This is a genomic window from Legionella sp. W05-934-2 (assembly GCF_964199965.1).
Lineage (GTDB): Bacteria > Pseudomonadota > Gammaproteobacteria > Legionellales > Legionellaceae > JAFIFT01.
In genome coordinates this window covers 1-57,671 of the sequence record NZ_CAXMZT010000010.1, presented here as the reverse complement: position 1 = coordinate 57,671, position 57,671 = coordinate 1, and the positions used below count along the sequence as shown (strand labels likewise).

Genomic DNA, 57,671 nt, shown 5'->3' with positions numbered 1-57,671 from the left:
CTACACGATGCAAATTGCCTATGGCCAATCAATGGCCTCAAGTATCACAATTCCATTTGCCAATCAATCTATTGCTGATATTCCTCATTGATATTGATTTGCCCTTGGACGCTATGCCCTTGTATTGCAGGGGCATACATGGCCTGGGCAAAGCTAGCAGGCACAGCAAACTGACCGGCGTTGACGGCTTTAATCTTATACTCAATTTCCGTCACTGTATCCGATAGGCCCATAAAAAAGTTCACTCTATCTTCTCGAATGTCCACATAATCAAATGGATCGTGAGGGACCGAATTTCTGACTACATCAAATCCACCGGGCAGTAAATCAATCACAGCCACGTTGCTTAGCCAGGGATAGCCCACGGCGCGGATTTGAATATGCACGGTGAGTTCTTCACCAAGCTTGGCTGTGGTAACGGATTGATTCTCGCTATTTCGATAGTCACGGTAGATTTCAATGCCTGATTGAAGGGGCTTTGTCACGGGTTTATTGCGGAAACCTTCTTCTATTAACTGATAATATAATGGTTGTTTTTGTGGGTTTTGAATAATGATTTTTGTCACCTCATTAGTCAGTGTCAATATCGGGTTTTGGCTATCTAAGGTGACCGATTTTTTCGTTTTATCAGCGCGGATGAGATCCACAGAGAGCGAACTTTGCGGATCATTGGACGCTTCATCGCCGTAAGCAGCTAGCACTAAGCTGCCATAGCCTGAAAGTAATGTATTGATATCGGCACTATTGAGGTTATCAATCAAATGCAGAAGGCCTTTATCGCGCGCTTTATCGGCTAGATGTGGGAAATGGTTTGCTAGCAAATACATCGATAATGTATCAGCGACTGGCCCGGTTAAAAATTCATTATAATTGGTTGCTTGGCCAGGCTCATATTGAATTATTAATTTTTGCGCTTCCTTTTCATTCTTAAGTAATTGGAAACTCGCAGCGACAAAACTGCCCGTTATTTCCTTTTGCCAAGGCCAATCGGGATGTTTTTCCAAATTTAAAATCAAATTGGTTAAATAGGCGGTGGTGACTATTTCATTGCGGGTGAGTAGATAGATTGCATAGGCAATTTCTCGGGCTTCCTCAGGCGAGCCAGGTGTTCGGTTCGCTAGCTCTTTTAAGTAGCTAATGCCAGCAAAATACATATCATTGGTGAGCGGATAATGATGCTCCCGAGCGGTTAATAAAAAGTGCATAGCATAGAGACTGATAAATTGATTCGCATCGGTTTGATTATCAGAAGGCCAATATTTAAAGCTGCCATTGGCATTTTGTCGGGCAGTCAGCATATCAATGGTTTGCTCTATCTTTTTTTGAGTTTCCGCAGGGTTGTTGGATAATCCAGGGATGGTTTGGATGGCTAACCAAGGGAAGGCTTTACTGACCAATTGCTCACTGCAGCCAAACGGGTAATTATCCAGGTATTGACTTAGTCCTGATAACAAGATGACTGGGCTCGTTGAAAGCATGAATTTATTTTGATGATACGCTTGATAATAATCTTGGGAAACTGTCAGTGATTTTTGAGGGTCGTTTACCATGCCCGATTGAATATTGGTTTCATAATTGCTCGCGGGCCGGATGCTGACACCGGTTAACATTTGGCTAGATTTATTCCCATAGGAGGCACGCACGGTGAGTGTGCCTGCTCCCGGTTCAGAACCGGCCTTTACGTTAAATTGAACCGAATCCTCACCATTTTCCTTAATCACTTGGCGTAGCTCTTCGTATTGGACGATTTGGAATTCGGGAGATGCGTCTAAGCCAACAGTAATTTCAGGTTGGGACCCGGAGTTGTGGAGCTGATTGGCAATTGTGGCACTCAGGGTAAATTGGTCGTCCGGTGCAACAAACGTTGGCGCATTGGGACTGATGACGAAATAGCCGTGAACCTTCGTTTCCTTATCCGCAGCACCGACGGCATTGTCAGAAACAGCGACCGCCATAACACGGAGGCGTCCGTTAAAGTAGTCGGGAATTTTAAAAGTCAGTTGCCTTTCTTGGTCATCTGCGTCGACAATGCCAGACCAATAAACAACGGGCAGATCAGTTTTTCGTTTGAACGGATTCAAATGAGCACTTAAGAGCGCTTCTGCGTCAGCATCGCCACCAACGGCCGATAGTTCACGGTCTTGAACAAAATCGGGCAAGATTAAATCTAAGGTTTGTTGCGTGGTGACTTCCAGGGCAAGCTTTTGGAAAAAGAAGGATAATGGATCGGGGCTGCGGTAGTTGGCGACTTGTAAAATACCTTCATCCACTGCATAGACAATGATTTTGCCTGCCAGGTCCGTTTTATACGTAATTGCCATGTCTTCACCGGGTCTTGCCAGATCGGGCACGGTGAGATCAATACCGACTTCATGATCACCAATGCTGATATCGAAAGCTTGGACTTGATAACTCAGCGGGCTAATAAATATTTCGGGTGAATCCCATGCTCGGACAAAAGCGACATTCACATAAGCATTGCCAAGGAGTTCTTTGGGAAGGGTGATGGTCTGAAGGGAGCTGGTGGTGTTGGTTGTAAACCATTGGCTTGCATAGACTTTATCTCGCTCAATGGTAATTAACCCTGAACCGGTATAAGGTGCAGTGATTTGCAATTCAATGGTTTCGCCTGGGTCATATTTTTCTTTATTTAATTTAACAGCCAGTTCTGCGTTTTTGGGTAATGATACCTGGCTACTGCCGACAACGGAGAAGGGCACTTCGGTGAGGACTTGTTTATCTTGATTAAGAAATCGGACTTTAAAGTTACCAATTGTTTCAGACGGTAGTGGATAATTTAAGCCATCTTTGCCAAAGGATAGCTCTTTACTACTAAGCTTTTTATCCTTTTCGATGGATTTATATTGATATGTCCCATCCGGGTTTTTAACCAGCGTTGAGACAGTATCCACTTTGAGTAATTCCGCTGTTAATCCATCGAGGCCTTGTTTCGATAATTGATGATTGACAGCAATGAGATGAATATCGGCTTGTGTGTTTTGTTTGATATATTGCAAATCTTGGGACGGTTTATAGCCGAGTACATAGGCCAAAGGACTGACGAGTGTTTTGATTTGCGTTGTAACACTTCTACCCCCTTCAGCGGCAAACCCTTCAGCAAAAAACGTTAATTCAAAGGTCGCTTGTTCAAAACGTTGTAGATCGAGGTTGAATACCACCTGTCCATCCTCGTTGGTTAATCCGGATTTTAGTTCATCGGAATAAGTTTTTGCTTTTTTCTGGTGTAAGCGCAAGGGGTCTGCAAACACATAATCGGGGAATTGCGTGAACTGAATGTCGTGGGGTTTGAGCATCACATGGGCTTGGACCGTCCGTTTGATCGCGGGTGCACCAAATAAATTCGTCAAACTGACTTGTGCCTTCAGATCATTAGGCGATAGCCAGCCCGGTTGGGGTTTGCTTAAGAATTGGGCGTCAATCCGCATGGTATCGGGTAAAAATTCGGAAACGCTAAATTGGGTGGAACCAATGATATTCTCAGCTTTGTTTTCTTGCACCAAGTAGACATACACATAATAATTACCGGTTGGCGATGTGGCTGTGGTCGTGTAGTCAAAAGCGAGCAGCCCACTTTCATCCAGTGTCAATGCTTTTTCAAGGATGGTTGCACCCCTTGGGTCAGTCATTTTGGCAATTAATGGTAAGCCTGCTTTTTGATCTTGGGCAAAGGTATTTTTGACGATCATCGCTAGATGGACTTGATCGCCAGGTCGATACATTCCTCTATCGGAAAAGACATAAGCGTTTATCTTATTTATGGAATTACCATATTGATACGCGCCGTCCACATCAAAGCGGGTATAATTTAATTGCCGACTAAATTGGGCAAAGGGAATAAAGGAAACATCCCCTTGAGCATTCGCTAAATAAGCGACAGGCTGTTTGTCGTCAACAAAATCAACTAGGCTTGGAAAGCTCACACGCCCATTGTCATCGGTTAAGCCTGAGAGGATTGGCAGACCATTTTTGCCTAATACCGACACTTTCGCTTGGGCAACCGGTTTGCCTGTGCTGATTGATTGGACATAGACGTCATGAGAGCTATCGCTATTGTCTTTAACCATCATGCCTAAATCGGTGACCAGTAATAATCGACTAGCAGACACGTCCATGACGGATTGGTTGGCTTTATCCCATCCTTGGGCTTTGAGCAAAAACAAGCCATTCGGACCCAGGTTATTTTGTGCATTGCCCAGGTATTTACTGACATCGATAGAGGTATATTTTAATTCACTTAAATCGCTGCCGGGCAGGTTTTGAATTTCGCGATCAATTTCGCTGATGTTGGCTTCGGTGAAATCTTGATTGATAAAAAGGGGATTGTTAAAGTCACCTTGGGTTTGGGAAACCAGCTGGTTAACGTTGTCGGGGAGAACTCGGGCAATGGAGAAGCGGACGGATTCTAACCCTCGCACCATGACGGATAATTTTTTCTCACTGGCTAACGCTAACAACGACCCTTTATGTAAGAAAGTAATTTGTTTGGGATATTCAGGCACTTCCACTGTGGCTTGTGCATTTTGACTTAACAGGTAACCGGCGAAGGCTTTGGCCCCTTTGTTTATTTTAATATACAAGTAGCGGTGGGGTGAGGCTTTGTAGCGGAAAAAGTGTTGGGTTGCATAATGTTTATCAGCCGGAATGTCCTCCAGCATTAATGGTTGCGATAAAGCTAGGATAGCAGGCGTTACTTCTCCCGGGCTAAGCCAGGCATGATTGGGCTTTTCGGCTTCATTTTTATTGGCGGGGTAGTCTTTCGGCAACAAATAAACTTGCAGTGATTTTTTTAAATTTTCGCCACTGATGCCTATCGATGTTTCAATACTTAAAATTTGTTCAGGCCTGTCATTTTGGTTGGGAATGATTCGCGATTCAACCTGCTTAACTTGAAAAAAATTGCTGGCATCTGGAATAAGCACGCTCTGACTTTCTTCATGGCTAGTCGTTCCGGGACCGGATTGGGCTTTGAGTCCTTTTGAGACAGTTAATCGCAAATATCGGGGGACCTTGGGAAGCGTTAGGTTATCCGATTGCAAATAGGCGGTTCGTTTAAATTTATCAAAGGTCAGATGAAAGGGATAATCTTTCGCTTTTAAATCCAGTTTATCATTTTTTAGCTGTTGTAATTTAAACAGAATATGTTCTTTCAGACTCACTGGATCGATAGGGTAATTAAAATCCATCGTTGCAACGACTTTCTTTTCTTCTGGATGGACAGGATCTTGATAAAATCGCAATTGATTGATATTGACGGTGAGTGGATGGGTTGTGAAAGAGGCGGATAAGTGGGCCATTTTGGCTTGTTTGGCAAAGAATGTTGAATCAAAGGTGATGCGATATTCCTGCCCGGCAGGCCAATCTTGAGACGGATTGAAAACTAGTTGAGTATCTGAAGCCCAGCGCCATTCCCCGGGGATTTCCGGTTGCATCTTGATGCCTTCCGTAATCACTTTGCCAATGTTACCAATAGGGGCAACCGACTTAGGTTGAAAGCCATTGTCTTCGATACCAAAATCAATGGTTAAAGGTTGGATGATTAAGGTTTCGGATTCTGCGTTAATGGTGGAGATATTGGGTAAGTTGATTTTTGACTCAATTAACACGGGTTTGGGTAAATGTTGATACCAATAATAGCCATAACTCGCTATACTAAGCACCATGATAAGGCCGACAAGTACTGCCATGGATTTTTTCGGCGAATGGATCAATCGATTTTTCAGGAACTGCATCCAAGCCGGTGTTTGCCACTTCACGGTTCCAAATAGCATTGTCACGAAGCTTGTCAGGCTTTTTTTGATACGTTGGACTGGGTGTCTGTTCATGATAAAGTAACCGATTATGAAAAATGGTTTAAAGTTCTTCAGTATAGCGCTTCTATTGCTTCTCGTCTGCGCTTCGGGCTATATTTTTTTTTCACCAAAACCACCGCTTTTAGATAGTTTATCCTTTTCAAAAGCCGTGTATGACCGCAAAGGGCACTTGTTGCGTTTAACCCTCAATCAAGAAGATAAATATCGACTGTTTACGCCATTAAAAGACATGTCACCGGCGTTAATCAAAGCAACCTTGCTGCAAGAAGATCGTTATTTTTACCAGCATCCAGGGATTAATCCTGGGTCATTATTCAAAGCCATTTGGCAAAGTTATGTGGTAAAACAACGTAAAATTGGCGCTTCAACTATTACCATGCAGTTAGTTAGAATTCGCTATCATCTGTATACCCGTTCTTTCTTGGGTAAAGTCCAACAAATGATAAAAGCACTGCAAATAGAAAGGCACTATACAAAAGAACAAATTTTAGAAGCCTATTTAAATCTCGCGCCCTATGGTTTTAATATCGAGGGGGTGGGTGCGGCAAGTACCATCTATTTTAATAAGAAAGCAAACGATCTAACGCTCCCCGAAATCCTGACCTTAGCCGTTATGCCTCAAAACCCAATCAAGCGTAAACTAAATACGCCCTCGTTAGAAAAAGCAAGATTGCGACTCTTTTCAATATGGACATCAACCTACCCCCAAGACAACGATAAACGCCTTTTCATGAATCTGCCGTTAAGCATGCAATCGATACGGGATTTAACGTTTAAAGCGCCTCATTTTGTCAATGAGATATTGCAGCAAGATAGCGACACAAAGCATATTGCTACCACGCTTGATGGTCGATTGCAATCGATGGTTGAAAGGCTGACACGGCAATATGTGGCGCGAAAAAAGCCATTTGGGGTAACGAATGCAGCGGTACTGATTGTCGATAGTCGTACCATGCACGTCCTTGCTGAATTGGGTTCGGCGGACTTTTTTCAAAAATCGATCAGTGGGCAAATTAACGGCACACGTGTAAAGCGCTCGCCTGGCTCAGCCTTAAAACCGTTTATATATGCACTCGCCCTGGATCAAGGCATTATCCATCCTGCTAGCCTATTAAAAGATGTTCCTCAAGCGTTTGGCCCTTATAACCCCGATAATTTTGATTATCGATTTGCAGGCCCTCTAACTGCTGAAGAAGCGCTCATATTAAGTCGAAATATACCCGCGGTGTATTTAGCCAACCAATTAAAAGGCATGGATTTACATCAATTACTCGTGCAAGCGGAAGTGAGTCAGTTAAAACCACCTGCATTTTATGGATTATCCATCGCGTTAGGCGGTGTCGAAATCACCATGCAAGAATTAGCTGGGTTATATGCCATGTTAGCAAACCAAGGATTATGGTTCCCGCTAAAAGTGGTTGATACGGCAAGTGTGCCGCATGGGAGACGATTGCTATCCCCTGAGGCGTCTTTTTTGGTTTTGGACATGCTCAGTCATACCCCACGGCCAAGCTCCTATGAGAAAATGCCTGGCATTATCTCATTTAAAACAGGTACCTCGTCGGGGTATCGGGATGCCTGGACAGCTGGCGTTGTCGGCCCCTATGTCATCATTGTTTGGTTGGGAAACTTCGATCAACAATCGAATAAAACGTTTGTGGGAAAAAGTTTAGCTGCCCCCTTATTTTTTGATCTCGTCCAAGGTATCCTACAAACGAAGGGTAAAATACCCCCTTTAACGCAAGCCCCAGAAAGCATGAATCTTGTGAAAATTGATATTTGCAAAGCATCGGGTTTATTGCCAACCCCGTATTGTCAAGAAACCAGAAAAGCTTGGTTTATTCCGGGTAAATCACCGATTAAAACAGATACAATATTCAGAGAAGTGGCCATCAATCCTGAGACGGGCTTGAGAACTTGTCATATTGATTCTAAAACGAAATTTAAGGTCTATGAGTTTTGGTCGTCTGATTTGCTGACAAATTTCAAACAAGCAGGGATTGTGCGTCAATCACCGCCCCCCTATGAAAAAGATTGTTTGATGCGAAGTGCACCTCAGTCTTTTCCCCCGCAAATTGTATCGCCTCGCGAGCAGCTGACCTATATTATTTCCAAAAATCATTTGAAAGACACCTTGATCCCTTTTTCTGTCATTGCCGATGGCGATGTGCAACACTGTTATTGGTTTATTGATAACCAATATCTTAAGGTGGTTGAAAGGGATAAGACTTGGCTTTGGCAAGCAAAACCAGGCAAACACCTGCTACGCGTTGTCGATGATCATGGCATGTCTTCAACCATTAAGTTAACCGTTAAAATAGCTTAGGGAGCAGGAGGGGATGGGTTAAAAAAATGAGAAAAATAGTGTGCAAGGCCCGCCAATGTAATCAAGACAACGAGGACTATTAAGAAACGGATGAATAGATTGGACAGTTTTCCGTGAAGTTGAGATTGTAAAAACTGTTGGATATGTTTGTCTTTGATATCATAAGGGATCAATTCGCCATCACATCGATGAAGCGAGTCCTGTTTTGAGAAACGATAGGGATCTTTGATTGCTGTAGGGCCATAACTCATTAATAGTTGCTCTCCTGCTAAAATATCTCTTTTTGCATAAATAACAATATATTCCAAGCCATAATGAATATGACGTCTTGAATAAGCATTGGCATTTTGGAAATTAGGATCGCCTTCATCATCGGCATGGTTGATAAATCGTGCTAAGTTGCCAATTGCTTCGGCATTAATCTTCAAACCAAATGCATCATGGCTTGCAAACTGATAGTGGATACTTTGATGCTGATGTTTCCATGCGCCGGTGTAGACAAACAAAGGGGTATGTTCCTTAATGAACCGACGGGTGAATACCCCAAAACCGATAGCATAACTGATAAACCGTAATTCAAAGGCGGAGATATCTTCCACCATTTCGGCAATATCAAAAGGATTGATGTTGCTCTCAAATAACTTATCCGCATTGACCTGTTCTGGTAATGATGTAACATGGAATGTGGCATCAACGTATATTTGGTCGCAATACGTATACTTTCTACCCGTAATCTTAGTCATTAGCTCACTTAACAATGTTGAAGTGATGGCCTGTTCAGCGGCTCTATTTCTATCCATGCTAAGAAAAATGTAGGATGTGTTGTTTAAATAACCACTATTGGGCTTTGGTCGGATTTGTATTTGCAACGAAGCAGGATCTTTACGGTGTAAAAAGGTAGGATAGATATGACTCAACAGGGTGCATAATTCTGTGAGTGATTGATAATGATATGCCAATGTCTTCGATTGAGACTTGAAAGGCGCGATGTCTAGAATGGGGTGAAACCATTGGCTCGTGCCAATAAGAATGTCTTTTTTTACACATGTAGCGCCATTATCAAGCACCACTTGGTTGGTGTTTAAGTCAACCGTTGCCCATTTAATATCGCCAGAACGGTGGTTGGGTATCGTGAGTTGAACCATGAATTATTCACGGGTAGATTAGTCAAACTGACAATTTATCAATTAAACCTGGACTAGGCAATGATCAGTTCGGTAACGCAAACGGTAACGTTCACGAAATATGGATCAGGGGTCGGACCAAAATATTCTTATATTAAACAATAAGATGCCTTGCAAAATACCAGTCAGGGGTCGGACCAAAATATTCTTATATTAAACAATATGATGCCTTGCAAAATACCCTTTTTTTCATCCTTAGAAGCTATTTTTAGTGTTGAAAATGACTTTTAAGTAATGAGACAGCCCTTGTGCTTGATTTTCTAATACAGAAAAATATAATTGGATATCAAGTCCAAATGAAAGGAATAACATGCCTCGAGCAAGCAGGATATATGCGCCTGGTGAAGTGTTTCATATAACCCATCGGTGTCACAAGCGAGAAGGATCAGTCAGGGGTCGGACCAAAATATTCTTATATTAAACAATAAGATGCCTTGCAAAATACCCTTTTTTTCATCCTTAGAAGCTATTTTTAGTGTTGAAAATGACTTTTAAGTAATGAGACAGCCCTTGTGCTTGATTTTCTAATACAGAAAAATATAATTGGATATCAAGTCCAAATGAAAGGAATAACATGCCTCGAGCAAGCAGGATATATGCGCCTGGTGAAGTGTTTCATATAACCCATCGGTGTCACAAGCGAGAGTTTTTATTAAAATTTAGACATGATAGAGAGCGTTATCGCTATTGGTTGTATGAGGCCAGGAAGCGGTATGGGTTTTGCGTTTTAAATTATATGATTACATCGAACCATATTCATTTGCTGGTAAAGAGTGCAACTAAAGACATTATACCCTCATCGATGCAGTTGGTAGTTAGGCGATATGGGGAATTGATCAGTTTTTGTCGCAAAATGGTGATTGCTATGATAATAGTGCTAAGGAAAGCTGGAATGATAGTTTCAAGGTTGATGCTATCCGTGGTGAGCGATTTTTAACAAGAAAGGAGGCTAAACATCATATTTTGAATACTTTGAAATCTATTATAATCGCAAACGGCTTCATTCAAGAATTGGTTAAACAACGCCAGATGCTTTTGAAGTCAAAAAGTTGCTTAGTAAGGTGTCCGAAATTCTGGGGCAAGATCAGTAAAAAGATCCCAATCATGCCGGATTGAAGAGTGGGCAAAGTGAAGCGTGCCCACCCTTCATTATGAAATTCATTTTCTTGAAACAATTTCATTCATGATGCATGCTGCCGATGCGGCGGCTGCGGCTCTTGGTAAACCCGCATTGAAGAAAAAGCCCACTTTCTGCAAGCTAGAAGCAGATGGATTCATCCTCGCTATGTTAGCAGCATGTTCCCAATATGACCTATTCGGGGTAGATTGATTTAACATCTTCTGCTTTTGAAAACGAAGCGCATTCAATGGGCAACTGATCTATCCAAATGCACCACCCGCAATAAATGCCGCCGTGCTCTTTGCATGCTTTTCTGACATACCCATATTAACCAAGTAGGGGCTGATCAAATTTGGCATTGAAAAATAGGTGACAGTCCACAATGCTTCTCGTGTCCCAACCGCTAAAGCGCCTCGCATCAATGCGCGATAGCCGTTATTATGAACAACGGTCGATGCGACGGTCCGCATTGGCATGACTCTGCCATCGCTTCCTTTTTTATTCAAAAACATCGCTTCAAATGGCGTAGACACTATGCCTGAGAAAAATCCTGCGACAAAGGATGTAAACAGATCCCCTCTGCTAGTATTGGGTACATAAGGTGCCATGAAACTTTTGGAGCCAAGGGCGATGGCTGTGTTGGGGCCAACCGACATGACATTAGTAAACGCCCCTCGGAAAGGATTCCCTTTAAACATCAATCGCCATCCATAAAATTCTCCACTGGGCTTTTGTGTTGTCGTCAATACTTGCTTAGCCAGTTTTTCCTTTGCCTCCAACACTTCATTGGACCAGTTCAACAACGGTGTAACTGCTGTAATGGTTGCCGATCCACCAACCAATCCAAAAAAGAAAGGATTTTGACGAACATATCGTTCGTAGTATTCTTTAACATTCATTAGATATTCTCCTACAAAAAATCAAAAATATGCCTGCATCATCTACGCCTAATAGGGGCGCAGACGGAGATACCTATTAGGCCGATTTTCCGAAGAGAAGGATGACGTTTAAGATAGACACAGCAATATCTACCAGACCTGGTAAGACGACAGATAATGATAAAAGCTGTCTGCTGTTCATATGAAAATTTGACTGTTTTATTGTGATTTAAGTTAATCAATCCAAGACAGAATCTTGACTGAAAATCCCCATTTAGATCTAAATTAACACAGAGAATTTATTATTACAACACCCTTGTGCGTATTTATTCTGCTTTAAGTTGAATGACGGCGTAATCGAACCCATTAATGCGCCATTTGTTATTCTTTGGGTCCAAAGTTACAGGGAGTTACAGGGGGCGGACCAAAATATTTTTATATTAAACAATAAGATGCCTTGCAAGATACTCTTTTTTTCATCCTTAGAAGCTATTTTTAGTGTTGAAAATGACTTTTAGGTAATGAGGCAGCCCTTGTGCTTGATTTTCTAATACAGAAAAATATAATTGGATATCAAGTCCAAATGAAAGGAATAACATGCCTCGAGCAAGCAGGATATATGCGCCTGGTGAAGTGTTTCATATAACCCATCGGTGTCACAAGCGAGAGTTTTTATTAAAATTTAGACATGATAGAGAGCGTTATCGCTATTGGTTGTATGAGGCCAGGAAGCGGTATGGGTTTTGCGTTTTAAATTATATGATTACATCGAACCATATTCATTTGCTGGTAAAGAGTGCAACTAAAGACATTATACCCTCATCGATGCAGTTGGTAGCGGGTCGAACAGCCCAAGAGTATAACCAACGAAAGAAGAGAAAAGGGGCCTATTGGGAAGATAGGTATCATGTTTCTGTTGTAGAAGCAGAAGAGTATTTTTATCGTTGTTTTATTTATGTTGATTTAAATATGGTAAGGACAGGGCTGATTCAAAATCCGTTGGAGTGGGAGTATTGTGGTTATTATGAACTATTCTACGGCAGACAACGATATCAAGTCGTGTCCGTCAAAGAGGCGCTTGAATTGATGGGGTATTGCTCAATTGAAGCGTTTAGAGAAAACCATCCTCTACTGATAAAAGAATTGTTGAAAGAAAAACAGTCTAGAGAGCCTATCTGGACAGAAAATAAAGTGATTGGTTCAGAGAATTTTCAACAAAAATTTGTTTAAACTTTGATTCAGGACTTATTATTTTAAAAGTCATTTTAAGCCTTAAAAATAGCTTCTAAGAGTAAAAGAAAGGGTGTTTTAACAGGTAACTTACTGTTTATTAGATTAAAATTTTGGTCCGACCCCGATATCCCATATGATCTTAAACCTCTTCAATGATATATCTTTGCGCTTAGATCAGTCTGGTGAGAAACTTCACTGGAAAACTCATGGTTATCCTCCATTTCCGATTTCATTTCGTAAAATGAATTACTTTTCAACACAATCTCTTTTGCTTCAGTTGCAAATTGGTTTAAAGGACTAGTGGACCTTTCAAGGATTGATTTGATATCAAGAATTGCTGCGCTTACGACTTCTGTATTAGAGATGTCAGTCGATTCTAGAGATGCTAGCCGTTCTTGAATCATTTTTATTTCTGGTGGAAAGTTACCTTCACGCTCTTTCATCTTGTCACTATTAAAAACTTTTGAGACAAATTGGATACTTTGAATTTTCTCTTGGTTATCAATTGCCTGTACCTTTAATTTGGTTTTCATAACTTTTGTGGGGTTAGGTTTAGGTGGAGTATCTGATTCCTTAACTATGGAGGACATTTTGCTTAATTCTACTTCATCACTTTTGATATCAGTTTTATCCTCAGACATACTAGTTAAGTGGTAGGGGGAATCACTTTCCAATGGTTCTATCGTCATCTGATGGTTTTTTAATTTTTCAACAGCAGCTAAAAATGATTCTTTAACATAAGATTTTGGTAAAGACTGTTCAAATACATATTTCGGATCACCACTGAGAAAATCAATAGTAACTTGATTATTATTAATGGTTAATTTGAAAGATTGGTCTTTCTCAGGTACAAATTCATTCTCTGATATTCGTTTAAGTTTTATTTCTTGATCAAATTTCTTGTATATTAAAGCGTCATCTTTGATGCCTATTTCTATCCGCTCCTTAAAGGGGTTCTCATAAACGTTTACAAATGTTTCCAATTTTAATGTAAACTCATTTTCTTCTGGTTCGGATGGATGAACAGCATTAAACCATTGTAATCGCAGTTTTTTAGATTCGTCCTTGGGAGATGCCACAACAGCTGCTTCAAAATATTTTCTAGCCGTTTCAATTCCTTCCGGATCTTTTGCTTTATCTTCAGCCCTCACCCCTTCGAACGTTTCTTGCCATCCGGGCTCATCAATTTGAGAATGATGCGACATACTTTTACTTTGAAATAGCTTTTTCGTTTTCCCAATTGGCGCAAGGTCAGGGGAGCTAAATATTTGGTTTGCAATGCTCATCCCATGTTCGCAATTCGTAAAAAATGCCGCGCCTTTTTTATCTGTCACATTGATAGCGACAAATGCTCTCATTTTAGTATTTTCACCATATTGATAGGCGATAAGCTTTCCATTATCATCTTTGTATAAATGCCAACCTAAGCCACATACGGGTGGGGTATCATCTTTCTCATCAAACGTTGGGATTTTTTTATCTTTCGGCGGTTCAAATGCTTGCTTGAAGTCTTTATCTTCTATCAACTTTAACCAAGCACTCATGAACTTAGAAAAATCAGCAGCTGTTGTAAGCAGAGTTCCAACGGCACTTGTGGCAGGTGATTTATCATCTTTAAATGGTGCTAAGCTCTCCTCAATTGACATGGACTTGCCTAACTCGGAATGGACACTCACAATATTAGTATCTAGATCTGAGGGGGGTAAAAATGTTGAGCGCGTCATATCCAAGCCTTTGGACTGTGGGTGGCCTTTATCTAATGTATTGAAAATTTCATCTTCAGGTGAAATGAATACGGTTTGATCCGCATTCCATTCAAAATCAATTTCTAAATTGCTAATATCTGTAAGTTGCCATTTATTTTCTTTATATCCCCAAATTTGATATTTTCCTTGATCATCCTTAATAAGATAGGGTTTTTTGTCTAGTTTGCTTGTATCCAATTCATCGAATGATGTGATTGAAATCATAGCGAGGTCATACCCTTTTGGTTCTGGGTCAAAAAGATATTTTTGAGCCAATGTTTGTAAATCCATCTTACTTTTCTTTTCGATGAACTTTTGTAAATAAAGAATGGCCTCTCCTGAATACTCATATTCCGTACCTGGTTCAGAATTAAAATTCAAGGGTTTTGAGGAATCTGAACCTACGTTTGGCAATCCTGAGGTATGTGACAACACGTGTCGAATTGTTAATTTTTCAGCATATTCCTGTGTAGTGGTATCAGGGTATTGACCATGTTCCATTAGTCTTTCAAAGGGTAACTCACGATGTAATTCTTCATCCAAACTGATATGCCCTTCTTGAGCTAATCGGAGGACCAAATAAGTAAAGGCAATTTTGCTTAGTGAGGCTGCAGGAAATCGGGTTTCATCATTAACTTCATTATTGGTGACAGGTTTAGTCGGTTGATCATTCTTTTTGCCATAAGTGATTGAGGTGTTATCTGAGGTATGGTTTGCATCGACATATGCATAACCGATTGCTGGAATATGAGCCGGTTTGGTTATTTTTTCTAATGCATCTTTGGTTGGCTTAGTCATAATGTATTAAATTTAATTCAAAGTTATATTAAATATAGAACAAATCATATTCCTGATTAGTCTTATTTGGCTAAATAGTAAATATGAATTAATAAGCAAGGCGGTGTGATTTGAGCGAAACATAGTGAGTATATCGATTTGTTCATAAATAGTCTCAAGGGCTGATTTTTTGGTGGCCGTTTTATTATTTATGCGATAAAGCCAATTTTGTTTCATAACAACCATGCTCGAAAAGATTTTCAGCCATCATCTGAAGGTGTTGGTCCTTTTGAAATATCAAATGGATTTGGGGATTTATAAGAGGAATCAACGGTTTCTTTTACATCAATATTTTGCTTTGCAGCAGAATTAGACTTATAGATAAGATCGGCATTATGATTGTTGTCGGGCATTAGGTTTTTATTCAGGAGTCTAGTAACAAATTGATCGTATAAATTTGGATCAGGGATATTAATTTTCAAATTATCCTCTTCCCTTGAGAAGCTAATATTTTGCGCATTCATTTCATCAGTAAACATTTTGAGCTCATCTTCAATCCTATCTTAAAGCTCATTGAGGTCCTTTTCATCGTTAGCACTGAGAAATTCATTACCTTGAAAATGGATTAATCCTCTAGCTGAATCTAATTCAATTGAAAATACAGCTAAGTCATTGTTGAAATCATACGAAAATAAAGTGATTGGTTCAGAGAATTTTCAACAAAAATTTGTTTAAACTCTGATTCAGGACTTATTATTTTAAAAGTCATTTTAAGCCTTAAAAATAGCTTCTAAGAGTAAAAGCAAGGGTGTTTTAACAGGTAACTTACTGTTTATTAAGTTAAAATTTTGGTCCGACCCCGATATCCCCCCGATATCCTATGTTGCTTAGTGGGATGTCCGAAATTCCAGGGCAAGATCATTTTCTATGCTCGCTAGCTCTTTAAGAAGTTCTTTTAGACTCTGGCACTCCTTTTTATCAGGTGACATGTAAACCTGAATATTCGGGTTGTTATTATAGATATCCTCTTTAAGGATATACCTTGTTTCTATTGAGTCATCTGAATTTTTAACGCTAAAACAATAAAAATCTTTATGGTTAGACTGATGAACAATATAATTATCATTACCGTTAGAAAATTCTTTTTCTATATCTTGTTCATTAAGAGAGGTATCAATATTAAAGTTTGTTAATTCTATTTTTAAACTTTGTAATGTTTCACCTATTACCTGAAATATTTGATCGTTATTTTCGTTGCTGGCTAGCTCTTTAAGAAGCTCTTTTAAACTCTGGCCCTCCTTTTTATCAGGTGACAAGTAAACCTGAATATTAGGATTGTTATTTTTGATATCTTCTTTAAGGATATATCTTTTTTCTATTGAGTTATCTGAATTTTTTATACTAAAACAATAAAAATCTTTATGACTAGACTGATGAACAATATAATTATCATTACTGTTAGAAAATTCTTTTTCAATATCTTGTTCAGTAAGATAAGTATCAATATTAAAATTTGTTAATTCGATTTTTAAACTTTCTAATGTATCACCTATTAGCTGAAATATTTGTTCGTCATTATATTCTATTATTTTTAGCTTTGACTTTATGTGAATCGTTGCTTTTTTAAGTTCCTCTTGAGTAGACTTTCTAAGAAGGAAAATTTTATTATAGTCAATAGAATCGGCGAATGTTTTGTCTAGAACACCATCTGGACCAACGAATAGCTTTTCTAAATTTACCTCGATACCTGATTCTTTTAGACTCGCCAAAACGAAAGGATCATATATCATGTCAGATATTTCTTTAAGACTATGAAATCCCTGGCTTAAATACACCGCGATATAAGACTTCAGCATTGTATCAAAAAAATGCTGTCGCTCTGCTATGGGTTTTTGTTCACATTTGGCTTTTAGGAGCCCGATAAACCATATTGTATGTCCAGAAAAAGAGGCAACGAAGGGAGATTCAGGATTTTGTTGTACCCAGTTTGGACTTTGTTGATTATATTTTGATCTATTCTTGTCCGATTGTGAGGTTTCTCCCTCAAAAGAAATGTCTCTATCATACATATACATTGGTCTTGGTGTAGTAGATTTTAGCACACCAGGCGTACGTATATTGGGTCGGTCCGATGTATTTTTTGGTCCATCTCGACCTCGGTCAATGGTTTGGTGAATCCCATCCCAAAGCATTTTCCAATATGTCCATGCTAGGTTTGCTTCCCCCCCCTTTTCATCCATAAGTGTTTTCGAAATTAATATAGATAACTGTTCAGCGCTATCAATGGATTTGTAATACAATTGAATTTCTCTTAAAGAATTATCACTTGCGAGATACCTTTGTCCTAAAATAGACTCAAAGATTCTTCTTGGGCTATTTTCTTGCTGTTCAGAGTATACGATTTCCCTTGAGAAACTTTCTCTCAGATGCTCGAGAGCATCTGACCACTCCAGCACTACTTGTTCCTTAATAAATGAATTAGGATTTTTTAGAATTTCTTCTATTAAAACATTTGCATTTTTAAAATCTTGCATAATTAAATATTCTTTAATTTTCTGTAAAGGATCAGCAAGAGCCTGTTTTCCTTCAATCGAACTAAGAAAAGCTAATACTAGTAGTATTTTTTCGGTGTTAGTGGAAGCTACTGACAAGCACTGAATTAGCTCGCTTTGGGTAATAGATATTTCCCTATCTATATCCATCAATTTTGCATTCGCCATGTCTTTTGAAAAACTTGAACTCATAATATTAAATAAAAACACTCTTATAGCGTAATTATAGTTCACAATGATTATATATTGACGTGTAATTGCAGAAGTCTTATCGCAAAATTTCATAACCTCGGAAAGTGACTTAAGCGGTTCCATACTATTTTTTCCGTTCTTTTGGTTACGACTTTGCACAAGTACCCGCGTTACGTGAAAATCCCCTTTCTTTGACCAATGTTTTTGGCATATCTTTAAAGTGGGGCTTAGCTATTTTATGAAATTCACGTATGATCCTTGATCGCTTACTTTATCATGTCAGATAACGCTGAATATCATTGGCGAGTAAATTGACAAACAAGACGACGAAAATAATAACTGCCAAGCGGTACAGGAGCACTTCTAATGCGACAGATATCGGTTTGCCTCTTATTTTTTCGATCCATGCATAGACAATACTCCCACCATCCAATCCAGGTATGGGTAAACTATTGATAAGGGCTACGGCTAGGCTCAATCCGGCGACGAACATGGCAAAGACTGAGACACCTTGCGTGAATGAGAGGAGTGTGACTTCAAGCACGCCGACTGGACCTAATAAAAGTGTAAAGGGCAGAGCACCAGTCACAATTTTTTTGAGCATCACCATGAAAAAGACAAGCATTTCCAAATAACTCTGCGTGGCCAGCACCAGAGCATCTGGGAATGAATTGGCAATGACCTGTTGCTTTTTCACATTCATATCCGCAGACATACCCAAACTTGCCAGTAACGATTTATCCTGGGGGCGAATGCGCCAGTTTGTCAGGTCAATCTTTAGGTTCTTTTGTTGCCCAGAGGCTGATTTAGCACGAATAGCAAGTGTTGAATCACCCATACCTCGAATCAGTAACATCCCGACTTGCTGCCAGGAAACGACTTTGGTTCGATTCATCGTTTCAATCGCATCACCGGAACGTAATCCTGCTTGGTATGCCAATGTATCCGGCTTTACCTGCTCCAATAGAGGCGGTCGCTGATAAATACCAATCACAAATACCAGCAACAAGGCTAGCCAAGCTAAGATGAGATTGGCTAAGACCCCGGCAATGAGAATGAGTGTGCGGACCCCGACGGATTGCTTATCAAAGCATTGCGGATGGTATTTTTTCGCGACTTGAGTGATGCGCGTATTCAGCAGTCGGACAGAACCACCCAAAGGCCATAGTGCCCAAATCCATTTGACGCCACCTTTTGACTGCCATTGGAGCAGTGGTCGACCAAAGCCAATAGCGATGTGTTCAATTTTGACTTTAAACAATCGTGCCACCATAGCATGACCAGCTTCGTGGATGCCGACAACCAACAGTAAGGTTATAACAAGGGCGATTAGCGCTAATATCATTGGATTTTCTACCTAAATAAGGTGGGAGAGGGTTGTGAGGCTCTATGAATGTGACACACCAATTACGCACCTCCTATGTTGGTAATTTATTATTTAAGAAATAAATTATCCTTTATGATACTAAGCTTAACTTGTTCCTGTCCAGTTGGGACTTTCCTGGTGGCTTTATTAAATAGATGGCATTGGTTATGATGGTATGAGGGATAAAGCAGGAGCGAACTATGTATCACTTGTGGTCAATTGGTCAACGATTCTTTTGTAGTCCGCGGGTGGTAAGGAATGTGATGCTTACGGGTGGTTCTATTGCGTCATTTGGCTTGTTAAAACAGCCAACGCAAGAATTGATTACCAACATGAATGCTTTCACCCCTACAAAAGTGAATATTGCCTTAATGATTGGCTTCGCTTTGCTAGCAAGCAACGCCTATTTTGCTTATCGTTATTTTCAGCTACTAAACCAAAAAAAAGACGATGAAGTGCCCACATTGGAAGAATCAAAGCCTAACCCTTGAGTTAGTCGTGGGGAATGGCCTTGTCTCCATTCATGAATTAGCGGTACAATCACGCGCTCTTAACAGTTCGGTGTTCTATGCTTAGTTATCAACATGGCTATCATGCCGGCAATTTCGCCGATGTGGTTAAACATATTGCGTTGACACGCATCGTGGATTATCTCATTCAAAAGGAAAAACCGCTTTTTTATTTGGAAACCCATGCTGGTAGAGGGCGGTATGATTTTGAGCATGCGTTGAGCAAAAAAACAGCCGAATTTCAAGAAGGGGTTGGCCGGTTATGGCCCCATCGAAAGCAGTTGCCAGCTGAATTTAACAGTTGGATCGCAAACATTGAGGCAATAAATACGCAATCGTTACGCTTTTATCCGGGCTCCCCGATGTTGGCTGTTCGCCTTTTAAGGGATATTGACCGACTGTATTTGTGTGAGCTACACCCACAAGAATTTGAGGCGCTAAAAACCATGCCAACACAGGGTAAGCGCGTACATTTTCATAAAGGGGATGGGATTGAAAGGCTGAGTTCATGCTTACCACCGCCTGAAAAGCGAGGATTTATTTTTATTGACCCTGCCTATGAAATCAAAACGGAATATCAAACAATTCCGGAAGCAATAAAAAAAGCCTATCGAAAATTTGCCACAGGTGTTTATTGTTTATGGTATCCCATGGTCAATGAAAAACTGACCGAACAATTAAATCGAAGGATGGCTGATATTGATTGCCCGAATCAATTGCATATCCAGTTCCAATTAAACGCTAGCCAACATAAAGGAATGACAGGTTGTGGGTTATGGGTATTAAATCCCCCATACATTCTAAACAATCAAATGGAAATCGTCTTATCGACCCTCAACCAGTATTTAAACCCGTGATCATTCAAAATCATCGATCACGGTTATGGGTTGATAGAGTGCTAGATTATGTAGCTGTCACTGGACCAACATGCATGATTCTCTTGCTTTTCATTTCTTCCTCAGCTTTCGCCTGAAATATCTTGCGTTGTTCTTGCCAGAAGGCATTAAAATGACGGCAGGTTTTAGCCGCTCCTAAAGTATCTTTTTCAGGTGGAATATATTCAAAAATGTGACGGATAACGTCAAAGCCAATACTTCCTGATATCTCTCTTTGATTAAATAAATGCATCGTATCTTTTGTCTGGCCTTTAAATTGACTATGCATATCATTCAAAAACTCCAGCTCTTTTACTTCAAGTTTACTATTTTCAGGTATTGCTAATTTAAACAAAAAACGATATAGATCGTCTAAGAACCCTTTATGTTCTTTAATATCCACCTGCGTAATCAAAGCTGGCAGCTCTTGCAAACACTGCTTCAAACGGTTTTCAATTTCATCTTTATTATCATTAAAAATGGTTGCAGACTGATTAAGATCGGAAGAAAATCGATAGGTTGTTTTTATCTCATCGTATAAAAATGCTTGAAAGGCTTCTTTTGAAATCGAATTAGTTGGATCGCTCATCATTATTACCATAAAAATGAAATTATTATACATTAAGATTAAATTGTGGTCAATTGGCTGGGGTTATAAATCAACCTAGCGTTAATAATCGAAATGATTAAACTGTTATTCCGCACTAGAAACTAGGATTTATTTATGAAGTCATTTTGGTTATGAAACCCTAGTAATAACCCATGAACGTCGCCCTCCGCTTTATGCGGAGGGTCCAGGAACTTGGGTGTTTTTAATAGTAACGATAGTTCGATGTCCCTGGGCTATACATAAAGCGGAGGAAGACGGGAATAAGTCTAGAGCAAGATTGAATGGGGGGATTATTTTGTCAGGTTGAATTAAAAATAAATTATCATTTTAGGGTGCGGAATTTGGAATTTAAATTAAGGTGATCAAAAAGGATAGAGCAAGCTTGCACCGAATGCGACAAATATAGCGCCAACCCATTGATTTTTAGATATTCTCTCACCAATCAGGCATGCAAAAATTTGTGCAAATACAACAGACGTATTACGCAATGTTAAAGCCAAGCCTGCCTCAGCATGTCGCAATCCCAGCAGAAATAATAAAAAGGATAGCGCACTTATCAACCCGCCTATCGATGTCATTTTCCAGCCAGATTTGATTTTTTCTTTGAACAGCTGACGTTGTGTTGGGTTCATGAAAAGAACGATACCAGGCAATCCTATCCATAAAGCGGCTGAAAAAAGTGCGGCAGGGTTAGCGCCGTGGGCTAACGAGCGGCCGTAGCATAAATGGTACCCGGCGATGCAAATACCGCAAAGAAAGGGAAATAGTTGATTGGAACGGGCATCCTGATAGGTGTAACTAGTTAGCACCAAACCAATTAATACGCACACGATGCCAACCATGCTGAATAGGTTGACAGTTTCTCCCAAGAATAAGGCCGAGATGGCCCACACTAGGATCATAGCGCTTCCACGCATCATGATATAGGCTTTTCCAAGGGAGGATTGCGATAAACTGATGGCTAAGGTGAGAACGTAACCGCCTTCGAAAAAGCCCGAAGCAAGGGCCCAGAAAAAAGAATCAGCGCTTACAAACAACGGCCCCGGAAAAAAAGGGATAAAAAATAGCGAGAAGACCGTCGCAAAACCCATGATACCCAGCACTTCATAATAGGGTGATGATGTGCGTTTTGCGAAAGTATTCCAAGCTGCATGCAGTAGTGCTGATAATAGAATAAATCCACCAGGGCTCATTTGAGTTTATCTCGCTTCAACGAAGTAAATGAGGATACGCTCTAGCATCTTACGCTATTCGTAAGCAATTTACGAACTTGGTACCACACATCAGGATATATACTTGTGATCATTCAAAAATACCCTCTCCCCGTTTCGGGGCGAGGGGAACAATGTGGGAGGTTGTATAGAAGAATCAATAAAGCATCATTCCATGGCTATCGTCAGAATCCTCAGTCAGTTCTTGCATATCGCCACTGGGCTGAAAGATACTGAATGGAATCACTGGCTCATCGGTATCGCGGGCTAACGCATTTACCACCCATAATCCCAGCTCAATACTGACTTCTTTGCAAAGCTCAAACAAGAACGTGGGATCGAAATCAAAATCGGGTATTTCATCAGAAGTATGGATTCCATCGTTATCAAACAGTCTTATTCTCATAATGCCACCATTGGTTAAATTCGGATCATTATAGATATAAAACAATCACTATTCAAGGGAAATGAATGGTTTAGCATTAGAAATGCTTTGCACCGGACAAAGACTCATATCTAAGACGTGCCCGGGCACGGGCAGGCTCACGGGCTCTTATCAGTTCTTTTCTGTTTTTGTCCGGTACAAAGATTAAAAAGAGGGCGGAGGCATATAGTCGTCACCTAAGTAGTCATCGGAAAGCGGTTTGCTCGCATAAGGAATGCTAAATACGCCATCGAGAGGAACATGATCGGAGTCTTCTTCAGTATCTAAGTTGGGCTTAAGTGAACACAGCCTTGTCCCATTGAGCAGTGCTTTTTGAGAGACAGCCAGCACATCAATGTCTTCACCAGTCTTCATCTCTTGCTCATCGAGTGGAACCATATGATTAAGCGCTTTTGCTTCTAATAAGATTTCTTTGGACAGGGCGGTGCTGCTGGTGGGAATAATGTGGAATCGCTTTTCAACTTCTATCATGGCAGGATATTTATCGTATAACTTGGGATCATTGAAGTTGATGTTCATGTCGGCGGATAAAAAAAGCAACCCATCATCGCACGTATCAATGTGTTTATCGTATAAGTCACAAAGCATGAGGAGATCATCATTGCGCACTTGCGTGGTGGTTTTACCGGTCTGATCCACCACTTCTTCAACCCATTTCGGCACACCAAGCCCTGCTTGAAAATGGCTGGAAATAAATCCCATTTTTTTGCCATTCACTGTCCAGGCTGTATAAGCAAACCCTTTTCGAGAAAACCATCTATCAATGCCAATCCGTTCCATGGCGTGAAATTGAATATCATCCAAGGCGATGTTGTATTGATTGACGGTATCTTTTCTGACTAGTACGGCCAGGCCACTGCCAAGTAGTGCGGGCGTATGAGGAAGTTGATGAGAGGAGCCGATGTTGGTAATGAAAATGGAATAGTCCTCTTTCAACAACGCAACCAGCAATTCTTGGTCAGCTTCTTCCCATAATTCTTCTAAGAAAACAAAATCAGGTTTGTCCTTTTTTAAATACACTTTGAATTTTTCAAGACGATAGGTGATGGGAAGTAAGCCATTTCGGTCTTGGGATATGATGCCTAACATGCCGATGTTAAATTGCCGAATTTTAAGCTTAAAAAATTCGGAAGTTTCATTAAAATCAATCAATGGGCGATCTTGTTCGTCGTTAGCAAAGTTGTCAATTTTGTAGGTCACATCGGAAAATCGTTGTAGAAATTCGCGCAAAACAATGGTTGGAAAACTGCCGAGAATTTCCAGGAATGCTTCTGCTTTTTTTAGATAAGGACTGTTTGGGTTATTAACGATTTGCACCGACTTGGCATTACTAAACATGCAATGCTTTCTTAAAAAGCTGTCAAAATTGCGCGTGTCTTGAAATTCAAAGGCAACCGATGCTGGTTCGGCGGCAGCTAGTTGGTCAAAGGACAAGGGACGGTTTGATTTTAAACCATGGGGGCCTCGGTTATTATCATTGGGGGATTTATCTAATTCAACAAAACGCATCGTTACTATCACTGGGTAAATGTGTTCCAAACACTACCATATTGCCATTTACAATGCCATAAATAATTAAACGATTGGTTCAACGAGAGTCTTGGTCTTTAGACAAGCGCCATAAAAACCGCCGTTAAATAATGACCTTCCGGGAAAGCGGCCAAAGTTGGGTGACAAGAGGATGGGCCGTATACGCCAAGAATTCGGGTTGTGCAAGCGACTTCTCGGGCTTGTGTTTCAACCAAATCGGTAAACGCATTGGCTGACAGGGCAGATGAACAGTTGCAAGTGATGAGAAGACTGCCCGGTTTCATTGCCTTGAATACTTCGCGGTGTAAAAAGCGATAATAGTTCTTTGCTTTTGCTAAATGTGCTCGGCTAGGTACCAGTTTTGGCGGGTCTAAGATAACAATATCAAAGTCGCCAGCCTTTGCCAGGTAGTCTCTTGCATCGGCTTGAACAAAATGGATGGTGTTAAGCTGATTCAGTGTTTGATTCGATTTAGCTTGCTCGATAGCCTGCGCAGAGCTATCCACTGCCGTGACAGCTTTTGCGCCACCTAAGGCTGCATGCAAAGCAAACCCGCCACTGTAAGTATATAAATCCAAGACAGTCTTGCCCTTTGCCAATGCAGCTAATCGCTGATGGTTTTCTCGTTGATCAAGAAACAGCCCTGTTTTTTGAGCATTTTCAAATTGGACATTCAATTGAACGCCGGCCTCTTTAACAACGGTTTGTTCTTGGCTACCCATACCCAATTCACCGTGAAAGCCTTCCTTTGCCAGCAATTTGTGCTGTGAAATCCAAATCTGCTTTTTTTCTGGATTAAGTTCATGGATTAGTTCTTGGATGATTGTGCGATTGGCCTCAACCCAATAGGCGGAGCTTGATATGACAAGATGTTGGTTAAAACAATCCACGGTTAGACCGGATAATCCGTCTGCTTCACTGTTAAACAGACGATAAGCATTGGTTGTATCATTGGGTAAATTTAGCAGTGTTCTTAATGTATTTGCTTGTTTTAATCGATGTTCAATAATGCTTTTCAAATCATGATTGACCTTTTCAAAGGCCTGCAAAAGCACGCGCACACGATAGAGGGAGTTTTCATTATAGGCACCAAGCGCAAGGAGGTTGTGATTTGCATCCAGCACTGAAATCAGCTCACCGTTATGGGGGGTTCCTTTGATTTTAGCGATCGCCTTTGGATAAATCCACGGATGACCGCCTTTAACAGTAACATCTTTTCCGGGGTGGAGTATAACCATTGAGGGCATAATCACGTCTATCTATTGTAAAAAGAAGGAGTATTATACCCGTGATAATTGAAAATGCTAGGGAGCATTGGGTTGATTAGGACCTATGCATGAAAAAAACAACAGACCCTACGTGAACGTTTGCGTTTCCGTTAGCGTTACCGAAAAATCTTGAAATATGCAAAAAGACTTATAAATTAGCATTGCTGTCTATATACTCAGCGATAACTATCGCTTATTTATTCAGATTTTAAATAGATATTTTTTCGGTTTTCATGTTTTTATTCGGTAACGCTAACGGAAACGCAAACGTTCACGAATGAGTTAAACTATTTTCATGAGATGGCTATGTAGGCTTACTCCCGAATAATAACTGATTCCACCAGGCTTTGTTGGCTTGGGTCGGATAAGGCCTCAATAAATAGTCGCGTTGCCAATGACCATTTGGGACTGGCGATTTCGGGCATGACTTTCGGGTAGCCGCTGGTGTTGGTTACTAAAATTTGGTTCCCTAACGTGACTGTCTTATCATGATGGCTGCCTTCCACATTTCCGCCTTCTGATAAGGACAGATCAACGATACAAGCCCCTGGCTTCATCGATGCTAAGGTTGACAAGGGAAATAAAATGGGCGCTTTTTGTCCGGATGAACGCGCGCTAGCAATGACGATATCGGCTTTTTCGGCATAGGTTTTTACTTGCGCCTGTATGACGGTTAGGGGTTGTTGTCTGTCAATATAAAAGGTTTGAATTTGAGGATTACCTTGCAATGCATTGATGGCTGCTTGCGTCGAAGAGCCAACTATCACGGTCAAATTTTGTTTTAACCCTTGGTTGATAGCTGCGTTACCGGCCACGCCTGTTCCGATAACCAGGAGTGTTTGCGGGGCAGGGATGGTTGTTTTCTCCAGGGCATCGAGCACGGCAATTTCGCCGGCAATCGCGCTCATTTGAGCGAGAATATTCATGGGATGGTCGGGTGGGAGGGATAATTGGTCGATGCTATAGGCCACGATTTGAGCTTGATGATACTCTTCAATGTGACCTTCATGATTAAATGGATCGAGTGCCCCGATCAAAATCATGCCAGGTCGAAATGCCTGGCTTTCTTGTTTCTCTCTTTCACGAGTAGCTCGCTTTGCTCGGCACACAATATCAATCCCTTCAAACAACTGGTGATAATCATTTTGATTTGGACGGATTTGAGCACCGCATTGGCGATACGCCTCATCTGCATAACCAGAGCCAACGCCTGCATTAGCTTCAACATATACCCGATGGCCTTTAGCAATTAACTGTTTGACATCTTCTGGGATAAGACCAACGCGCATTTCGCCAGGAATTGATTCGGCCGTGAGTAAAATCGTAAATGTTTTCATAAGAAGCCTAATTGATTTTAAGTGAGATTCTATTGTATGGGGGCTAACCCTAATAAATTCAAGGGTCATGTCGCTTGTTTGATTTTTACTCAGAGTTTGTGTTATACCTGAATAGAAATCATCTAATGAGGCAGGATTGAAGGATACCGATTATGCCAGATATTATCAACACGCCTGAAACGAAAAACCCACCCACTGCTTTGCTAGAGCAGGGATCTGATTATTTCGAAACGCAGGGTAAGCGTCCCACGATGGAAGATGCTTTAGCTATTTTGCATGATTTTAGTGAACAAGAACGACAAGCTATCTTGCAAATGAACCCCATTGAGCTGGGTCATCGACTCTGGACAGCACATCGCATCATCAATGAAGATACGTTAGACAAAAAGTTTGTCGATGGCTCAACCGCATCGACGACCTTATTTGATGGAAAGGCAAATTTGATAACTGCCACACTGGCTGATGCATCCAGTTTTGTCGCTATTTATGATACTAGCCAACAATTACGAGCTGTTTACCGCCTAAACTCAGTCACGCATACCTTCAAAAATCCGAAGGAAGTGCAACGCGTTACCGGGATGGGCGGCACGGTGTTTAATCATCGCTTTTGGGGAAATTTGGCGGTATCTCGAGCACTTGGCGATCATCACATGAATGATTTGGTAAAAAGGGATTGCATTTGTGGGGACTCGCAAATTGACGTTGTCAATTTACCCGATTTATACCGTCAACTTCATATTCCTGAATCCGAAGTGGGCACCGTAAAAATTATCAGCTGTTGTGATGGATTTACCGATGGTGCTGGCAAGTATAGACAAACGAAAATTGGTCATGAAGCGTTTTTAAAAAGATGTCTAAAATCTAAGAATTCTTCTCTCAGTTTAAGCGAGTATTTGGTACAAAAGGCATTGAAGCACCATTCCTCCGATAATGTTTCTGTGGCCGTGCAAACGATTGTTGAGGATGGGGTTATGAGAGAAAAGCCTGTGGTTGTCGCCATTTATGATGGTCATTGTGGGGCATTGACTGCAAGTTATGCGGCATGCAATATTGGCCAAATAGTAAGACAGCTATTCTTGCTAAGTCCAAAGGAATACACCCAACACCCACAGAGTGTCTACCAGCAAAAAGCGAGCTATTTACGCGATCATCCCAATGAAGGACGGTTGTTGTCAGATAATGTGCTTGAGGATGTCACAACACTTGAGAAGCCCTCCTTAGGTACCTTGGGGTTATTTGGTAAACAACAAGAATCATGTAACTTAGGGTGCGCCAGTGTTAGCGAAAATTCCACTCCAATACCGTAAGTGAAAGCGAGCCGCTGCGCTTTTTCTATTGCCTTTTTCTAAAATTGGGCTAATAATCTAGCACCCTTGGCGTATCTGGCTTGCAAACATGGCGTTATCCCCAGAATTCCTTGCTTCTTTGTGTCATGACGAGTTTGCGTTTATTGATAATTTTTTGCCTAAAAAACAATATCAAGCCATTTGCCAAATGGCGCAACAATTATTCGATGACAAACAATTTAAACCCTCCGGCATCGGCCGGACGCAGCGTCATCATACTAACAGTGCGATTCGTCGCGATGAAATTTATTGGCTTGACCCAAGCCAACCCTTGTTTCCTGCCAAAATCATTCTATCGGCGCTTGATAATTTAATGCATCAATTGAACGAATCAATATTCTTAAGTTTGGTTGAGTTCGAAGCGCATTTAGCCATATACCAACCGGGCAGCTATTACCGAAAGCATAGCGATCAATTTCAGGATAATGATACCCGTCAAATTAGTTGTGTGTATTATCTTAATCACGATTGGCAAGAACAAGACGGTGGTCAATTGGTGTTATTTGATCAAGACGATCACGTTAAAATCCGCCTGATGCCCCAAGGCAACCGATTGGTTTGTTTTAAAAGTCACCTGATGCATGAGGTTGAAGAAACAAAAAAGCAACGAGCCAGTGTGACAGTTTGGATGAAACGAAGAAGTCAATCGTTGATTGCATGATGGGGGCTACAATTCGGGTGATCTTGAATAATCGTAGCCTTCATTAGCGTAGCACTGAGTGATCCTGACATATTTTTGTTCAATAAGAAAAATATATCAGGATTCCTCAGAGCGTAGCGTAATGCGGGACAAATTCGAAGCCCACCTATTTCCAATACCTTGATTTTCAGGTAATGTAAATCCATATTCCTTATGGTAACAAAATAGGTATAACAAGGCTCAAATCTATGACTGTCTATTTTTTGTATGGTAAAACGGGCTCGGGCAAAAGTTATATTGGCTCGCTACTTGAACAACACCATATCATCCATATTGATGGCGATAATTATATCACTCAAACAATGAAAGACTGTTTGGCCAAAAGGGTGCAAATGACACCGACGATGATTGATGAATTTGTCGAGGCTTTAATTGATGTCATCAACCAGAAAAAAAAAGAAAATCCTGAGCAGAGTTTTGTTATCTCTCAAGCCTTGTATCTTGACAAACACCGACTTAAGTTGCTTAAAGCCATACCCGATCTTCAATTTGTATTAATGGATGTCAAACCCGTTCTGCGAGCAGGCCGTATTAGTAGTCGCTTTCAAAACAACGAAAGTAAAGTGAGTCTGAGTTATGCCATAGAAATGGACAAATTTTTCGAAGACCCCACCCATGACATCATTCGCTTTGAAAATAATCAAGACTCCGATGAAGCGCTGTTAGAACAAATCCAAGAAAAAATGCCGGCACTCTTTAGTGAGGAAGTCAAAGAGGCATTAGGGTTCAATCACCCACTTTCATTTGCTTAGAGCTAATTCAAATACAGCTTATATGTTTGATACCAATGTCTAGAGTGTGCTGGTATTGAGATTACTTTAATGGATTGCACGCCTTTAGCCTTTGATAGTGACGAATCAAAGAAAAGTAAACCGAAATCGGCGCTGCTTTCGACCAGCGGAGAAAGCAAAAATTCTGCTTTTGCCATATTAGCAGACAATCGGAATGTTCGTTGGGAGCCATCGTTTAAGGTGAGGTGAATAGCGAGTTGGCTAGGATGATAGAATAGAGACCACAGTCTTCCCAAAATGCCTGATTTAACCACAATGTTTGCATACAAGCGTGAAGGTTTACTTGGCAATCGTACTGTTTCACCCAACCAATGCGTTTCGCTTTTGGCAGCAGTTAGTGGCGTTTTATGGGTGTCCTGATGAGGCTTTCGCTTCAGGATAAGATAATCATGAATTTGGTCAACAGGGCGGTAATTTTCCATTATTGTTCGCCAACTTGGCCCATCCTCCATGGCGGGGAATTTATTATCGATGGGTTGGACGCGGAAAAAAAGGTAGTCAGGAGGATTTCGTTGAAGCGATTGTTGATTGAGTTTAGCCAGTGTATCAGTAAAAACGGAATAACTCTGAAAAATTGGCCGCGGTGCCCACTGATTACCCGAGGCAATTAAAGCGACTTGATGATAGGAGTAGATATCACTGCTCTCCTTCAAGCGGGGTAACCCGACTTGGGTGGCAATATAGGTCATCAGCGTTTGATAATTATCGGAGGGCCATGTTCGGTCTTGGTAGCGATTGTAAATGCCATGAAAGGCTGATGTAAGCGTGGCACGGATGTTGTGGGTAAGTGAGATGGTGGTGTGTTGGCCGTTGATATAAACACAACCCAGTAAGGATATTGCAATGAGCGCTATCTTAGGCATTAATCGATAGGTTAGGGAAATGATTAGCCCAGAAAAAAGGAGTGCGGTGCCTGCGACATACGCATGGCCAACATGCCGAGTAAAGCCTGCTTTAAAGGCGATAAATAAATATATGAATAAGACAGTGATTAATAAAACCCGCTCTTTTTGGGGATGATGTTTGTTCAATACGACAAAGCTTAGTTGAATCAGGGCAATGGCTAAAAAGAGGTAAACTTCCTTGATATTGCCCTCACTTGACATCGCCTCGCTAAAGCCCATCGATAGTTGAAACGAATGGATAATAAATTCGGGTAGGGCGTATAAGGGCTGGTGGGCGGCGAGCCAGAAAAACACACAACTTAATCCCGTCGAGCTAACGCTAACAATGGCGGCTTTCTTTCGATTCGTGCTGAAAAAATAAGCCATACTTATCAGCATAAACACCATTATTTGAATGAAAAACGTCCCCTTGATCAGGGCAATGAGGCCTAAAGGCGCCCACAACAAAGCATAGAGGATAAGGGTATTTTTTTCCTCAGGCGATTGGCTTGGATTTGTATAAAGCCACATTCCCAGCAGTAAAGGATAGGATAAAAATAACACGTCTCTTGCATAGACCATTCCAAGCAAGGCAAGAATGAAAAGTAAGGAAGTTAAGATGGGGTGGGTTGTTCTTTTCATGAATAAAACACAAAGCCATCCATAGCAAATGGCAAAATAAAGACTGCCAAAGAGCATCATGCTATCGGTGAAGGGATGGTAAACCTTGGTGTATAGACTGGCATAGGGCCCTAGGGTAAAGATAATATCTCGACCAAAAACCAATCCCTGTGCTAAGGCCTGATTCAACGCAATCGCCCAAGAATAATCAATGTCGGTGGCAGGCATTCGCGGGGAAAAGGGGACCAAAGTGAAAATAACCGCCAATAATAACAGCAGCTTAAACAAACTGTGAAAGATGTCTTTTAGGCTTAAGGTCATTTCATCGCTTTCTTGGCAAAATTCGCAAACTCGAACTATACATTAATAATAAAGCATAAAAATACTCCATTTCCCCAAGTAAGGATAAAAAAAATGAAAAACAATACTTGGCAGTCTATTCTCCTTGGCTTTTTAATGGTTTCTTCCAGTGTATTTGCTGCTGAGAAGGAAATCGCCTTAACCATCGATGATTTACCTTTTGTGGGTGCAAGTCGAAACTCAGCCTATGACTTAGCGAGAAAAGAGGAACGCTTTATGCGTATGCTCGATGCGCTTAATCAGCAGCAAGTGCCGGCTGTGGGATTTGTCATTGCAGGCGCCATTGCAAAAGGGCAATGGGAATTACTAGAAGCCTTTCAAAAGGGAGGCTATACTTTAGGCAATCATACCTATTCCCACCTTAACTTAAATACCACCTCGGCACAAAAATACATCGATAATGTCGCCAAAGCCGATAAAATTCTCACGCCTTTAATGACTGACACGAAGTATTTTCGCTATCCTTATTTAGCAGAAGGAAAAGGTGAAAAAGAAGAAACTGTCAAAGCATTTCTTGCTGAAAATAATTATGTCATTGCCCCAGTCACGGTCGACAGTAAAGACTATCGGTTCAATAATCAGCTCATGCGTGTGTATTATAAAAACCGAGACAACTACACCAAAACATTTAAGAAAACCTATCTTGCTTATATTTGGAAACAAACCGAAAGAGCCGAACAAAAAGATGTGAAAACCTACGGTAAGCCATTACCCCAAATATTATTAATCCATGCAAACCAGTTAAACAGCATTGTTCTTAATGACATCATCGAGATGTATAAAAATAAGGGTTATAAGTTCGTTACGCTAGGCGAAGCGCTCAAAGCAAGAAGTGACGCTGAAGTTGAGAAGAAAGATGAGACGGTAGTGCAATAATCACCTTTTTTAGTGAGTCGATGATGATTGGAATAGCGAATACTTAGATAGGCGCGCATAGCGGTGCGCCTTCTCGATATTCGGGCCCAAAACAATAGAGCAGCATTCTTAATAATTTCCCCCTCAATTTTTTACTTATCCTGATTGACGGCTATCGGGTAATAGGATAGTTTTTCTTGATTTCAAGATGAGAATGAACATGTACTTTTCCCTTCAATCGTTGAACATGCGGATAATATTTTTAACAACCATACAAGTTATTTTGTATTTATCGTCAACCGCTGCATATAGTGATGATGCTGCTGGCGCACTAGAGAGTGCCTCATCAAAAGGCGCATACATTGGTGGAGCAATCAGTAAAGATACTGGCTATTATAATTTTAACCGACGAGATGTCATTCCACCGCTTTCTTTTATTGATCAAGATATTTCCGTTTTAAATGGCACGGGCGCTGGTGGTGAAATTTATGTGGGGTATCGCTTACCCATGTCGAATCGTTTTACAGTTGCAATCGAAGGATTCTATGATCGAAGTAATCATCGTGCAAAATTTAATTTATTGGACACTAATTCCGCCTATTCACGCCAGTTAGTGGGGTCTTTTCAACAAAAGAGACTTTCGGGCCTAGTGGTAAGGTCCGGCTTTTATGTGAATCCCAAAAGTGTTCTGTATGGGCGGGCAGGGTACATTGTTAGTCAAGTGACACTCAATGGCAACATTAGTCAATCAGGACAACCGCCTTTTGGCATAATCGCAGGCAGTCTTAATAGGCCTGTGAATTCTGACGGTGTGCAATTGGGATTAGGGATTGAAATTGAGGTGATTTCTCGCCTGAATTTACGCTTTGAATGGGATTGGAATCGAGTGGAAAACTACGTATTCAACAATGTCATTAGAGATTCTCAGGGCAATCGATTCATGGTTTACAGAACTGCCTCACACCCAACGCTAGAACAAGTCAAACTAGGATTAAATTGGCTTTTTGCTTAAAAACTAGCATTTTGAAGTAACCAGGGTGAATATCTAGCCATCTGAGTTATCAGATATCAAAGAGATCAACGAACCAGATAAAACAATGACAACGCCAACTAATTGAGAAAATGACACTTGTTCATGCAAAAGTAAAATACCAAAGATGACCACAAACACGGGCTCAAGTACCGATAAAATGGAGGCTTGAGTGGCGCTAATATGCGTTAATCCTTCCAGAAGTAAAAATATAGGTAATGCGGTGCATATAATGCCAATGCCAAGTACGTCCAGCCAATCGGGCAGCTGGCTTGGTAGGGGAAAGGCGTGTTCCCACATCATGCCTAACAGGCAAGTGAACATGCAACCTAATGATAACATGAGTGTGGATGGCACAGCGGGAACAGTGCTGGTTTTGCTAAATAGAAGATAGAAAGTGAATAGCAAGGCTGACAATAAACTATATACGATACCAATTGGAACGAAGTGATAAGCGCTTCCTTGAATCAGAAACAACATCCCCAAAAAGATTATCAAAATAGCAAGTAAATAGGATAGTTGAAAGGGCTTTTTATAAAAAATCTGATTGCCAATCATCACCATGGCTGGGTAAGTAAAAAATATCACCATCGCCAGACCGGAACCAATATAGACAGCGGATAAATAGTAAAAGATGGAAACAGTACTGTAAAACAACGCGCCATACATAAATACTTTCACTAAATCAATCCAGTTTGATGATCGAGAAGGCTTCTTAAAAACAATCACTATTAATAGAAAAACAAACGCCACGGCAAATCGCCAAAAAAGCATGCTGTAGACTGAAAAATTGTGATTCATTAAGCTCAGGCCAAAATACCCTAACAGTCCAAAAAACATGCCGGAAAGTAAGATGTATAAAACACCACGATGCGAAGATGACACGATATGCCTTAACACGGAAATACATTGTCCTATATTAACTCATATTGAATAAAAATAAAAGAAAAATGCTGACCTTATTCTACCTATCACATGCCTTGAGGATTTGATTGTATTTGAGTATTTTGCTGATTCTAGGTTATATTAACTAGGGCGTGTCCTCATTCCATTAGTTGAAGCGAAAATGTGAATAATTGGCGCCAATTAGGTGCATTTTCAGCCAAATAATGGAATGAGGACACGCCCTAATGCAGTTACCTAGCATTCAGTCGCTCATATGAATGTCGTTAATTGGATAGGATTACGTTACAAGGATATTGATAATGAATTGGCGAAAAATGCTCGTAGTCGCTGTTGCTTTCATGATGCTATCGGCGTGTCAGGAAGAAAAGAAGCCTGAAAAAGTTCCTCCAAAACCAGCCAAAGTGATAACCATTGGCGATAAGGATAATGCGGTTAGTCGTAAATTTTCTGGCAAAATAATCCCATCGACTAAAGCAGAGCTTTCCTTTGAAGTGGAAGGAAAATTAACCAAATTACCCATTTTGGAAGGCGATCGATTAAAAAAAGGGGACTTAATAGCCTCCATTGACCCTCACCACTATCAAGAGCAAGTGAAAAAAGCCGAAGCAGAATTTGAGCTTGCCAATGCTCAATTTAAACGAGCCAAAGCGTTACTGCCCAAAAACTATATATCCAAAAGTGACTATGACATTCTAGAATCAAAAGCAAATGTGGCAGCCTCGCAGCTATCCCAAGCTAAAAAGGACCTGAGGGACACAGTTTTAAACGCCCCATTTGAGGGCATTGTCATTAAAAAATATGTCGATAATTATGAGTTTGTCAAAGCAAAGCAACCCATTGTTAGCTACCATGATTTGGGTGAGATTGATGTTGAAATTTATGTCCCTGAAAATATGGTGATCCAGTTTAAAAAATCTTCTAAAATTCAAGCGGAAGCAACCTTTGATGTGATTAAAAAATCCTACCCTGTGACCCTTAAAGAGTTTTCAGCAAAAGCCGATCCCGACACACAAACGTATCGGACGGTTTTTACGTTTAAAGCGCCGTCTGATGTCAACGTTTTACCGGGTATGACGGTGGCTGTCACCCTTCAGTTGCCAGACTTTGGCAGCCAAGGGGGCGATTTTTTCCGTATCCCCGTTAGTGCCGTTTTTTCGGATGAAAAAGGGAATGCGTTTGTATGGCTAGTTGATAAAAATAATACGATTCATAAACATCCGGTTAAAACAGGCGGGTTGGTGGATAATGATTTGAAAATACAGACGGGTCTCAAGCCAGGACAAATGATCGTATCGGCAGGGGTTCACTATTTACGGGAAGGTCAGCAAATTACACCCATTCAGGCGAAACAATAATGGATATTGCTTCTTACTCGCTATCACATCGGGTTGTCGTTTGGTTACTCATCGTTTTCTTGTTATGGGGAGGATTGAGTGCGCTCCAATCACTCAGTCGATTAGAGGATCCCGAGTTTACGATTAAAGAGGCATTGGTCATTACTGCTTATCCTGGCGCAACACCAAAACAAGTTGAAGAAGAAGTCACGGATAAAATCACTGAAGCTATTCAACAAATGCCTCAATTAAAGCGTACGAAATCGATTTCCCGTCCGGGACTATCCAGGATTACTGTCACCATTAAAGATAAATACACCAAAAAAGACCTCCCGCAAATTTGGGATGAGTTAAGGCGAAAAGTGAATGATGTACAAAGATCCTTGCCTCCGGGAGCGGGTCCATCCAAGGTGGTGGATGATTATGGTGATGTCTATGGTATGCTTTATGCCATTACGGGAGATGGATTTACCCAAGCTGAACTAAGGGATTACGCAATTGCCATTAAAAAGAAAATGCTTCTTGTGGATGGGGTAGCTAAAGTCAATTTAAGTAGCATTGAGCAAGAAGCGATTATCATTGAAATTCCTCAACGGAAAATTGCCAGCTTGGGCATTTCTCTCAATACAATCTATGAATTACTAAAATCTCAAAACACCATCTTTGAGGCAGGCAGTATTCGCATTAGCGATGAGTATATCGAGATCTTGCCCTCCGGTAGCGTCAATGCAGTGGAAGACATTGGTAACTTAGTTATTCGCAGTACTAAATCCAATAGTTTATTGCATCTGAATGATTTTGCCACCATCAAACGAGGTTATGTAGAGGTACCCCAAGAACTGAGCTATTTTAATAATCAACAAGCCATCATGATGGGTATTTCGGTGGTTTCAGGCGGCAATGTCGTAGATATTGGTGAGCGGGTGAATGATACGCTAAACACCATTTTTCAAAACTTACCTGCCGGCGTGCACTTTCATATTGTCTATGATCAGCCTCAAATTGTTGATGAATCAGTCAAAGGCTTTCTACTGAATTTATTAGCGGCCTTAGTGATTGTTATGCTTGTCCTCATTGTATTTATGGGCCTGCAAAGTGGATTGATCATCGCGGCAACTTTATTGCTAACGGTTATGGGAACGCTCTTTTTTATGAGTTTGTTAGGGATTAGTTTAGAGCGAATTTCCCTCGGCGCTTTGATTATTGCGTTGGGTATGTTGGTGGATAATGCCATTGTTGTAACCGAAGGGATACTGGTTAGAACTCAGCGAGGCATTTCTGTTCTTAAAGCATCCTCTGAAATTGTTGCACAAACCAGATGGCCATTGCTGGGAGCTACGATTGTTGGCATCGTTGCGTTTGCACCGATAGGGTTGTCGCAAGATAATACGGGGGAATATTGTGCCTCCTTGTTTTATGTCTTACTCATATCCTTATTTTTAAGTTGGATTGTTGCGATTTTGATTGTGCCGCTATTAAGCGATTACTTATTCAAAGTGGAAAAAAACACCAAGCTTGTCGACAATGAGCTGGTTAAAGAGTATGCCTGGTATCGCCGTATGTTGCATACCTGCTTGATTCATGCCAAAGCCACATTAACAGCAAGCGTTTTATTGCTAGGTATAGCAATCATTGCTTTTAAGTGGGTGCCAAGCGGATTTTTCCCCAATGCGACTACGCCCATGTTTTATATTGATTATTGGCTGGCAGAAGGGGTTGATATTCGACAAGTGAAAGATGATCTGTTGCAGATAAGTCAACATTTACAAACCATCGAAGGCATTGATGATGTGACCATTGTGGTTGGTCAAGGAATGCAGCGTTTTATGCTAGTCTATACACCGGAAGCCCAAAACCCGAGTTATGGTCAACTGGTTATAAAAGTAAAAGATTATCACCAAATTCCGGCATTAAGTGCTAAAGCAAAAGATTGGATTAATCAGCATTATCCTCAAAGTCAAGGACAAGTAAAATTTGTGCGATTGGGGACGAGCAGTGGTGCCAAGATTGAAGCACGCTTTAGCGGTCCTGATTATGAAACGTTAAGACACTTATCATCCAAAGCACAAGCTATTTTTTATGCTAATCCGCAGGCAACTGATATTCGTGATGATTGGCGTCAAAAAGTGAAAATCATCACACCGCAATACAGCGAGGACAAAGGTCGATTAACGGGAATAACACGTGCTGATTTAGCACAAAGTCTTGAAATGAATTTTAGCGGAAGCCAGGTAGGCCTCTATCGTGAGCGCGATCAATTGCTTCCTATTATTTCAAGAGCACCGGATGAAGAGCGTTTAAACATCAATTCGTTGGATGAAATTTCCCTTTGGAGTTCATTATTAAACAAACCAGTGTTCGCCAGCCAATTAATTGATAATGTGAACGTGGCATGGCAAGACAATATCATTGCCAGAAGAAACCGAGAACGGACGTTAACCGTTTCGGCAGAACCTGTCGCTGGGGAAGCGAGCATATTATTTAAGCAAATAAAATCACAAATTGAGGCAATACCATTACCGCATGGCTACAAATTAGAGTGGGGGGGCGAGTATGAAAGCGCTAAAGACGCGCAAAAGGGGTTAGCGAAAAATATTCCCCCAGGCATTGCCATTATGATTGCCATTGTAATTGTACTTTATAACGCCATTCGCCAACCTTTAGTGATATGGTTATGTGTTCCTTTAGCAATTATTGGTGTGACTTTTGGCTTATTAATTACCTACAAGCCATTTGATTTTATGGGGCTATTAGGCTTTTTGAGTTTAACTGGGATGTTGATTAAAAATGCCATTGTTTTAATTGATCAGATTGACTTAGAGTTAACGCAAGACAAAGAGCTGATTCCAGCTATTTTAGATGCGTCATCTTCCCGATTACGACCTGTATCGCTGGCTGCATTAACCACGGTGATGGGCATGATCCCACTGCTGACGGATGCTTTTTTTGTATCAATGGCTGTGGTTATCATCTTTGGTTTAACCTTCGCTACCATACTAACCTTAATTGTTGTACCCGTGCTCTACTCCGTTCTTTTTAAGCAACAAAGTCAGTGAGACGTATCCTATCTTTTCCTGTTTGACGACATAGCCTTTATTAATTACTTTACATTCGGACAAATAGTTGTCAATCTAGAAGAGAAGGTTCTTTTTGTATATGGATTTACCAGGAGAATTATGATGGATACTGAATCAACTCGCGAATTACCAAAGGATGAAACCGATGTTCAAAGCATGATACCCGCAAGAAAAAATGCGCAAGTATTGTCCTATCTTTATCCTCTTGCAGTGACAGTGGCCAGCGGTTATTTTATCGCCCCTTACATATCGACCATAACAAGATATGGCTTTCCCTATTTCTATGGTCATATCACAGGAACTGCGCCAGAAGATCTCGGCTATTTGGAATATGGGAGCATCTATCTTCCTATGCGGGAACATGCAACGGATTTTGCATATCAAAATGCTTATACTATCAGCGTGACGGCGGGATTGGTCGGCTATGGACTAGTGAGGCTTTCCTATTTTGCGACAAAATCGGTGGTTAGTAATACCTATCATGCCGTGAGCTCAATTGGCCGTTCGCTATTTTCATTTTTTTCAAATCAGGACGATGAAGCAGCCGAAGAAGAAATGGAACCGCAAACTTCTCCAGAAAGTTATTAGTCCGATGGTCTGAAATCAACCAAAGAAGTGCAAACGACAGCTCAAAAAAATCAGTCCGCATTAGCTCGCGAGAGCGAGCCTAATGCGGGAAATTAAAGTACATAGCTTATGCATGGTTAATGCATTTTCGCTAGAGAGGTCGCATTTTGGGACTGATATTCCTCAATAGCCGCTCGTTGAAAGGGAATCGTCACGTCGGCTGAAATCCCATTATCGAGCGTATTTAATGCATTGGCAATTATCTGCGACAATTGAGATTCATTATGGTCTTTTGAGGATTGATACAGTAATAGAACGGCGGCTAGTTTTTGATTGGGTGTTAATTGAGTATCTTGCAATTTTTTTATTTGAGAGGATATTTGAGGATCATATCGATTGAAAAAATTTCTGAAAAAAGGGCGGCTATGTTTTTCTTCACCCAAAATATAGGCACTCAGCTCGCCAATTGTTGATTCAACACGTTGCGTATATTCTTGCTGCTGCCTCACAATAAATTCATCGTAATCATTCGCCATATCAGTATCCTTACCTTAATCGCCATTTATCGTTGAAGTTACGTTTTATCGGTTGACTTTTAATCACAATAGCAAACTTTGTTCATAACTGTAAAGTTAATTATCCTTCTATTAAACTGATCCATTATCGGAACGTTACATGAACAAATTGGCTAGCCCTTCCTATAAAAAGCTGGCATGATAGCGCTACTTTTGATGAGGAGCGCTTGTTAGGTATCTGGTGATAACGATTAACAGACGGTATGCCGTATTATTTTTTTTGCAACTAATAATGAGAGGTGTGTTTGCAATGGACTTAACAATTGTGGCAGTAGAGCAAAGCGAATATCAAACGGTTTTAACGCATAAAGCCAATCAAATCAGCTTTCCATTATCCCAAGCAGATAAAGATTTGATCGAGGCAATGAAAATCAAATTAACCGATTTGGGCGGCGTTGGGCTTGCAGCTCCTCAGGTTAATCAGCCCAAGCAAATCATTGCTATCTATATACCTGAAGAGGCGAGGCTGTTAAGAGATAATGTTGAATCCACCTATCCGATGCATATATTAATTAATCCATCGTATGAACCTGTGGATAAAACGGCCGTTCAATCAGATTTTGAAGGGTGTTATTCGGTCAGTGCGAAAGCGGGAAAAGTTCCTCGCTACCAGACAATCAACTTGACCTATTTTGATGAAGCAGGGCAACAACATCAACGTGTTGAATCGGGCTTTTATGCCAGGGTATTGCAACATGAAATCGATCACTTAAATGGTGTATTGATAACCGATAGACTGACGCCAGATTGCGTGCAGGGAACGGTAGAAGAAATGAATACCCTTCGTCGCAATGAATTACCCAAGGAAAAGCAAGCGCTATTTGATGCAGCCATGGCAAGAAAATTAAAAAAATAAAATAAAGTAACTTGGGTAAATCACTCCAAATCGACTAACGGGACATGGATGCATAGGCGTTGTTCAGCCAACGGTTTAGGAAAATCGTTAAAGGCAACGAATGCGGGTTTATCATGCCTAATTTCATAGGGTGAATTTTCAGCCCATTTGCCATAGATATAGTGGTAGGCGAGACCTAAATTATTGGGTTTTCCTCGGTAATTAAATCGCGCATAGACCCCACCCGTAATAGTCACTCGCTCTATGCCTAAGTCATCTGATATATAAGCAACACCGGCTGAATATCGCACCTGGTTTTCTGCAACTTGACCTTCGTGGGGATTATCATGACCAATGCCAATAAATACCCCGGCAAAATCATCGTCTAGCTTTCCTAAAAGTGCTGATTGAAGCTTAGCCCAAGCGTTAGGTGCTGATTCAAAATACAACCCTTGTTCGGTGAATGATTGAAGGATGATCTTATTTATCTCAATGATATCGGGTTCATTTAACTCCACCGATTCTAGCTCATTAACAATGTTTAATTTTTCTCGCGCTTCGCTGGGTGTATAACCAAAGGTTGCTTTAAAGCAGCGAGTGAATGCGGAATGATCATCGAACCCAACACGTAATGCCGTTCCCAGTATCGTATCGTTGCGATTTTGGATAGTACGAAATGCTAATTCCATCCTTAATCGGCGAATAAATGTGCCAATCGGTTTATCGGTTGCTTCAATGAAGAGTCGCTTTAATGTCGATATAGAAACCCCCACGTTTTTAGCAAGGGCTTGAAGTTGAATGGGTTCGTCAATATGCTCATAAATGTATTTTACTGCACTAACAAACTGCGTGTTTTTTGAATAAGTCATGGTCATACTCCGAAACATAGATGGTGATGAGCACAGTATGTCACGTAATAGTCTGGCCTGTTATGCTCAAAAGTTCAATTTATCTTTAAGGGGGGGTTAAAAACCAGCAGATATTTTTATGGGATGCATAACAATTGATGTTCAATCCATGGTTTTTATGGTATAAATATACACACTAAATACCCTTTGGATATATTAACTTGTTAACTCAACGAATCATCCTTTTTTTTACCCGCCAGGGTCTTGAGGTGGATGAGGGCAGCCATCCATTGCTGATTGCTCACATTAAGCAATACGCCAAAGAAGTGAACCAAAAAATAGTCACCTCCCGATTCATGATCCAAGCATTGGCAAGTTTTTTTGAGATGGAACCGGATAGCGTTTCTGAAATGCTCAATGCACAAAAAAAACGGCCCAGACGAAGTAGTGTTGATTACACAAGGATTCAGCTAGCGCTTCAACCAAGCCCCCGCTCACTCATTCGTCTTCTGGGCAGTCGAGAAACCACTAAATTTGTTTATCTCCCCACTCAGCCAATGAGCCCAGATGCAAAACGTAAACTATCCGATATACAAGTGATCACAGATCCCAAGGCGATTGCAATCCCATTACCCGAAGAAAATGGTAAGCAACGTGCATTAGGTGTGAATGGCACGCCCTATAAAGAAGCCCAACGGAGTTCTTCAGGTGTGTTGTTTAAAGCAGCAAAAATGGAAGAAGAGGTCATGTATGATCGGGAAAAACTACCTTCGCATGATTATTTATTGAAACATTATCCAGAGCTTTTCAATAAGCCTGCGAGTTTTGAATTCACTGTAACCAAAGACGAGATTATGAAGCGACAAGGGGTCAAACGAGGATGTTCACAAAATCAATTGATGGGAATTTCAGCTAAAGATCTCATGGAAATACTGGGGATAGTAATATCGGAAAAATCGTATCATGCTTTTCATTGGGGCCACCGGCATGGCCATAGCCTTGGTGGAATGCAAATGAAAGACAACCTGGATGCCCAGACGGCAGCTTGTAATTATCGTACCTTGTTTTTGATTGAAGACCCTCTCAAGCATTTGCTTCTATCCAGTTCAGACTATGATACGGTTAAGGTGAAGGGGGATGTTACCTATCAACCTGATTTACCCCTTCCCGAAGAAATTACCTATACGCTTTCATGGGGCAATGGTAGAACGTTAACAACCACTGTCTACCCCTTAAGTTATGCTCGGCCATCGATTCAAGACAACCAAGTGGCTAAAACGGTTGTTGAAATAACCAGAACACCTTTCAAACCAACACTTTTTAGTGCAAAGCCTGTTGAAGCGGCGAATAAGGAAAGTTTTATTGATAACCCTTGGGGTTTTTTATAAGCTTGGTGCTAGCCCTAAGAGCCCAATGATACCCTAAGGCATTGCAAAGATGGTTGCTTTTATTTTATAGTGACCACTATACTACAGACTGAATTATCACCGAATAGGATCAACGTGTATGTTCAAGTTTATGTCGACAGTCATGCTTTTGGTTAGCTGCATTCATTCCAGCTATGCGATATCAACTCATAATAAAAACGTGATATACATTACGCTAGATGGTACAAGATACCAGGATTTTTTTGAACAAAAGGAAAAAAAATTTCCATTTTTATGGAATCATTATGCGCACCTAGGCGAATTGGCTGGTGGGCCAACACCAAAAACGATGTCGACGGCATCAATACCTGTTAGTTTACCTTCCTATTTATCCATGACCACCGGTCAAATTGGCTCGTGTGCCAGCAATACTTGCCCCATCGTTCAAGAAGAAACGCTTTTTGATAAAATAGCCAAAGTGCACCAATTAACCTACGAGCAAATCGCCGTTTTTTCCTCTTGGAATGCCATTAATAAAACCATCAGTGCAGCGCCTAACATCGCTTATGTTAATACCGGCAATCATATTGCGGTGGCTCCTTACTCAAATCGTCCTGATAAAGTCATGAGTCAATTAAACCATCAGCAAAAAAAGCATCCTTCCTCCTGGGATAACGAGGATCGGATGGATAGCTATACCTATCGCCAAGCAAAGCACTACTTGCAAAAATATAAGCCTCAGTTTATGTGGATTGCTTTGGGCGATGCCGATGAATACGCGCACGATAACAACCAACAAGCTTACCTACGCACATTGAGGCAATATGACAGGATCTTGGATGATTTATTTCATACGTTAAAAGATATGCCTGAGTATGCAAAAGACACAACCATTATTGTCACCACGGATCATGGCAGGGGGGATGGAACTAATTGGACAATGCATGGTCCAAAATTCCCAGAATCGAAACAGAGTTTTTTATTTGTTCTCGATGGACAATCGCTTTTAAGCAAAACGCCTCCCAAGGTAAAACACTTAACCCAAGCACATTATACAACCTTGTCTATACGGCCGCTCATTGAAACAATCATGGGTTCATAGTTAATTGGTTAAAAAATCTTGAGGGGGGAATTGAGAGATACGAACGACATTATACAAGCTGATTAATGTCATCTAACGAATAATGAAATTCACACTGCAGTAATTTGACGATTACCCAATATTTTGCCGTTTCTTCATTAAAATGACCAAAATGTTGCACGTAAGCAGGGATCCACTCGAGCAGCCTCATGACCTCTTGTTCTTTGGTTATTTTTTCAGCATGGTCTTGTAAGCTAATCGAATTATGATGGATAAATTCACCGCTGGGCAACGCTTCACAAAAGGCAGCGTACTCTCGAGTTTGAAGAATCATCTCATGCCAAAAGGCATCCACTTCACCGGCAAGCGGGATAAAACCACAACCGGATAAAGAGCGCAAATATAAAAATTTTAGGCACTCACTTAACCGAAGTTCAAATTCATTGGTATCTAACTGTGAAAATTTAGCGCTTAAGTGGGCTAATAAGGCTTGATAGGGATAGTCTGGTGCTATTTGTTTAAATAAAGAAGCAAGCTTTGTGCTCATTAGTCTGAACTACAACATTTACAATATTTATCAGCATAGGTGACTAACTTTTTGAAATTTTCTTCTTGTGCCAGTAGCTTAGCTAACTCATGGATGGATTTAGTCTTCATAGTCAATAAATTAAATGAAAGGTTTCAAATTAAAGCAATTTAAGGAACCGGTGTCAATACGTGGGAGAGGGCTTACGCCAGAAGAAACAAAAAGCATTATGTGAACCTTCGCGCTACGGACCAGCCTTCTGCCGATTGAGAAATTTAATGTTGTTTATAAAAAAATATGAAAACGTTTCCAGAACTATTAAAAAATGCCATATATATGATTTACTGTACCCGCTTCATTGAATCAGAAGGGGCTTTTTCTTTAGGATCAACTTTAGGCGCAGGGCTAAAAAATTGGAGTGCGCTACCAATAAAGCGTCCCAGATGGGAGTCGTTTTTTGTATAGCGCTGAATTTTTGTGGATGGCTCTCCAGCTGATTCTAAGATCTTATCGACATAGGTAAGACAATCGTTTTCACCGGCTTTATACCGCCAGATAAAGCGTGGCAGATTTCCGGGGCTTAGGTTGTAGTTTTGTTGGAGAATACGATGCATGACCATCATATCAATGAGATTTTTACCGGTTGTCTTTCTTGTCTCGATTTGAGAATTCTCCGCTTCTTGCTCAGTTGGGGGGCCAAGCTCAATATTGATCGGCCTATCCTTGATGTTTAATTCGATAAAGCTGTGATGCCCTGTGGTTCCTTTAAACCGTTTGTCTATGAATGCGGCATTGGTTGCTTTAATTGCATAGCTTTGGTTATCACTCGTGAGAAATTTCTGATAGGCTGCCTCATCAAATACGTGGGTATTCGGATCGGTAAAATAGGTTTCTTTTATTTCTTGCTCGACTTCTTGATGGAAATCTTTATTCAGGGAAACCCAAACCGACTCCAGTGTATCTGAGATTTGTTCTACGAAATAGGCTAAACGACGATTTTCGGGATCTTGCAGCTTAAATGGTGCACGATAGCCTATGATTCCGCCAAAAAATGCCCCTGTTGCAGCACCTGTAAAAGCACCTATGGGTACCCTTAAATGCATAATATCGTTGATTGCGCCCGCAAAAAATCCATAGACAGCACCCAGCACGGCAGATATCGCACCAAGAATGATGCCACCCAAGCCAAGCACCACATGTTTGCAGTGATAGAAGACGCCATCCGCATGGGTTTGTTGAGCGAGGTGTTGATAACTTTTGTAGATATCTTGAATATTCTTAATAAGGCTTGTTGCACTATCAAATCGCGTTGTTCTTAGTTGCGTTAAATTTGACATGAGGCTAATTAATGCATCAGCAATTTTATCGAGTTCTTCTGCTTCGATTTTTGAATTAATCAGCTCTATAAAAAGCTGATTGATGTAGAATTTTGCTTCAAAGAACTTAAAATTAGCGATTGCCTTTTCAAGTTCTAGTCGTTTATTGTGACTGACGGCCATTAAAAAAACTCAAACGATTTATTTTGCAATTATATCTAGAAAATATTAATAAAACATTAAGGGTGTGCTAGGAACATGCAGAGTTCTTTGCACCGGAAGAAAATAAATTAGTTCTTGGCTATGGTGAGCTATCCCCGCATTGAGCTTAGCGCTGAGGAATCCTGATATTTCTTTGTGTTGCTAAATTTTTAAATATTGGGCAAAAATATCAGATTTACTCAGAATGCAGCGAAATTCGGGATGTCTCGGCTATGCTGATTCTCTCTTGTTCGGCAAACACCTGGAATAGGGATTATCGGCGGAACATTGACAGGCCAATAAAAATGGCTTAAAATCGGACACTTTTAACTTAAAGAGGTCAATGTCATGTCGTTTTATGATAAGCTACAAGGTGCAACGGGTCGATTCTGGAATGAAAAAGATACGGTTTTTTTTAAACCCTATCAGTCTATTTATGATGGAGTGACTCGGGCAGCTTCGATTGTGACTGCTCCAGTTATCTTTGCAACAAATATCAGCTTCAATGTTGTTGGAATGCCTGGCGTCATTATTACATGCTGCTGCCCATCTATTGGCAGGCGATGTCTTTGGTCAAAATGGCGTGACAACCCATCTTGGCAATGCTGCCAATAATTTATTTGCGACTGCTATGCTGCTACTCTCAGCTGTCGTGAGCCCCTTCGCCAATGCGGTTGATGTTATCGGCAGTGGTGTCACATCGTTGATGCCAAAGGAAGAAAGCTCTATTTCATTCTCTATGTTTTAAATAAATCTCTCCCATAAAGACGATAACACGGAATACACTAACTATTCCGTGTTATTTCTAGAATGTTCCCAAACAACAAATCAAGTATTGCTATAACAGACATTGTTTATTCAAGCAATGTTACTTCAGACACTTGCTTCATCGATTTTTTAAAATCGGCTTTATAAAAATAACCCAGTGACTCATAGCTGTCTTTCACATAAAAGCGCAAGATATCGTCGTTTTTAGTAAAGTCGGCGCCATAAATTAAGGTCACATGGCGGTTATCTGAATAGACTATGGGTAGGTTGTTTTCAAGCGATTGTTTGATTTTTTCAATAAACATCGCCTTAGGGATAAAATGGGTTTGTTCGTTTCGTCTTCTGTCAGGGTCTTTTCCTTGCCCATAATAATCACTGTCATCTTTTGAAATAGCATAGGTAACCCATTTGCCTTTTGGCAGAATTTCTTTGGCAAATGCAAGATTGGTTAGCCTGCGACCATTGAAGTTAGTGTTTTCCGGAATTTCGTAGATAAAATAGTTTGATAACTGCGACTTTGCCGTTGCTTTTTTCTGTTTGGTTGTGGTGTTATCAGCAAAAACGGCATAGTAAATATCGCTGTAATCAGGGGGAGATAGGATATCTTGATAGTCGTCATACGTCGTTGCCCCATAGTTTTTCATAATATACTCAGCCGATAGCGGGGTGCCACCTTCCGCATTATAACTACCATATTTTTTAGGATTGACGTGGTCTTCAACGCCTAGAATCGCTAAATCAAACCGGTCTTGCATATTGATGTATTGCATTGCCCCTCGTGAAATCTCAAGCTGGGATTTTGGGTGATTGACCCGATAGATTGTTTCAATGGCGCTAAAAAATGCATAGGACCAGCACAACCCTGTATCTCCTTGATCAAACCCACGACTAACCGGTAGCACGATACTCTTGGTGATAGTCCGTGACTGATCGATGCCTTGAATTGCTTGATAGATGGTGCGATTTCTTAGATTGACTGCGTCCTCAATGGTACTGTGTATCGCATAACCCGGTTGGATTGTTGCTAATACGCCAACTAGCATGGCCATTGAATTTGAAAGCTTATGCATGAGTGAAAACTCCGTTTTGAGTAAGTATCTCAAGAAAAAAGTGCGACACATTCAAATAATTACTTCGATTCATAAACCCCTCATCCGCCCTATGGGCACCTTCTCCCCATGTCTGGGGAGAAGGTAAAAGGAAAGAAGTTATTTAGAAGTCCCATTTTATTTAAACGCATTTACGGGTATTTAGCAAATATCGCCTGGCGTAAATAAATCGGCTATAATCGGGATTGATTTGGCTAGGGAGAAACGGGGAATGGTCGTTGAGTGCAACGTGGTCATTGGTGGCATGCTCCTGGGGATTGCTGCGGGTATCCTCCTCTTAATTCGTGGGCGCATACTGGGGTGTAGCGGCATGGTTTTTCGCTGTGCCAGTTTATCTTTGAAAAACCGTGATTGGGATAGTTGGTTCTTTTTAGCAGGGATATTTCTTTGTGGATTGGCCTTTTCTCTATATCAGCCTGTACCAAATCCCAATCAGATTTTTCACACAAGTTGGGGGCAATTTTTTATCGGAGGACTGTTTACCGGTATTGGCACTTTCCTGGGGAATGGATGCACAAGCGGTCATGGTCTTTGTGGGCTTTCGTTACTTCGAAAGCGCTCCTTTGTTGCCGTTAGCTTGTTTTTTTCGGTGGCTATTTTGACCAGTTGGATAATACATTAAGCGGGGTTTGATGAACTACTTCATTACGTTTTGTTGTGGGATAATCTTTGGTCTAGGCTTGCTCTTAACAGGGATGTATAGCCCAGATATCATATTATCGGGTTTGAAAATTGGTGCTCAAACCTTTCGCTGGGATTTGTATGTGACTTTTGCCACCGCGTTAGGGGTAACCTTTTTTCTTTTTCAATTTCGGCGCAGGATGAGTAAACCGCTGACTCAAGACACGTTTCAATTACCAACCAAAGAACGCATTGACTGGCAATTAGTCGTCGGGGCAATCTTATTTGGCATTGGCTGGGGCGTCAGCGGCATATGTCCTGGTCCCAATGTTGTTGGCTTGGCGTTATTCCATTGGCCTTTTTATTGGATAAATTTTGCTGGCATTATCCTTGGCTTTCTCTTGACTCGGTTTTTGCTCAAGAAAAAGGGCGAATGTTAAGCCAAATGATTTAAGCTGCACACATAATAGGCTTTTGACGGTGTAATTTGATTAAAATTGGATTGCGTGGCCAAGGAGTAGGCACCAATATTTTGGGTGTAGATGAATTCATTGGTCTGCATTTTCGGAAACAAAATGGAATCCAGTATCTTATCGCCTGCATCGCAGGTTGGCCCCCAAAATAGGCTGGGGTATAATTTCGTTTGTTTTTCAGAAGCGTGGAAAAGCGGTTTAAAATCCCATCCTTCAAGCGACAGTTTCTTCCCATCGAAGTGATAGTAAATGCTCGAAGCGAAAAATCCATAAGCACCGTTTGCTAGATAATACGCATATCGTGGACCGGCTGGCGTTTGTTGGACTTGTGTGCCAATGATTCGGATAGCGGCTGTGATAGTTGGCGAGGCAAAAAAACGTCCGGGCTCGGCGATAACTTCGATGTTTTTAGGGAAATAGTGGTTGAGGTCTCGATTGACTGTTTTGGCGAAAAGCACAAACCGCTCATCATGATTGCCTGGCCACCCACCGCCGATATCTAATACGGTTAATGAATGGTGCCATTTTTCTTCGCTGTATTTGAATAATGTAGACGATTGCTGTAGTGCTTTAGAATAGGCTGTTTCATCCAGGTTGTTACTGCCCACATGAAATGCAATGCCCACAATAGGTGCTTTTTTCTTTAGCGCATAATCAAGTATGTGATAAGCTTCTTCTAGACTAGCCCCAAATTTGTCACTCAATGGGGTGACACTATGACTATCTTCTGTTTTAATTCTTAGCAAGTAGCTGACAGATGGCGCATACGCTAACATTTTATCGAGTTCTTCGATTGAATCAAACACCATCCACTTAATATGGTTTTCTTCAGCAAACTTTATTTCTGAGATTGGTTTTCTTGGATGAGAAAAGATAATGTTTTGCGGGTTGACCCCCAACTGAAGCGTTTGCACCATTTCTCGTTTGCTGGCACAGTCAAAGCCGGAGCCTAGCGCTGCCATCACGTTGTTGATGGCTAGATCATGATTGGTCTTAACAGCATAATGCACTTTGACTCGTGATAGATGTTTATTCCATAAATCAAACCGCTCTACTAAACGACAAACATTGACGGTATGAAAGCTATCTTCAATATCGGGTTTTAAACTCATTTCTCTAAGGAAGGGTATTTCATCGTGAATCAACGTGACTGGCTCATTGGGTGTGATTTTTTTTACAGCCTCAATCGCACTTTGAAATGGCTTGGGTATCGATTGTCCATTTTCTGCCAGAACTTCGCTATTTGCAATAATCCATGTAGATAGCAAAATAACACTCCTTATACTCATTTTTCGGCCAGTCATCCTAAGAATATCGATTTATCGATAATGACATAAATATACTGTGAAAATAAATGGTTAAATCCTATTTTTTAGAAGATGGCATGGTCCGTTGATTAGGACTTTTTTATTTTAACCCGTCGTCTCTTTGTACTGGACAATTTTTTAAAAGCACTGTCGTTGCGAGCTTTGCGAAGCAATCCAGTTCGATCTCTGAACAGAAATCTATTCTAGATTGCTTCGCTACGTTCGCAAAGACGGCTTTTTTAAAAAATTGTCCGGTACAAAACCCGTCGTCTATTTTAGGGAGCTTTCTTAAGAATTTCATAAGAATTGATTAAAAAACTTGCTAACTCAATAAATTGGATGATATGTTGAATTGAAGGGATTTAGAAGTGGAGTTTGATATGGAATCAATGATTGATTTAGTAGGATATGTCGCTTCTTCTTTAGTATTTGCAACGTTTTACGTTAGGAAAATTCTTACTTTAAGGATTATTGCTATTTGTAGCAACGTTGCATTTATCACATATGGCCTTGGTTATCATTTACATCCTATATTTATTTTGCATTTGGGCTTATTGCCTTTAAATTTGTATAGAGTATTTGAACTAGTGAAGCAGGATCCGAAATTTTCTTTGTTTGCAAAACAAGCATAGATAGGGGCGATTTAGGGATCGCCAGCGTTGCGTGACTGATTCAAATAACTTATCAAGGTTATGAGCGGTTCGAAAGAACGATGCATAATGGCCGTCTTGTGCATGATGTTAAACAGCTGCCTTGAGATATACCCTCAAACAACCCACTTAAGCCAGGGTGTTCTTGCGTTACAGACTCTGGGCTTTCGGCAAGCCTGCGTGACCATGGACAACGTTATTAGATAAGCTATAGCCTCGATAATATCCAAGAAGTATGGTTTACTAAATGGGATTTTGCCCTTAATGAGTTGGTGGACTTAAAACAGTTTGCTCCTTGATTTCAATATTGCCTCCATCGCTGGAGTTAAAAAATAAAATTTTCGAATGATATTTGGTAACTGTGCTTCTGTGAGCAATACTAACTACCGAAGTATGGTTTAAATTGTTGATAGCTTCATATGCTTTTTCTTCACTTTTTTCATCGAGTGCAGAAGTCGATTCATCCAAAAACAGCCAATCAGGCTTTTTAAGCAATGCTCGAGCAATAGATACTTTTTGTTTTTGGCCGCCAGATAACACAGTCGACCAATTATTAAACTCATTTAAGCGAACGACAAACGGCTCCATGCCACCAAGACTAATTAATGCATGTTGATATTCGTCATTGGTGTAAGTTGACTCAGGTTCCGGGTATGCAAGCACACCTTTCAAGGTATCATTAGGAATGGTTGGATTTTGAGGTAGAAAGAAAAAGGACTTATTGGCTGGCATTGCTACTTTTCCGCATCCATATCGCCATGCCCCAGATATCACTTTGAAAAGCGAGCTTTTGCCAATGCCAGAGGGGCCTTGGATTAAAACACGTTCGCCTGGTTTTAATTCAATGGTAACATTTTTCAATAGGTAGTCAGCATTCGATTGTTTTGGTGTCATGATTGATAAATTAGAAATCTTTATCGACTCTTTAGGCCGTGTTTTATATTGAATGGATTTAGCATTGACAGCCAAACCATCTTTTTTACAGGCCTCCTCTAATTCCGTTATCCTTAGCATCTTATTTTTATAGTCTGCCAGGGTATCGTAGAATTGAACCAGAAAGCTAAATGACATGTTGACTTGTGTAAATAGAACACCAATTTGCATTAGTTGCCCTACTTCTAAAGCACCTGAAAAATATAATGGTGCTGCCAATAAGTTAGGAAGGATATTGGATATATTAAAATAAAAATTTTGGAAAGCGGTGAGTTTTGTTTGCGTACTTAACTTTTCATGTGCATTTTCATTAATGTTGTTAATATTCTTGTTTATGATGGTCTTAAAATATTCAATCCCTTTTTCTTCGGCAATATTATCTGAATTCTCATTGACTTGACTTAGGTTTTGACGAAACTCTGCTTCAAGACGCTCACTTTTTTGGTTGGTGGATGATAAAGATTTACCAATCCAATAGGTAGCAGCTGTTGCTAAAATAGCAGACAACAATGCTACCCAGACTAAAAATCCTGGAATAACAACGTTTAATCCCAAAACAGCAAACGTGAGGCTTCCACCAACAACCCATAATGTTCCTACTGAGAAACCAAGCGTCAGAATGGATTGAAGTAAACTAGTACCTAGATTAAGTGTTTGGTCAACAAATACTTTAATATCCTCTTGAAGTCTTTGTGATATATTGTCAATGTCTTTTGAAAAGTGTTTAAGATCGAAAAAGTTGTTTTCTCCATCAAAAAAGTCGGACAACATTTTCTTTGTTAGCCAATTTCGCCAACTAATTGATAGCTTTCCTATAAGATATTGTTGAATAGTATAAACACTGACAATTCCTGTTACTAACAATGAAAACTGCAACAAGGAGTACAGAAAAGGTATTAATGCTTTTGCAGTTAATGCCGAAAAAAAGGCAACAGACCACCAACCAAATGCGATTATTAAAATTGAGGCGACGACTACGCAAATGGAAATACCTGCCAATAACAGCCATACTTTCATTTTCTCGTTGGAGTTAACAAAGTAATCTTTCAGCAAGGAATAAAGAGCCTTCCATGACGATTTATTGGTCTGAGTCATAATAGTTAATTTAGTTGAATATAAGTGATAAATGGTTCACAAAGCAGACAAGAGGGTCATATATTATCATTCTGGTCATATATTGTCAATTCAAGATTATACGTTACCTAGAATCAAGGAAACCCGCCATTATTGATTCGCTGGATAGCGTCTTCCTCGTCAGTGCAGGCGAGGTGATGATGATGCTTTTCTTACCGTCACATAGTTTATAACTGAAGTTAACCCCGCAAACCGCCGAAGGAAAGTTTCGGAAGTTATGATTCAATGAGTTGAACGGTTGTCGGACCAAGGCTGTCAAGGTAAAGTAGAAATACATTAAAATTCGCAGCCCGTATGGAGGCGTAGCTGTAATACGGGAACTCAACTTCGCCGAGGGGTATTTCCCTGAAATAAATTTCCTTGCGGTGCACTATTTACAATGATGTTCCGTAAAAATATGATATGATTTGCAATTCGTAGGTAACACAACTATCAATGATTTATGTAAGGATGCATTCAATGATAATGCGGCATTTCCGATCAACCTATTCCATTTTTAAATTCGTTATTTTAATTCTAAATACTAGCCTTGTTGGCCTTAACGTCTGTGTCGCAGCAAATTATCAAGCCAGTGCTTATATTGGCGGAACGACGACAACGTTTTCTCGATACGGTCAACTGTATTTTAATGGCGAAACCGATCGACTTGTGCTAACCAACAACCATTTCAGTGACATCACCTGGGGGGCCGCGGCAGCAGTGCGCTTGAATGCACCCGGAAAATTACAAACGATTATTAAAGAATTATCGATAGGTCCCGAGTTTTTCTATTTCTCGACAACAGGCGTCGGTGATGTTTGGCAATACCAATTACCAGAAATGAATAATCTGACTTATCGAATTCCAGTGACAAGTTTTAGACTCTTGGCAACAAATGAAGTGACGTTTAATTCGTTCATTGATAATGTTTATCTATTTTTTGTGTGGGGGATGGGATTTGCAGCCAATGAATCGTCTTTTCAGGAATATCCGCGACCCTCGTATAATTGGTCAGGCCTTTTGCTGGATAACAGTACTCAATACAATTTTGCTTATACGTTGGGAGGCGGAATCAAGTTGGATATTTCGGATTTGGCAAAACTTAAAAATAAGCGTCTTCAACTGTCCTTGCGTTATTTGTATGCTAATTTAGGTTCAGCTGATGTAACTAATATAGCCAACACGCCGTTCATCAAACCAATTTCCGTTCATCTGTTCACCCAAAGTTGGGTTGCGGGTCTAACGTGCTTGTTTTAGAAAAATGATTAGCCAAGGAATACTACCCATGAAAAAATGTTTGCCATTGATTTTTTTTACACTTGGTTTGCTATTGATTAAACCCGCGCTTGCAGCAACGAATCCATTTTCGGTGACTGCAAACACCCCAGTGCAAAATATGATTTCAGGCAGTTCACAAGAAATTCATTATGTCTTGACTAGCCCTGTTCCACAAAGTTCGCCAGCTATCGTGAAGTGCACGTTTACGCCCAACAACCCTGCCCAATTAACCTATTCATTTAATAGTGCAGGCTGTGTGACTGGGGTGGGATTATTCAAAGGTCTTTCGGTTGATACGGCCTTAACCTTGAATGTTGCAGCCGGTGTTTCCACACCCCAAAAAGGAACGCTAACGTTTAAGCAAACCAATGGAAGAGGGTATACCGTTAATATCCCCATTACTATTAACGTGGCCACCAACTCGCAACGAGTTATCACCTTTAGAAACTATTGCAAAACCCCAAACGGCGCTGGGCAGGATACTGGTAGCGATATTGTCATCGGCATTATCTCTTCTTCGGTGCCGGCTAAGAATCAATCGACAGCGAATACGTCGTGCACGGCCGATTCGGATTGCGCTGAATTTAATTATTCAACGTGTATTAACGCAACCGCCACTGGACCATGCAATGGGGGAGCAGGGTGTTACTGCGGTGGGGGTGCCTGCGTTGCGGATAGTGACTGTTCGAATAATCATGTTGGAACCTGTGTGAAAGGTGCTTGCACTTATTGTACGGATTCTAATGATTGCATCGAAGGGGCTTCTTGCAGCGCCAATCTATGTTATTTTAATTTTCCTCAACCCGGCAAATATCAATTAAGTCCTTACGTGACAAGCGGAACCCCGGATAGCACCACCGTAACTTTGCAAGACAATAGTGCCTCCAATGGGTTTACCCAAGTGTTTAATGGGCGGTTTACCGGGCGAGTTGGCTGTAATCTTGTGGCAGGGCAGTATTCGAATTGCACCGTTGGCGATTGTGGAACATCTGCTACTCCTGGATCAGGGGCTTGCAACTTTGCAACCAACGCCATTGTTTCACCGGCAACGCTTGCAGAAGCAACCTTCATTGCGAAAACGCCGGATACGTATGATATGTCGATCATTGGCGGAGTATCCATGTCCATGGATTTTCATCCTACCTCCGGAAGTGCGGCGTCGCCAGCGTCCTATGATAACCCCTATGTCTGTGGTAATCCTGGCTCGATTACGCAAGTAAACACCAATGGGGGACAGCAAAATATTGGGGCGAGTTCGTGGCAATTTACCTTACCGAGCTATAATAACTCAACGGTCTTTCAGTTGCGTTGGGTGGATGAAAGTGATGCAACGCCTTGTAGCGCTGATTCGACTTGCCAAACCATTGATACCAACTACTATTGCGGTATGACGAGAACGAATGAAGGGCTTGCCGGGGCGACAACGTGTGGGAAAGTCCTTGGCTATTGGACATTTGATCAAATATGCACCGATAACGCTGCTTTTGAGTTTAAAAACGCCAATGATGATTCTATTGCGCTATGTACGAGTCCGTTTGGTACAAATACTTACCAAGACCTTCTCGCATGCTCTGGACCAGCGGCTGCTAGCTGCTTTAATGAAACCAGCAAAAATACAATTTGCTGCGGCTGTGTGAATTGGAACACCCAAGGGATAATCGTACCCACCGATCCAAAAATTGTCACACAATGTCAATATCCTAATGCTTATTGGGTTGGTTCCACAAAATTCAGTGCTCCCGGTGTGCTACCTTTTATCACCTGGTTAAAATCCGCATGCCCCGGCTGTTATTCTTATCCGTATGACGATAAAACATCAACCTATGGTTGCCCGGGGAACAATGGGCAGAGTGCGGTCAATTACACCATTGATTTTTGCCCTGAAAATAAGCCCTAGATCCATAAAGTAATTATCGCGTTTATAGTAAGTAAGTAGCTCAGATGAAGGCGCAGCCGTAATCCGTATATGCTGAAGAGTGTAACGAAAGAAACAACAAATTTATCATTGATACTTGGCTTGAATGCAAAGCCGAGTGCTATCAATATCAAGACAATTCCAAAAAATTGGATAAGTGCTTAACGTATTATACAAACGGTATAAATGAGCTTAAAAAAGCTGTTTGCTATTCCATTAAAGAATTTCATCTTTTTATTTGAATAAAACCATGGCTTTTCATGCAAACCTGCTTGACTCGCTTAATATTAAGCAGGTCGCAAGCAATACCGATAAATACCCAAAAACAACCTATACTTATGACTATATAACAAACAATATGGTGATATTATGTCTTTTATAGGATATTGGATGAAAGCAGCTTATTTGCCATTAATGCCTAGCTTTTGCCTTGGGCCAGGAGCTGATGCTATGAATCAATATCTTGCCCTTGCCATAAGTGAGCAGGACCATGAAACGGTCGATTTATTAATGGGGATGGGGGCAGTGCCAGATGAAGAATCAATAACGGATGCTGTTCAGGCTGGTAGTGAGAAAATACTTAAAATCCTCTGCACGTCAAGTGATAGTATTAAAGAGAAAGTTGTCACAAAAATCCAATCAAGTGGAAAACCTGAGCTCCTAGAGGACCTCGCATTAAACAAACATACAGGACTATCAGCTTCTGCTTCCTCACAATCAATGTTTATTAAACCCATGGAGGAACCATCAACCAACCAAGCAGAAAGCAAATCAAAAAATAATGCTCCGAGGTAGATAAAATCCTAAATGCCTTTATCTTGTTAAGGCTATTTTGAGATTAAAACATATAAGGGACTCAAATGTCAGAAATCAATCATTACAAAATGGCACTTTATCTTTTTGTAATCGCATTCCTTTCTTACCATTTTAAAGTAGGGTTTTACATACTCATTTCTAATTACCTTGTCCGATAAATGTATGGAGATTTATGTTGGCCTTTAGAACGTTTACCATCATCGTTCTGTCTTATTATTAGGAACTGGCAATGCCGCTAAGCGATCTCAGAGAAAATCAAAATGGCTTTTTGGTGTATCTGGCTAGAAAAAAGATTGGCTGCAAGCCATTGGGTAGTATTTAGAATCCTATCAGCGTCGCGCTGAGGAATCCTGATATATTTTTGTTCAATAAGAAAAATTGGCAAAACTAAAGAGAACCCCCTCGCCCGCGAGAAGATTTATTGTGATATTATGTTGTTCCTCGCGGGAGAGGGTTGGGGCTAAGTGATCCCTACAAAA

General features: G+C 40.7%; 46 protein-coding genes (1 of these 46 running past the window's edge). 24 read left to right on the top strand and 22 right to left on the bottom strand.

Translation table 11 applies throughout. The annotated features are described in order from the left end of the window. On the top strand, positions 1 to 91 hold the end of the coding sequence (locus tag AB3348_RS11750; protein ID WP_367607782.1) for a CocE/NonD family hydrolase. Its footprint begins 1,514 nt before the window's first position; only the last 91 of its 1,605 coding nucleotides appear in the window; its start codon lies off the left edge, out of view; its stop codon occupies positions 89 to 91. Here AB3348_RS11750 and AB3348_RS11745 read toward each other — a convergent pair. Further along, positions 69 to 5,843 carry an alpha-2-macroglobulin gene (locus AB3348_RS11745; RefSeq protein WP_367607781.1) on the bottom strand — a complete coding sequence of 1,925 codons (5,775 nt, stop codon included), beginning with the start codon at positions 5,841 to 5,843 and terminating at the stop codon, positions 69 to 71. The genes AB3348_RS11750 and AB3348_RS11745 overlap by 23 nt on opposite strands. Positions 5,844 to 5,859: 16 nt before the next feature. On the opposite strand from AB3348_RS11745, the gene pbpC reads away from it, so the two are divergent. After that, on the top strand, positions 5,860 to 8,157 hold the full coding sequence (pbpC, locus tag AB3348_RS11740) for a penicillin-binding protein 1C (RefSeq protein WP_367607780.1): 2,298 nt from the start codon (positions 5,860 to 5,862) through the stop codon (positions 8,155 to 8,157). Here the strand turns inward: pbpC and AB3348_RS11735 are convergent. Continuing rightward, positions 8,154 to 9,302: an SET domain-containing protein-lysine N-methyltransferase gene (locus tag AB3348_RS11735; protein ID WP_367607779.1), complete on the bottom strand. Its 1,149-nt coding sequence runs from the start codon at positions 9,300 to 9,302 to the stop codon at positions 8,154 to 8,156. The genes pbpC and AB3348_RS11735 overlap by 4 nt on opposite strands. Before the next feature lie 613 nt (positions 9,303 to 9,915). Here AB3348_RS11735 and AB3348_RS11730 point away from each other — a divergent pair. Beyond that, a complete protein-coding gene (locus tag AB3348_RS11730; protein WP_367607778.1) occupies positions 9,916 to 10,278 on the top strand; it encodes a transposase in 363 nt (120 codons plus the stop codon). Between the two features lie 443 nt (positions 10,279 to 10,721). Here the strand turns inward: AB3348_RS11730 and AB3348_RS11725 are convergent, their stop codons facing one another. Next, positions 10,722 to 11,360, bottom strand: a complete 639-nt coding sequence (locus AB3348_RS11725) for an MC/SLC25 family protein (RefSeq protein ID WP_367607777.1) — start codon at positions 11,358 to 11,360, stop codon at positions 10,722 to 10,724. Positions 11,361 to 11,936: 576 nt separating this feature from the next. Here AB3348_RS11725 and AB3348_RS11720 point away from each other — a divergent pair. Continuing rightward, positions 11,937 to 12,569, top strand: a complete 633-nt coding sequence (locus tag AB3348_RS11720) for a transposase (RefSeq protein ID WP_367607776.1) — start codon at positions 11,937 to 11,939, stop codon at positions 12,567 to 12,569. A 152-nt stretch (positions 12,570 to 12,721) separates the two neighbouring features. On the opposite strand, the gene AB3348_RS11715 is transcribed toward AB3348_RS11720, so the two are convergent. From AB3348_RS11715 to AB3348_RS11700, 4 genes are all read right to left on the bottom strand, one after another. Beyond that, a complete protein-coding gene (locus AB3348_RS11715; protein WP_367607775.1) occupies positions 12,722 to 15,115 on the bottom strand; it encodes a serine hydrolase in 2,394 nt (797 codons plus the stop codon). Between the two features lie 239 nt (positions 15,116 to 15,354). Further along, the gene (locus tag AB3348_RS11710) at positions 15,355 to 15,633 is read right to left on the bottom strand and encodes a hypothetical protein (protein ID WP_367607774.1); all 279 of its coding nucleotides are present in this window, start codon (positions 15,631 to 15,633) and stop codon (positions 15,355 to 15,357) included. A 348-nt stretch (positions 15,634 to 15,981) separates the two neighbouring features. Then, the gene (locus AB3348_RS11705; RefSeq protein ID WP_367607773.1) at positions 15,982 to 17,961 is read right to left on the bottom strand and encodes a hypothetical protein; all 1,980 of its coding nucleotides are present in this window, start codon (positions 17,959 to 17,961) and stop codon (positions 15,982 to 15,984) included. A 151-nt stretch (positions 17,962 to 18,112) separates the two neighbouring features. Then, a complete protein-coding gene (locus AB3348_RS11700; protein ID WP_367607772.1) occupies positions 18,113 to 19,183 on the bottom strand; it encodes an RIP metalloprotease in 1,071 nt (356 codons plus the stop codon). Positions 19,184 to 19,404: 221 nt separating this feature from the next. On the opposite strand from AB3348_RS11700, the gene AB3348_RS11695 reads away from it, so the two are divergent. Together AB3348_RS11695 and AB3348_RS11690 are read left to right on the top strand one after the other, a co-directional pair. After that, positions 19,405 to 19,695: a hypothetical protein gene (locus AB3348_RS11695; protein WP_367607771.1), complete on the top strand. Its 291-nt coding sequence runs from the start codon at positions 19,405 to 19,407 to the stop codon at positions 19,693 to 19,695. 77 nt (positions 19,696 to 19,772) lie between these two features. After that, positions 19,773 to 20,570, top strand: a complete 798-nt coding sequence (locus AB3348_RS11690; RefSeq protein ID WP_367607770.1) for a 23S rRNA (adenine(2030)-N(6))-methyltransferase RlmJ — start codon at positions 19,773 to 19,775, stop codon at positions 20,568 to 20,570. Between the two features lie 46 nt (positions 20,571 to 20,616). Here the strand turns inward: AB3348_RS11690 and AB3348_RS11685 are convergent, their stop codons facing one another. From AB3348_RS11685 to AB3348_RS11660, 6 genes are all read right to left on the bottom strand, one after another. Continuing rightward, on the bottom strand, positions 20,617 to 21,180 hold the full coding sequence (locus AB3348_RS11685) for a hypothetical protein (protein ID WP_367607769.1): 564 nt from the start codon (positions 21,178 to 21,180) through the stop codon (positions 20,617 to 20,619). A 380-nt stretch (positions 21,181 to 21,560) separates the two neighbouring features. After that, the gene (locus AB3348_RS11680; protein WP_367607768.1) at positions 21,561 to 22,391 is read right to left on the bottom strand and encodes an EamA family transporter; all 831 of its coding nucleotides are present in this window, start codon (positions 22,389 to 22,391) and stop codon (positions 21,561 to 21,563) included. Positions 22,392 to 22,566: 175 nt separating this feature from the next. Next, positions 22,567 to 22,815: a hypothetical protein gene (locus AB3348_RS11675; protein ID WP_367607767.1), complete on the bottom strand. Its 249-nt coding sequence runs from the start codon at positions 22,813 to 22,815 to the stop codon at positions 22,567 to 22,569. 183 nt (positions 22,816 to 22,998) lie between these two features. Continuing rightward, on the bottom strand, positions 22,999 to 24,393 hold the full coding sequence (locus AB3348_RS11670) for a hypothetical protein (protein ID WP_367607766.1): 1,395 nt from the start codon (positions 24,391 to 24,393) through the stop codon (positions 22,999 to 23,001). A 68-nt stretch (positions 24,394 to 24,461) separates the two neighbouring features. After that, positions 24,462 to 25,631, bottom strand: coding sequence for a class I SAM-dependent rRNA methyltransferase (locus AB3348_RS11665; RefSeq protein ID WP_367607765.1), 1,170 nt, complete (start codon positions 25,629 to 25,631; stop codon positions 24,462 to 24,464). A gap of 335 nt (positions 25,632 to 25,966) precedes the next feature. After that, positions 25,967 to 26,989, bottom strand: coding sequence for an alanine dehydrogenase (locus AB3348_RS11660; protein ID WP_367607764.1), 1,023 nt, complete (start codon positions 26,987 to 26,989; stop codon positions 25,967 to 25,969). A gap of 152 nt (positions 26,990 to 27,141) precedes the next feature. On the opposite strand from AB3348_RS11660, the gene AB3348_RS11655 reads away from it, so the two are divergent. From AB3348_RS11655 to AB3348_RS11645, 3 genes are all read left to right on the top strand, one after another. Beyond that, positions 27,142 to 28,296 carry a PP2C family serine/threonine-protein phosphatase gene (locus AB3348_RS11655; protein WP_367607763.1) on the top strand — a complete coding sequence of 385 codons (1,155 nt, stop codon included), beginning with the start codon at positions 27,142 to 27,144 and terminating at the stop codon, positions 28,294 to 28,296. Between the two features lie 88 nt (positions 28,297 to 28,384). Further along, entirely contained in the window at positions 28,385 to 28,996 is a 612-nt protein-coding gene (locus tag AB3348_RS11650) for a 2OG-Fe(II) oxygenase (RefSeq protein WP_367607762.1), read from the top strand. Between the two features lie 227 nt (positions 28,997 to 29,223). Continuing rightward, the gene (locus AB3348_RS11645) at positions 29,224 to 29,787 is read left to right on the top strand and encodes a hypothetical protein (protein ID WP_367607761.1); all 564 of its coding nucleotides are present in this window, start codon (positions 29,224 to 29,226) and stop codon (positions 29,785 to 29,787) included. Positions 29,788 to 29,789: 2 nt separating this feature from the next. Here AB3348_RS11645 and AB3348_RS11640 read toward each other — a convergent pair whose 3' ends face one another. Further along, the gene (locus AB3348_RS11640) at positions 29,790 to 31,652 is read right to left on the bottom strand and encodes a hypothetical protein (protein WP_367607760.1); all 1,863 of its coding nucleotides are present in this window, start codon (positions 31,650 to 31,652) and stop codon (positions 29,790 to 29,792) included. A 93-nt stretch (positions 31,653 to 31,745) separates the two neighbouring features. Between AB3348_RS11640 and AB3348_RS11635 the strand changes: the two genes are divergently transcribed. Then, positions 31,746 to 32,567: a polysaccharide deacetylase family protein gene (locus AB3348_RS11635; RefSeq protein ID WP_367607759.1), complete on the top strand. Its 822-nt coding sequence runs from the start codon at positions 31,746 to 31,748 to the stop codon at positions 32,565 to 32,567. A 199-nt stretch (positions 32,568 to 32,766) separates the two neighbouring features. Further along, positions 32,767 to 33,558 (top strand): outer membrane protein, encoded by a 792-nt coding sequence (locus AB3348_RS11630; RefSeq protein ID WP_367607758.1) that lies wholly within the window; start codon positions 32,767 to 32,769, stop codon positions 33,556 to 33,558. Between the two features lie 33 nt (positions 33,559 to 33,591). Here AB3348_RS11630 and AB3348_RS11625 read toward each other — a convergent pair whose 3' ends face one another. Continuing rightward, positions 33,592 to 34,461, bottom strand: coding sequence for a DMT family transporter (locus AB3348_RS11625; RefSeq protein ID WP_367607757.1), 870 nt, complete (start codon positions 34,459 to 34,461; stop codon positions 33,592 to 33,594). Between the two features lie 320 nt (positions 34,462 to 34,781). On the opposite strand from AB3348_RS11625, the gene AB3348_RS11620 reads away from it, so the two are divergent. From AB3348_RS11620 to AB3348_RS11610, 3 genes are all read left to right on the top strand, one after another. Next, complete coding sequence (locus AB3348_RS11620; protein WP_367607756.1) at positions 34,782 to 35,837, top strand: efflux RND transporter periplasmic adaptor subunit; 1,056 nt, start codon at positions 34,782 to 34,784, stop codon at positions 35,835 to 35,837. Beyond that, complete coding sequence (locus tag AB3348_RS11615; protein WP_367607755.1) at positions 35,837 to 38,872, top strand: efflux RND transporter permease subunit; 3,036 nt, start codon at positions 35,837 to 35,839, stop codon at positions 38,870 to 38,872. The genes AB3348_RS11620 and AB3348_RS11615 overlap by 1 nt, the downstream gene beginning before the upstream one ends. Before the next feature lie 120 nt (positions 38,873 to 38,992). Continuing rightward, a complete protein-coding gene (locus tag AB3348_RS11610) occupies positions 38,993 to 39,481 on the top strand; it encodes a hypothetical protein (protein WP_367607754.1) in 489 nt (162 codons plus the stop codon). Between the two features lie 116 nt (positions 39,482 to 39,597). Here AB3348_RS11610 and AB3348_RS11605 read toward each other — a convergent pair whose 3' ends face one another. Continuing rightward, on the bottom strand, positions 39,598 to 39,996 hold the full coding sequence (locus AB3348_RS11605) for a hypothetical protein (RefSeq protein WP_367607753.1): 399 nt from the start codon (positions 39,994 to 39,996) through the stop codon (positions 39,598 to 39,600). 289 nt (positions 39,997 to 40,285) lie between these two features. Here AB3348_RS11605 and def point away from each other — a divergent pair, with 289 nt between their 5' ends. Next, entirely contained in the window at positions 40,286 to 40,891 is a 606-nt protein-coding gene (gene def, locus AB3348_RS11600) for a peptide deformylase (RefSeq protein WP_367607752.1), read from the top strand. 20 nt (positions 40,892 to 40,911) lie between these two features. Here def and AB3348_RS11595 read toward each other — a convergent pair whose 3' ends face one another. Next, complete coding sequence (locus AB3348_RS11595) at positions 40,912 to 41,739, bottom strand: GyrI-like domain-containing protein (protein WP_367607751.1); 828 nt, start codon at positions 41,737 to 41,739, stop codon at positions 40,912 to 40,914. A 200-nt stretch (positions 41,740 to 41,939) separates the two neighbouring features. Here AB3348_RS11595 and AB3348_RS11590 point away from each other — a divergent pair, with 200 nt between their 5' ends. Together AB3348_RS11590 and AB3348_RS11585 are read left to right on the top strand one after the other, a co-directional pair. Further along, on the top strand, positions 41,940 to 43,106 hold the full coding sequence (locus AB3348_RS11590) for a hypothetical protein (protein ID WP_367607750.1): 1,167 nt from the start codon (positions 41,940 to 41,942) through the stop codon (positions 43,104 to 43,106). Positions 43,107 to 43,224: 118 nt separating this feature from the next. Further along, on the top strand, positions 43,225 to 44,187 hold the full coding sequence (locus AB3348_RS11585; protein ID WP_367607749.1) for an alkaline phosphatase family protein: 963 nt from the start codon (positions 43,225 to 43,227) through the stop codon (positions 44,185 to 44,187). A gap of 49 nt (positions 44,188 to 44,236) precedes the next feature. Here the strand turns inward: AB3348_RS11585 and AB3348_RS11580 are convergent, their stop codons facing one another. Both AB3348_RS11580 and AB3348_RS11575 read right to left on the bottom strand, forming a co-directional pair. Continuing rightward, positions 44,237 to 44,713, bottom strand: coding sequence for a hypothetical protein (locus AB3348_RS11580; RefSeq protein ID WP_367607748.1), 477 nt, complete (start codon positions 44,711 to 44,713; stop codon positions 44,237 to 44,239). Positions 44,714 to 45,033: 320 nt separating this feature from the next. Beyond that, entirely contained in the window at positions 45,034 to 46,191 is a 1,158-nt protein-coding gene (locus AB3348_RS11575) for a hypothetical protein (protein WP_367607747.1), read from the bottom strand. A 523-nt stretch (positions 46,192 to 46,714) separates the two neighbouring features. Here AB3348_RS11575 and AB3348_RS11570 point away from each other — a divergent pair. Next, entirely contained in the window at positions 46,715 to 46,957 is a 243-nt protein-coding gene (locus tag AB3348_RS11570) for a hypothetical protein (RefSeq protein ID WP_367607746.1), read from the top strand. Between the two features lie 106 nt (positions 46,958 to 47,063). Here the strand turns inward: AB3348_RS11570 and AB3348_RS11565 are convergent, their stop codons facing one another. After that, positions 47,064 to 48,047 (bottom strand): hypothetical protein, encoded by a 984-nt coding sequence (locus tag AB3348_RS11565; RefSeq protein ID WP_367607745.1) that lies wholly within the window; start codon positions 48,045 to 48,047, stop codon positions 47,064 to 47,066. A 250-nt stretch (positions 48,048 to 48,297) separates the two neighbouring features. Between AB3348_RS11565 and AB3348_RS11560 the strand changes: the two genes are divergently transcribed. Beyond that, positions 48,298 to 48,708, top strand: a complete 411-nt coding sequence (locus AB3348_RS11560) for a YeeE/YedE family protein (protein ID WP_367607744.1) — start codon at positions 48,298 to 48,300, stop codon at positions 48,706 to 48,708. A gap of 10 nt (positions 48,709 to 48,718) precedes the next feature. Continuing rightward, entirely contained in the window at positions 48,719 to 49,147 is a 429-nt protein-coding gene (locus AB3348_RS11555) for a DUF6691 family protein (protein WP_367607743.1), read from the top strand. Here AB3348_RS11555 and AB3348_RS11550 read toward each other — a convergent pair. Next, positions 49,144 to 50,448, bottom strand: a complete 1,305-nt coding sequence (locus AB3348_RS11550; protein WP_367607742.1) for a type III PLP-dependent enzyme — start codon at positions 50,446 to 50,448, stop codon at positions 49,144 to 49,146. The two genes, AB3348_RS11555 and AB3348_RS11550, sit on opposite strands and share 4 nt — an antisense overlap. A gap of 419 nt (positions 50,449 to 50,867) precedes the next feature. Here AB3348_RS11550 and AB3348_RS11545 point away from each other — a divergent pair, with 419 nt between their 5' ends. Further along, a complete protein-coding gene (locus AB3348_RS11545) occupies positions 50,868 to 51,119 on the top strand; it encodes a hypothetical protein (protein WP_367607741.1) in 252 nt (83 codons plus the stop codon). Positions 51,120 to 51,398: 279 nt separating this feature from the next. On the opposite strand, the gene AB3348_RS11540 is transcribed toward AB3348_RS11545, so the two are convergent. Further along, the gene (locus AB3348_RS11540) at positions 51,399 to 53,165 is read right to left on the bottom strand and encodes an ABC transporter ATP-binding protein/permease (protein ID WP_367607740.1); all 1,767 of its coding nucleotides are present in this window, start codon (positions 53,163 to 53,165) and stop codon (positions 51,399 to 51,401) included. Between the two features lie 498 nt (positions 53,166 to 53,663). Between AB3348_RS11540 and AB3348_RS11535 the strand changes: the two genes are divergently transcribed. The 3 genes from AB3348_RS11535 (at position 53,664) to AB3348_RS11525 (ending at position 57,171) form a co-directional block, all read left to right on the top strand. Continuing rightward, a complete protein-coding gene (locus tag AB3348_RS11535) occupies positions 53,664 to 54,440 on the top strand; it encodes an outer membrane protein (protein ID WP_367607739.1) in 777 nt (258 codons plus the stop codon). A 28-nt stretch (positions 54,441 to 54,468) separates the two neighbouring features. Continuing rightward, on the top strand, positions 54,469 to 56,358 hold the full coding sequence (locus tag AB3348_RS11530; protein ID WP_367607738.1) for a thaumatin family protein: 1,890 nt from the start codon (positions 54,469 to 54,471) through the stop codon (positions 56,356 to 56,358). A gap of 387 nt (positions 56,359 to 56,745) precedes the next feature. Continuing rightward, positions 56,746 to 57,171: a hypothetical protein gene (locus AB3348_RS11525; protein ID WP_367607737.1), complete on the top strand. Its 426-nt coding sequence runs from the start codon at positions 56,746 to 56,748 to the stop codon at positions 57,169 to 57,171. Positions 57,172 to 57,671: the final 500 nt, after the last annotated feature.

Coding starts and splice junctions, on each gene's coding strand:
- AB3348_RS11745 (WP_367607781.1), bottom strand. CDS start 5,843: ATGAACAGACACCCAGTCCAACGTATCAAAAAAAGCCTGACAAGCTTC.
- pbpC (WP_367607780.1), top strand. CDS start 5,860: ATGAAAAATGGTTTAAAGTTCTTCAGTATAGCGCTTCTATTGCTTCTC.
- AB3348_RS11735 (WP_367607779.1), bottom strand. CDS start 9,302: ATGGTTCAACTCACGATACCCAACCACCGTTCTGGCGATATTAAATGG.
- AB3348_RS11730 (WP_367607778.1), top strand. CDS start 9,916: ATGCCTCGAGCAAGCAGGATATATGCGCCTGGTGAAGTGTTTCATATA.
- AB3348_RS11725 (WP_367607777.1), bottom strand. CDS start 11,360: ATGAATGTTAAAGAATACTACGAACGATATGTTCGTCAAAATCCTTTC.
- AB3348_RS11720 (WP_367607776.1), top strand. CDS start 11,937: ATGCCTCGAGCAAGCAGGATATATGCGCCTGGTGAAGTGTTTCATATA.
- AB3348_RS11715 (WP_367607775.1), bottom strand. CDS start 15,115: ATGACTAAGCCAACCAAAGATGCATTAGAAAAAATAACCAAACCGGCT.
- AB3348_RS11710 (WP_367607774.1), bottom strand. CDS start 15,633: ATGTTTACTGATGAAATGAATGCGCAAAATATTAGCTTCTCAAGGGAA.
- AB3348_RS11705 (WP_367607773.1), bottom strand. CDS start 17,961: ATGGAACCGCTTAAGTCACTTTCCGAGGTTATGAAATTTTGCGATAAG.
- AB3348_RS11700 (WP_367607772.1), bottom strand. CDS start 19,183: ATGATATTAGCGCTAATCGCCCTTGTTATAACCTTACTGTTGGTTGTC.
- AB3348_RS11695 (WP_367607771.1), top strand. CDS start 19,405: ATGTATCACTTGTGGTCAATTGGTCAACGATTCTTTTGTAGTCCGCGG.
- AB3348_RS11690 (WP_367607770.1), top strand. CDS start 19,773: ATGCTTAGTTATCAACATGGCTATCATGCCGGCAATTTCGCCGATGTG.
- AB3348_RS11685 (WP_367607769.1), bottom strand. CDS start 21,180: ATGATGAGCGATCCAACTAATTCGATTTCAAAAGAAGCCTTTCAAGCA.
- AB3348_RS11680 (WP_367607768.1), bottom strand. CDS start 22,391: ATGAGCCCTGGTGGATTTATTCTATTATCAGCACTACTGCATGCAGCT.
- AB3348_RS11675 (WP_367607767.1), bottom strand. CDS start 22,815: ATGAGAATAAGACTGTTTGATAACGATGGAATCCATACTTCTGATGAA.
- AB3348_RS11665 (WP_367607765.1), bottom strand. CDS start 25,631: ATGCCCTCAATGGTTATACTCCACCCCGGAAAAGATGTTACTGTTAAA.
- AB3348_RS11660 (WP_367607764.1), bottom strand. CDS start 26,989: ATGAAAACATTTACGATTTTACTCACGGCCGAATCAATTCCTGGCGAA.
- AB3348_RS11655 (WP_367607763.1), top strand. CDS start 27,142: ATGCCAGATATTATCAACACGCCTGAAACGAAAAACCCACCCACTGCT.
- AB3348_RS11650 (WP_367607762.1), top strand. CDS start 28,385: ATGGCGTTATCCCCAGAATTCCTTGCTTCTTTGTGTCATGACGAGTTT.
- AB3348_RS11645 (WP_367607761.1), top strand. CDS start 29,224: ATGACTGTCTATTTTTTGTATGGTAAAACGGGCTCGGGCAAAAGTTAT.
- AB3348_RS11640 (WP_367607760.1), bottom strand. CDS start 31,652: ATGACCTTAAGCCTAAAAGACATCTTTCACAGTTTGTTTAAGCTGCTG.
- AB3348_RS11635 (WP_367607759.1), top strand. CDS start 31,746: ATGAAAAACAATACTTGGCAGTCTATTCTCCTTGGCTTTTTAATGGTT.
- AB3348_RS11630 (WP_367607758.1), top strand. CDS start 32,767: ATGTACTTTTCCCTTCAATCGTTGAACATGCGGATAATATTTTTAACA.
- AB3348_RS11620 (WP_367607756.1), top strand. CDS start 34,782: ATGAATTGGCGAAAAATGCTCGTAGTCGCTGTTGCTTTCATGATGCTA.
- AB3348_RS11615 (WP_367607755.1), top strand. CDS start 35,837: ATGGATATTGCTTCTTACTCGCTATCACATCGGGTTGTCGTTTGGTTA.
- AB3348_RS11610 (WP_367607754.1), top strand. CDS start 38,993: ATGATGGATACTGAATCAACTCGCGAATTACCAAAGGATGAAACCGAT.
- AB3348_RS11605 (WP_367607753.1), bottom strand. CDS start 39,996: ATGGCGAATGATTACGATGAATTTATTGTGAGGCAGCAGCAAGAATAT.
- def (WP_367607752.1), top strand. CDS start 40,286: ATGGACTTAACAATTGTGGCAGTAGAGCAAAGCGAATATCAAACGGTT.
- AB3348_RS11595 (WP_367607751.1), bottom strand. CDS start 41,739: ATGACTTATTCAAAAAACACGCAGTTTGTTAGTGCAGTAAAATACATT.
- AB3348_RS11585 (WP_367607749.1), top strand. CDS start 43,225: ATGTTCAAGTTTATGTCGACAGTCATGCTTTTGGTTAGCTGCATTCAT.
- AB3348_RS11580 (WP_367607748.1), bottom strand. CDS start 44,713: ATGAGCACAAAGCTTGCTTCTTTATTTAAACAAATAGCACCAGACTAT.
- AB3348_RS11575 (WP_367607747.1), bottom strand. CDS start 46,191: ATGGCCGTCAGTCACAATAAACGACTAGAACTTGAAAAGGCAATCGCT.
- AB3348_RS11570 (WP_367607746.1), top strand. CDS start 46,715: ATGTTGTTGGAATGCCTGGCGTCATTATTACATGCTGCTGCCCATCTA.
- AB3348_RS11565 (WP_367607745.1), bottom strand. CDS start 48,047: ATGCATAAGCTTTCAAATTCAATGGCCATGCTAGTTGGCGTATTAGCA.
- AB3348_RS11560 (WP_367607744.1), top strand. CDS start 48,298: ATGGTCGTTGAGTGCAACGTGGTCATTGGTGGCATGCTCCTGGGGATT.
- AB3348_RS11555 (WP_367607743.1), top strand. CDS start 48,719: ATGAACTACTTCATTACGTTTTGTTGTGGGATAATCTTTGGTCTAGGC.
- AB3348_RS11545 (WP_367607741.1), top strand. CDS start 50,868: ATGGAATCAATGATTGATTTAGTAGGATATGTCGCTTCTTCTTTAGTA.
- AB3348_RS11540 (WP_367607740.1), bottom strand. CDS start 53,165: ATGACTCAGACCAATAAATCGTCATGGAAGGCTCTTTATTCCTTGCTG.
- AB3348_RS11535 (WP_367607739.1), top strand. CDS start 53,664: ATGATAATGCGGCATTTCCGATCAACCTATTCCATTTTTAAATTCGTT.
- AB3348_RS11530 (WP_367607738.1), top strand. CDS start 54,469: ATGAAAAAATGTTTGCCATTGATTTTTTTTACACTTGGTTTGCTATTG.
- AB3348_RS11525 (WP_367607737.1), top strand. CDS start 56,746: ATGTCTTTTATAGGATATTGGATGAAAGCAGCTTATTTGCCATTAATG.